Source organism: Herbaspirillum sp. alder98, assembly GCF_020179755.1.
Lineage (GTDB): Bacteria > Pseudomonadota > Gammaproteobacteria > Burkholderiales > Burkholderiaceae_D > Herbaspirillum.
Window position 1 is genome coordinate 171,519 of record NZ_JAIUCY010000008.1, and the last position, 45,269, is coordinate 216,787.

A 45,269-nucleotide genomic window follows, 5' to 3' on the forward strand; every position below is an offset into this window, starting at 1 on the left:
CGCGGCCAGCCTGCGTTGGGATGCGCTGGACCAGGAACACAAGACCGCAGTCGTCGCCAACACTCGCGCCGACAGCAGTTACCTGGCCTTGCAGAAGCATTTGCGCGAGGCTGAGGGCGACGTCGAGCGCCACGAGCGCGAATGGCGTGGACGTTACGATGAGCAGGTCAGTCGCGCGGCAAGCTCGCGTGCGCAGAAGAAGCGCTTTCCGCCGAGATGGATCGCAGCGAGCGCGGTGCAATCGCTCTATGACACTTATTCCAATGGCAAGCAGGCCGAGTTGCGCATGGGTGCGGTGCAAGGCGAACTTGATACCGGCAATTGGGAAACCGACCCCGGCGTGATGGATCGCCAGGTGCTGATGCAGGGCACGGTGGGCAACCAGCGCAATGAGCTGGATTCGCGCAAGGCCAGCAATTCGGCGGCAGAGGAAGCGGTGGGCAATGCCCGCGAGCGTTATAGCGACGTCCTGCGCGCCACCATCCGTCGCTACCGCAAGAACATTGTCGAACTTGGGCTGTTGGCCGGGGTGGATGTCAGCGCCGACCTGCCGCATCTGGACAACGACGACGCCGTATTGCGCCAGGCCGAGTTGAAGGTCAGTTTCAATTTCGACGGCAAGGGGCAGATTGGCTTGAACGACGGCGAGGCATCTGGCGGGCAGCAGGTGATCAAGTCCCTGATCCTGCTGGTGGGTTTGCTCAAGGACGACGATGTGCCGGGCGGCTTTGTATTCATCGATGAGCCGTTTGCCCACCTGGATGTGCGCAATATCCAGCTGGTGGGGCATTTCCTGAAATCGACCCGTGCGCAATACGTGTTGACCACGCCGATCACGCACAACGTCGAGGTGTTCGAGCCGGCCGATATCACGCTGGTGACGTCGAAGAAGCCACGTGACGCACGCTGGGCGCCACCGATCGGGGTGTTGCAGCGGCGTGCAGATTCGGCATGATGGGCGGCGGGGCGAGTTATCTTTAACTCTTCCCGTCGTCCTGACGAAAGTCAGGACCCGGCGTCTCTCAGCGTCGGCATGATGCGACAGAAGCCACTGGGTACCGGCCTTCGCCGGCACGACGGGTTGATTATTTATAACCAAACCACCGTCGTCCTGACGAAAGTCAGGACCCGGCGTCTCTCAGCGTCGGCATGGTGCGACAGAAGCCACTGGGTACCGGCCTTTGCCGGCACGACGGGTTGATTATTTATAACCAAACCACCGTCGTCCTGACGAAAGTCAGGACCCAGCGTCTCTCAGCGTCGGCATGGTGCGACAGAAGCCATTGGGTACCGGCCTTCGCCGGCACGACGGATTAGTTATTTATAACCAAACCACCGTCGTCCTGACGAAAGTCAGGACCCAGCGTCTCTCAGCGTCGGCATGGTGCGACAGAAGCCACTGGGTACCGGCCTTCGCCGGCACGACGGATTAGTTATTTATAACCAAACCACCGTCGTCCTGACGAAAGTCAGGACCCAGCGTCTCTCAGCGTCGGCATGGTGCGACAGAAGTCACTGGGTAGCGGCCTTCGCCGGCACGACGGATTAGTTATTTATAACCAAACCACCGTCGTCCTGACGAAAGTCAGGACCCAGCGTCTCTCAGCGTCGGAATGGTGCGACAGAAGCCACTGGGTAGCGGCCTTCGCCGGCACGACGGATTAGTTATTTATAACCAAACCACCGTCGTCCTGACGAAAGTCAGGACCCGGCGTCTCTCAGCGTCGGCATGGTGCGACAGAAGCCACTGGGTACCGGCCTTCGCCGGCACGACGGATTAGTTATTTATAACCAAACCACCGTCGTCCTGACGAAAGTCAGGACCCAGCGTCTTTTAACTCCGTTTAACTAAGACGACAACCCATACACCTTGCCCGAAGTCTCGCCCCAAAGCGCGTCCTGTTCGCTTTCCGTCAAGCGCGTCTGCGCCCACTCGCGGGTAACCGAGACGACCTTCGAATAAGACGCCGCCAGCAGGCAGACAGGCCAGTCCGAACCGAACATGAGCCGTTGCGGCCCGAACAGCTCCAGTGCGGTATCGAGGCAAAGCAGGATATGGTCGAAATCGCGCAGACACAATCCGCGCATCCAGTCGGCTTCGGTCACCAGGCCCGAGAGCTTGCAGGTGACGTGCGGCATGGCGGCCAGCGCCCGTACCTCTTCACGCCAGCGCTCGAAGGCGCCCTTGTTCTTGCGAAACTCCTTGAGCGCCGGTTTTCCCAGATGGTTGAGCACCAGCCAATGCTGGTCATGCGCGGCGCAAAATGCGCGCACTGAAGATAACTGCCGCTCATGCACCAGCACGTCGTAGACGTAATGGCGCTCCTGCAGCCAGCGGATTCCCTGGTTGAACTGCGGCTGCGCCAGGAACGCCGACGGATCACTCTCGTCCTGGAGCTGGTGGCGAAACCCTAACAGCTTGTCGCGCCCCCATTGCTCCACGTGATCCGCCAGTTCAGGCGATGAAATATCTTCCCAGCCGATGATGCCCGCGATGCGCCGATCCTGGCGCGCCAGCGCCAGCAGGAAAGCCGTCTCGTCGCGGCCCGCGCGGGCCTGCACCGTGATCGACGCCTGCAGGCCGTGCGCTTCCAGCAGCGGCTGGAACTGGTAAGGCATCCGATCCAGCGCCAGCAGTTCCATGTCGGTGCCGATCCAGGGATAGTCCTGCGAGCGATAGCGCCAGAAGTGTTGATGGGCGTCGATCCGTAGCGGTTTTTTTATACTCATGAGGAAGCAACTCCACACGATGGCTAGCGAGACAGACGGCCCAGACGCTAATCATCAGCTTGGTTAGTGATTGTGACGAGGTAATACCTTCGCCACGCCTTGGTACTTCACCGCCAGTTCCATGCAGGCGCCGGTTTCCAGTTGCCCCACGGTGCTGCGATAGATTTCCTGCCACGGCGTCTGGCTGGCAGGTACCGCCGGGATGCCTTCGGCCTTGCGGCGCGCCAGCTCTTCGTCGCTCACCAGCATGTTGCAGGCGCCGGTATTGAGGTCGATGCGCACCTTGTCGCCATCACGCAGATAGGCCAGTCCGCCGCCGACCGCGCTTTCGGGCGAGGCGTTGAGAATCGATGGGCTGTCGGACGTGCCCGACTGGCGACCGTCGCCCAGCGTCGGCAGCGTGGTGATGCCACGGCGCAGCAACGCATCGGGCGGTTGCATGTTGACGACCTCGGCCGAGCCGGGCCAGCCCACCGGGCCGGCGCCGCGAATGACCAGGATGGTGTTTTCGTCGATGCCCAGCGCCGGGTCGTTGATGCGGGCGTGGTAATCGTCGGAACCGTCGAAGACGGCGGCGGTGCATTCGAAGATGCCTTCGCTGCCGGGCGTGCTCAGGTAACGCTGGCGGAAGGTGTCCGAGATGACGCTGGTCTTCATGATGGCGAAGTTGAACAGGTTGCCCTTCAGCGCCAGGAAGCCGGCGCGTTCGCGCAGCGGCGCGGCGAACGGGAAGATCACTTCACGGTCGCCCGTTTCACGTCCCTCCAGGTTGCTGGCCATGCTCTTGCCGGTGGCCGTCATGCGCTCGGAGCGCAGCTTGCCGGCCTGTTGCAGTTCCCACATGATGGCCGGCACGCCGCCGGCGCGGTGGAATCGCTCGCCCAGGTATTTGCCGGCGGGCTGCATGTTGAGCAGCAAGGGCACGTCGTAGCCGTAGGTCATCCAGTCGTCGGACTGCAACTCGACACCCGCATGACGCGCCATCGCCATGATGTGCGGCTGGGCGTTGGTGGAGCCGCCGATGGCGGCGTTGACGACGATCGCATCCAGGAAGGCGTCGCGGGTCAGGATGGCCGACGGGCGCAAGTCTTCATAGGCCATGCCGACGATGCGGCGGCCGGTTTCATACGCCATCTGGCCGCGTTCACGGTAGGGCGCCGGAATCGCCGAGCAACCGGTCAGCGACATGCCCAGCGCCTCGGCGATGGCGTTCATGGTCGAGGCCGTACCCATCGTGTTGCAGTGGCCGGAAGAGGGTGCCGATGCTGCCGCGATCTCCAGGAATTTTTCATTGTCGATGGCGCCGGCGGACAACTGGCGACGGCCTTTCCAGATGGCCGCGCCCGAGCCGACCAGTTCGCCGTCGAGCCAGCCGTCGAGCATCGGGCCACCCGACAGCACGATGGCCGGGATGTCGACCGTGGCTGCCGCCATGATCTGCGCCGGCGTGGTCTTGTCGCAGCCGGTGGTCAGCACCACGGCGTCGATCGGGTAGCCATGCAGGATCTCGACCAGGCCCATGTAGGACAGGTTGCGATCGATTGCCGCGGTCGGGCGGCGGCAATTTTCAAACACCGGATGCAGCGGGAACTCCATCGGAATACCGCCCGCATCGCGAATGCCGTCGCGTACGCGGCGCGCCAGTTCCAGGTGAATCCGGTTGCATGGGCTGATGTCGCTGCCGCTTTGCGCGATGCCGATGATGGGACGGCCCGAACGCAGCTCTTCAGCCGTGATGCCGTAGTTCATGAAGCGCTCGAGATAGAGCGCGGTCATGTCGATATGGTCTGGATTGTCGAACCAGTCCTGGGAGCGGAACCGGCGAGGTGTCGGGTGTTGATTCTTCATTTTTTGCCTCTGTTATTAATGTCGATTAGCCCGTTAGTATCGCCGATCCTTCGACATTGCACCCTCGACCCTGTTGGACGGACATTTATCTCATGCGCCGAGCCAGCCGGCATCGACGTAATAATTGCGACCCGTGCATTTGGCCGCGCTGTCCGAGGCCAGGAACAGCGCCAGCGCGGCGACATCGTGCGGTTCGATGCGGCCGGGCAGGCACTGCGCCGACAGGATCTTGGCTTCTTCCTCGGGGTTGTGCCACAGGCGCGTCTGGCGTGGTGTGCGAATCGCGCCGGGGATCACGCAATTGACCCGCACGCCATCACCGCCCAGGTCGCGCGCCAGTCCGTGCGTGAGTCCTTCGATGGCCGCCTTGGCGGTCATGTACAGCGATAGCTTGGGCAGGCCCAGATGCCACGAGATCGAACCGAAGTTAAGAATCACGCCTTGTCCCTGCTCGCGCATGCCGGGCGCGACCGCCTGTGCGGAGAAGAACTGATGGCGCAGATTGACGGCCATGCGCTCATCCCAGTAAGCGGGACTGACATCGGTAATGGCATGGCGGTCATCGTTGGCGGCATTGTTGATCAGGATATCGACCGCGCCCGCCAGTTCGTTGATGCGCCTGAAGGTTGCGGCCAGCGCATCCAGGTCAAGCAGGTTGCAGTGCAGGAAGGTGGGCGGGACGATTGCGCCCTGCAGCGATGCCTCCAGGGCACGCGATTCTTCGGCAGCGATATCCAGGAAGAACACCTTGGCGCCCTGTTCGACGAAAGCGCTGACCAGGGCCGCGCCGATGCCGGTGCCACCGCCGGTGACGACCACCCGCTTGCCGGCCAGGCTGCGGTAAATAGCGTGCTCGAATGATGCGGTCATGCGGAAATGCTCCAAAAAAGTTGAATGGCCTGCCAGGCCACGCCTGGCGAAAAATGAATGCAAGAAAGTTAGCGATCAGCGTCCGGAGCGCGTGCTGACATCGACCCAGACCGCCAGCACCAGGATGCTGCCCTTGACGATCATCTGCCAGTAAGTGCCGACATCGAGCATCGACATGCCGTTGTCGAGGCTGGCCATCACCAGCGCGCCGATCAGCGCGCCGTAGATGGTGCCCGAGCCGCCGCGCATGGAGGTGCCGCCGATGAAGCACGCAGCGATGGCGTCGAGTTCGGCCATGTTGCCCGCCGACGGCGAACCGGCTGCCAGGCGCGCCGTGTTCACCAGCCCGGCCAGGGCGCACATCACGCCCATGATGCCGAACACCCACAGCTTGACTGCCTGCACGTTGACGCCCGACAAGCGCGTGGCTTCCATATTGCTGCCTACCGAATAGATGCGGCGGCCGAACACGGTTTGCGTGGTGACGTAGCTGAACAGGCCCAGCAGCGCCAGCAACAGCAGCACCGGCACGGGGATGCCGTCATAACTATTGAGCGTGCGCACGAACACCAGCAGCACCACGCCGATGACGATCACCTTCACCGCATCGCGCCACAAGGCCGGCACCGGCAGGGCGTGTTTTGCGCGATTCACGCGCTGGCGCCAGGTCAGGCCCAGCGTCAGCGCGAACAGCACTACCATCAGCGCAATGCCGAACTGTGGCGGCAGATAACCTTGCCCCAGATAGACCAGGTGCTCCGACACCGGCGCGATGGTCAAGCCGCCGGTGGTGCCGAGCAGGATGCCGCGAAACGCCAGCATGCCGCCCAGGCCGACGATGAACGAGGGAATCAATTTATACGCCGTCAGGTAGCCGCTGAACATCCCAAGCGCCAGGCCCAGGCCCAGTACCACCGCCAGGTTCAGCGCCAGCGGCAGGTGGTAGGTCACATCCAGGATGGCGGCTACGCCGCCCAGCAGGCCCAGCAGCGAACCGACCGACAGATCGATCTCACCGGCGATGATGACCAGCACCATGCCGCAGGCCAGAATGCCGGTGACCGCCATCTGGCGCAGCAGGTTGGACAGGTTGCGTGGTGTCACGAAGCCACCGTCGGTCTGCCAGCTGAAGAAGGCCCAGATGAGGGCGATGGCAATCAATAACGCGATGATCTTGTAGCGGCCAAAGACCTGTTTGATGTTGAGTGTGGTCATGCTCGGTTCCTGATTGTTTTATTGATGCGCCTGCTTGGGCTGATGCTGTGCCGACTGATTGATGGCCGCCGCCAGCACGGTCTCTTGCGTCAGGTCTTGATTGACGAAATCGCCGCGCAACTTGCCTTCGCCAATCACCAGCACGCGATCCGACACGCCCAGCACCTCCGCCAGTTCGGACGAGACCATGATGATCGCCACGCCCTGTCGGGCCAGCGCCGCAATCAGGCGGTAGATTTCTGCCTTGGCGCCCACGTCGACGCCGCGCGTGGGTTCATCGAGAATCAGCACCTTGGGCTGCGCCAGCAGCATCTTGGCCAGCACCGCCTTCTGCTGGTTGCCGCCCGACAAGCCGGTGATGGGCAGGTAGGGGCTGGACGTCTTGAGTTGCATGCGCACGATTTCATCCTGGATCGTCTTCAGCTCCGAGCCGGTATCGATGCGGGTGTGATGCGAGAACCTGTCCAGCACGGTCAGCGTGATGTTCTGTCCGACCCCGAGGTCGGGCACGATGCCGTGTTGCTTGCGGTCTTCCGGCACCATGCACAGTCCCAGTCGTATCGACTTGAGCGGGGTGCTGGTATCGACCCTGGCGCCGTTCATGAATACCTGGCCCTGGTAGCGGCCGGGGTACGCGCCAAACAGCGCCGACACCAGTTCGGTGCGTCCCGCGCCGACCAGCCCGGCGATGCCGACGATCTCGCCCCGCCGCACCGAGAACGACACATCGTCCACGCGCTTGCGCTTAGGATTGTCGACGTCGAAGCAGGTGATGTTGCGCGCCTCGAAGATCACTTCGCCGACCTGATGGTCGCGGGCCGGGTACATCGCCGTGATCTCGCGGCCGACCATCTGCGTGATGATCTGGTTCACGTCCAGCGACTGCATCGACGAGGTGGCGATATGCTTGCCGTCCCGGATCACCGAGATCGTGTCGCACACTTCGGCGACTTCATCGAGCTTGTGTGAGATGTAGACGCAGGCCACGCCACGGGCCTTGAGGTCCTTGATGATCTTCAGCAGAATCGCGATTTCAGACGACGTCAGCGAAGAGGACGGCTCGTCCAGAATCAGCAGGCGCGCCTTCTTGTTGAGCGCCTTGGCAATCTCGACCAACTGCTGGTGGCCGCCGCCGTATTGCATCACCGGCAAGGCGACGTTGATGTCGGGCATGTTCAGCTCGCGCATCAGTTCTTCGGCACGGCGATACATGGCCGGATAATTCATGCGCCCGCCGGGTAGCGTCAGTTCATGGCCCATGAAGATGTTCTCGGCCACCGACAGCTCGGGCACCAGCATCAGCTCTTGATGGATGATGACGATGCCGGCGGCTTCGGTATCGCGCACCGAGTGCGCCACCAGGGGCTTGCCGTCCCACTGGATATCGCCTTCCCAGGTGCCATGCGGATAGACGCCGGACAGGATCTTCATCAAGGTCGACTTGCCGGCGCCGTTTTCGCCGCACAGGCCGACGCATTCGCCGGCGCTGATCTTGAGATCAATGCCGTCAAGCGCGCGGACACCGCCAAATTTCTTGACGATGCCCTTCATTTCTAACAGGGTCTCGGACATGAGGTTTCGAGGAATAAATAACTGTCGCGACGTCGCATGCCGCCGCCGGGCCGCATGGAGCCGGAAGAGTCGCGGATCCGGGCGAGCGCCTCGCCGGCCCGGATCGCGTTCTTACTTGCCGCCGATCTGCGCTTGCGTGTAGAAGCCGTCATCCACCAGGATGTTGACGTTGGCCTTGGTCAACGGGGTAGGCTTCAACAGGACCGTGTCGACCTTCTTGGCGCCGTTGTCGTACTGCGAGTTATAGGTCGGCTTTTCGTTGCGCGCCAGTTGCACCGACAGCTTGGCCGCTTCGGTCGCGATCAGCTTGAGCGGCTTGTAGACCGTCATGGTCTGGGTGCCGGCCACGACCCGCTTGACCGCGGCCAGGTCGGCATCCTGACCCGAGACGGGCACCTTGCCGGCCAGCTTTTGCGCCGCCAGCGCCTGGATTGCGCCACCGGCGGTGCCATCGTTGGAGGCCACGATGGCGTCGATCTTGTTGTTATTGGCCGTCAGTGCGTTTTCGACGATGGACAATGCCTCGGTCGGGTTCCAGTCCTTCACCCACTGCTGGCCGACCACCTTGATATCGCCCTTGTCGATATAGGGCTTCAAGACCTTCAACTGGCCTTCGCGCAGCATCTTGGCATTGTTGTCGGTAGGGGAGCCACCCAGCAGGTAGAAGTTACCCTTGGGCTGTACCTTGACGACGCCTTCGGCCTGCATCTCGCCGACTTTTTCGTTATCGAAAGAGATATACGCATCGACATCGGCGTTCAGGATCAGGCGATCGTACGAAAGCACCTTGATGCCGGCCTTCTTGGCTTCCTTGATGGTGTTGGTCAGCACGGTCGCATTGAAAGGGACGATGACGATGACATCGACGCCTCGCGAGATCAGGTTTTCGATCTGCGAAATCTGGCGCGCCTCACTGGCGTCGGCCGACTGGACGAACACTTTTGCGCCCAGTTTTTCTGCGGCTGCCGTAAAGAAATCGCGGTCGCGCGCCCAGCGTTCAACGCGCAGGTCGTCGATCGAAAAGCCGATCTTCGGGTTCTTGGCATCTGCCATCGCGCCTGCGCTGACCAGCGACAGGCTGGCCACGGTCATCAGGGCCAATACACTCTTTTTCAGGATTGCATTCATTGCCGGTCTCCAATTTCATTATGATTTTTAAGGGGGCATTGTCGAGGCTGGCCTTGTTATCCGCTTTTTGTCAGCCTCCTGTCAGCAGAGCCGGCTGCACCGGTCGCTGTCGAGCATCATTGCCTGGCAGTCTGGCCGCCATCGTTGATGTGACGGCGATACTAACAACGGCCTATTCATGTCTACAATTACGAAATTCACCAACCCGGATAGCGATTCTTTCTGCTGCGATTGCACAAAGCGGTGGTCCGACCTATGAATCGTTACAATCGGCGTTGTCGATGCAGAAGATGGAAAAATCCATAACAACCTGAAACAACAACTTAGAACATCAGGGACATCAGGAGGAGATAGCGTGGCAATCGGGCCGACAGTGCATCGCATTGCATTGTTATTCAATGCGAACAAGATCTTCGATCGCGAGATCATTGCTGGTATCGGCGAATACCTCAGCAGCACGCGTGCCTCCTGGGATCTTTATCTTGAAGAGGATTTTCGCTGCCGCCTGCAGGGCATCGAGCACTGGCAAGGACATGGCATCATCGCCGAATACGACGATCCGGCCACCGGCGAGGCCCTGGCGCGCGTCAAGCTTCCGGTGGTCGCCATCGGTGGTTCCTATGCCGATGAAAACGAGTACCCGCAAGATCGCCCCTACGTCGCCACCGACAACTTCAAGATGGTCAAGCTGGCCTACGATCACCTGATCGAGGCCGGCCTCCAGAATTTTGCCTTCTTCAGCTTGCCCAAGGCCGGCGTCAACCGCTGGGCGCAGGAGCGAGAAAACGTCTTCAACGCGCTGATGCAACGCGACGGCTTGCAGGGCCACATCTATCGCGGCGTCGAGACCAATGCCCAATCCTGGGACAGCGCAGTCGAACAGCAGGTGGCGTGGGTGCGCAGCCTGCCCAAGCCGATCGGCATCATCGCCGTCACTGACGCCCGCGCGCGACAGCTGTTGCAGGCCTGTCTTTTTGCTGGCATCGCCGTGCCCGAGCAGGTGGCGCTGATCGGCATCGACAACGATCCGCTGGCACGGGTGCTGACACGCGTGCCGCTCAGCTCGGTGATCCAGGGCACCACCGAGATGGGACGCACGGCGGCGCATCTGCTGCATCAGATGCTGCACGGCGCCCGGTTTCCCAACACCCGCATCCTGGTGCCGCCGGCCGGCATCAATGTATTGGCCTCAAGCCTGCACGAAGTACGCAATCATCCGCATGTGATGCAGGCGCTGCACTTCATCCGCCAATATGCCTGCCAGGGGATCAAGACCGATCAGGTGGCGACTTACGTGGGGGTGTCGCGTTCGTCGCTGGAGTGGTATTTCAGGCGCGAGCTGGGACGCAGCGTGCATGACGAGATATTGCGTTTCAAGCTCGATGCCGCCAAGCGCCTGCTGCAGCTGGCCGGCAGCAATTCGGCCGACATCGCCGTGAGCTGCGGCTTCACGTCGGTGCAATACATGCACGCCGTTTTCAAGCGTGAACTGGGCTGTACCCCCAGGGAATATCAGGAGAAGCTGGCGGCCGGCGGCGAGACGTTGCCGCAGCAGGTTCGGCCGGCCAGCAACCTGTAGAAGACTTGCTCTATGAACGCAGCGCTGGATAATCGATCCACGACAAAAAATTTATAAGATGACGCATTTCACAATCTCCAGCAAATCTGCTGAACACGATATCAATCTCTACACCTTGCGCAACGCCAATGGCATGCGCGTCATGATCAGCGACCGTGGCGCGGCGCTGGTGTCATGGTGGGCGCCGGACCGGTACGGGCGCGAGGCCGACATCCTGTTAGGGTATAAGGACATCGAACGCTACATCGCCAATCCGGCGCATTTCGGCAGCATTATCGGTCGCTGGGGCAACCGTATCGCAGATGGCCGCTTCACGATGGACGGCCTGGACTATCAGGTCGATTGCAACAATGGCGGCAATCACCTGCATGGCGGGGAGAGCGGTTTTCATTTGATGCCGTGGCAGGTGCAACCCGATCCCGAAGGTGTGCGGATGACGCTGGTCTCGCCCGATGGGGCCGCCGGTTTTCCGGGTAATGTGATGGCCTCGGTGCTGTACCGGCTGGATGACGAAGGGCAGTTGTGGATCGACTACACCGCCACGACCGATGCGCCGACCCCGATCAACATGACGTCGCACGGTTACTTCAACCTCAATGGCGGCGCCGACAACATCTACGATCACATTCTCTGCATCGATGCCGACACCTACCTGCAGGTCGATGGCAAGCTGATTCCCGAGCGGGCGGCGGAGGTGGCGGGCAGCGCCTTCGATTTTCGCCAGCCCGCGCCCATCGGGCCGCGCCTGTCATGGCCGGACGAACAGCTGGGGATCGCCGGCGGTTTCGATCACTGTTACTGCCTGCGGCGGGAGGCGCCAGAAGGCAATGAACCAGGTCGGCATGTGCAGCCGTTGCGCAAGGTGGCGACCGTCTACGACCCCGGTTCTGGACGCCAGCTCACCATGTCGACCACCGAAATCGGGCTGCAATTCTATAGCGGCAACTTCCTGAAGGATGTTCCCGGGCGGGCGACGCAACCCTATGGCATGCATGACGGTTTTTGCCTGGAAGCGCAGGCCTATCCCGACCAGGTCAATACGGCCGAGCGCGAGGCGGTTATCCTGCGGCCGGGACAGGTCTATCGGCAGACCACGGTGTATCGGATCGGGGTCCGGGAATAGCGCTCGATATTTTGACGCAAAAAGATGATGCCCTTCATCGAGAGTCAGTTAGTTGGCATAATACGAGTCCTTACATTTTTGCCATCATCCATGCCATGTCCAAGATCGAATCGCAGTTAGAAGAATTGGGCCTCGACCAGAAGGAGATGCGTTTCTACCTGGCCGTGCTGCAATGCGGGTCGGCTCCGGTGACGGTGATTGCGGAGCGCGCCGGCGTCTCGCGCACCAACGGCTATGCCTTGCTGGCCAAGCTGGAAACCCGTGGACTGATATCGCAACTGGCCAAGGATAACGGTGTCATGCACGTGGTGGCCGAGGATCCGGCGGTGCTGATTGCCCAATGGCAGCGCAGCCGCGCCTTGCTCGACGATGTGGTGCCGCAACTGAAGTCGATGTTCAACGCCTCCGAGCTGAAGCCGCGGATCCATTTCTACGAGGGCAGGGAAGGCATTGTCAAGGCGCTGCAAGGCACCCTCGAATGCCATGCGGGGCCGTTGCTGGGCATCCTGTCGATGCACGAACTCAATGAGGTCCCCGGGCGCGACGCCATGGCGGCGATCATCGATGAACGGGTGCGTCGCGGCATCACGCTGCGGGTGTTGCGCTCGCAGTCGCGCGACGTCGAGACGGTCTGGTCGAGCTCGCCCGAGGACATGCGAGAACTGCGTTATGCGCCAGCGTCGATCGACCTGGGCATGACCATGTATATCCACGACGACAAGGTGACGTACCTGTCGTCGAAGCGTGAAAATTACGGATTGGTGATCGAAAGCCAGGAGCTGGCAGCCCTGAACCGGGCCATGTTCGAAGGTTTGTGGGCTATCTCTGAGGCGACGCCGGCCAAGAAAAAATAAAGCCTCGCGGTAGCAAGGCAGGTGCACTGCAGGGGATCGGCGAGCCAGGCTCGCCGATCCTTTTTTCAGAAGCCGTGCTGGATGCCTACTTCGACCGTATTGGTGGCCGAGAGCGTACGCGCCTTGGCGCGACTCAGGTTGGCAAACAACGCGGTGCGCTTGGACAGGTCATGCTGGTAACCCAGCGAGATCTTCGATAGCGCAGCACGTTCGCCCACGACGCAGGCGCAGTCGTTGAGGCGGCCATAGGCTGCCTTGAGCGTACCCTGCACACCCACCGGTGCGGTCGCGGCCAGCGAGTAGGCGCGGTAGCTGACGTTGTTGACCTTGGATGAGGTGTAGGTCGCCATCGGCTTGATGAAGCCGAAATCGTAGGCGGCCACCACGTCGGCCATGTGGTCCTTGGTCGGGCCGTTGGTCATGCCGTGGCTCTGGTCATAGCCCACGCCCAGCGACAGCGCGCCATTCTTGTAGTCGAGCGCGGCGCCATCGTCGTTGGAGAGCGCGTTCTCGCCGCTGGAGTGCGCCAGCGACAGCGTGAAGCCATACAACTGGGGCGAGACATAGCCCACCGTGTTGTTGGTCCGCAGGTACGAGGTGCTCTTGTAGTTGGCGGTCTGGATCTGCCAGCCGACCTGTGCCGAGCTGGCGTTCCATCCCCATGGGTCATAGAACAGGATCTGGAAGTTGGCCGGGGTCAGCGAGCGGCCCATGTAGACTTCGCCGAAGCGGCCGCCCAGGCGCAGCACCGAGCGCGAACTGAAGAGGGTATCGTTCTGGAACAGCGCACCATTGTCGACCTGGAAGAACGACACCAGCTGGAAACCTGCCCACATGCCGTCGCCCAGGTCTTCCTTGCCCGACAGGGCGAAGTTGGACAACAAGTCGTTCATGGCGAACCTGCCGTTGGCGCTGGTGCCGTCCAGCTGGGTCTGGCCGTTGTTGCCACGTGCGATGCCGACGTTGAGCAAGCCGGAAATGGTGACCGAGCTCTGGGCGTGCGCTGCGCTGGCGGCGGCGGTCAGTACTGCGAGTGCTGCAAGGTGCTTGAACTGCTGTTTCATTACCCTCTCCCTGTGGTGACGCGTTGGTGGATATCAAAAATCGCCCTGCACCGAAGTGCATGATGCGACCGTGCTCTAGCGGCTTTCGCCGTGCTGCTGCAGCCCGTTTCTTGTCAGTGCGCTTTTTTTGGCAAAAGAGCGCCCCCGGGGGTCTCCGTCCCGTTTTGATGGCTGCTTGTCGGATGGGCGCTGCGCCAGGATGGCGCGCGCGAGTTACTGCAAAGGCGGCATTCGTTTAGTGTTCAGGCAAAACCCTCCCCGCGGGCGCGCGCGGCGTCCGTTCAAATGATGGCGTGGATAGTGGCGGTCGATTGGCGCGGCGCTCCCACGCCAATCGAGTTATGAAAACGCGTGCGTGTTCTTCAGAAAGTCGCTGGTGCTGCTTTCGTTGGTCAGCACGCCTTTTTGCATCGTCATGACGCGGTCGGCCAGGCTGCCGATGAAGGCCTGGTTCTGTTCGACCAGCAGCAGCGTGAGGCCGGTTTCCTTGCGGATCTCGTGCAGCGTGTCGACCATCTCGGAGATGATCGAGGGCTGGATGCCTTCGGTCGGTTCATCCAGCAGCATCAGCTTGGGGCGCGCGCACAGGCAGCGTGCCAGCGCCAGCAATTGTTGCTCGCCTCCCGACAGCAGGCCGCCGGCGCGATCCAGGTAATTGTTGAGCCGCGGGAAGTGCTTCAGCACCGAGACCACGATCTGCTCCCGTTCGCGGCCAGTGGTGACGGCGCCCATGCGCAGGTTGTCCATCACCGACAGATGCGGGAAGATCGCCCGTCCCTGCGGCACCAGGCCGATGCCCAGCCGCGCGCGCCGGTGGATCGGCAGGCCGGTGATGTCCTGGCCCTCGAAGCTGATGCTGCCCGACTTCGCCTGCAGGTAGCCCAGGATGGTTCGCATGAGGGTCGACTTGCCCATGCCGTTATGTCCCCACAGGCCCACGAATTCACCCTGGCGCAGTTGCAGGTTGATTCCCCGCAGCACGCGGATGTCGCCGTAGCCGGATTGCACGTCCTTGATCTGCAGCATCGCTTACTCCCTCATTTCCAGTTCTTTGCCCAGGTAGACGTCCTTGACCCGCTGGTCCGCCAGGACGTTGTCTACCGAGTCTTCCATCAGCACGCTGCCACGGTTGAAGACGGTGACCGTCTTGGCAATCATGCGGATGAATTCCATGTCGTGTTCCACCACGATCAGCGCGCTGCGCTGGTTGGCGGCCTTGATCAGTTCCGCCGTGCGCACGACTTCCTCATCGCTCATGCCGGCAGCCGGTTCATCCAGCAGGATCAGATCGGGGCGGGTAGCGCTGACCACGCCCAGTTCCACCCACTGGCGCTGGCCGTGCGAGAGGGTGCCTACCTGCTTGCCGGCGATCGGCGACAGACGCACCATGTCCATGGTCTCGTTGACCGCGGCCCGGGCCTCGCGGGCGCTGTGCACGCGGCGCGCCGACAACCAGATGTTTTCTTCTACCGACAGGCCATCGAACACGCTGGGCACCTGGGTCTTGATGCCCAGTCCGAGCCGCGCGATCTGGTAGGACTGCATGCCGGCGATCGACTGGCCCTTGATGGTGACGCTGCCGCGCGTGGGCTTGTACTGGCCGCACAGCAGGCGGAAGAAGCTGCTCTTGCCGGCGCCGTTGGGGCCGATCAGGCAGCGCAATTCGCCTGGCTGCAAGGTGAAATCGACGCTGTTGACGGCATGCACGCCGCCGAAGCTGACGCCCAATCCCTGGGCGTGGACCAATGCACTCATGACTTGCCTCCCTGGCTGGCCGGACGGACCTCGGCCGGGGCGGCGTGGCGGCCGCCCTTGAACAGTCTGCCCAGGTCGCCGAACAGCGATACGATGCCCTGGGGCAGCAGCAGCACGAAACCGATCAGCACCGCGCCCAGCATCAGGTTGGGGTTGATGAAACCGAGGCCGCCGACATAGCTGGTCAGCCACTGCACGAAGAAACAGCCGATGATGGGGCCCAGCAAGGTACCGACGCCACCGACCAGCACCCAGATGATGACCAGCGCCGACTGCGTCAGGCTGAACACGGTCGGGCTGGTGAAGGCGCCCCAGTTGGCGAACAGGCAGCCGGCCACGCCGGCCAGCGCACCGCTGATGGCGAACGCGGCCAGCTTGTACTTGCGCGAGTCGTAGCCCAGCAGGTCGACCCGCAGTTCGTTCTCGCGCAGCGCCACCACGACCCGCCCGAAGTGGCTGGACAACAGCAGGCGCAGTCCGATGTAGGACGCCATCAGGAACGCCACGCAGACCATGAAGAAGACTTCCGGCGACAGCACCTGGTCGGGCTGGAATGGCACGTTCAAGGTCGGAATCGACGGAATGCCATTGAAGCCGCCGATGGCCGCCTGGCCGATCCGGTACTGCTCGCCCGAGGTCGAGTTGACCAGGTTGAACAGGATCAGGGTCGCCGTCAGCGTGATCACGCCCAGGTAGACGTCACTGATGCGGCCGAAGAAGATGAAGTAACCCAGCGCCAGCGCAAACAGCGTCGGCACTGCGATGGCGACCAGGAAGGCACCGGTCGACTCGCCGAAATTGATCGCGGCGATGGCGTAGGCATAGGCGCCGAGACCGAAGAATGCGGCCTGGCCGAAGCACAGGATGCCGCCGTAGCCCCACACGAAACCGAGCGACAGGGCCAGGATCGACATGATCACGTAGACCGATAGCTCCATGAGCGTGAAGGTTTCCAGCAGCAGGGGCAGGGCAGCGATGGCGGCCACGCCCAGCAACAGGCAGGCGATGATGGGAATGCGATTGTTCATGTCAGATACGTCCTCGGAAGAAGCGGCCGGTAATGCCCTGCGGCAGCAGCCTGACCAGAACGATGGCGACCAGCAGCAGGCCGACCTCGCCGATGACCGGCGTAGTGGCGAAGGTGGTGAGCTGGTTGACCGCACCGAACAGGCCCGATGCCGCCAGGGTGCCGGTGATGATCGAGGCGCCGCCGCCGATCACGGTAATGAATGATTTGGCGACATAGGCCACGCCGATGGTGGGCACTACGCCCGTGATCGGCGCCAGCACGCCGCCGGCCAGCCCGGCCAGCGCCGCGCCCAGCGAGAAGGTGGCCGAATACACATGGGCCGGGTTGACCCCGAGCGCGGCCGCCATGCCGGGATTCTGCATCACGCCGCGCGCCACCAGGCCGAAGCTGGTGCGCGTCAGCAGCAGGTACAGGCCGGTCATGACGACCACCGCTACGGCCGGGATGAATACGGTGTACAGGCTGACCTGGTAGGCGCCGATGGTCATCGAACCCAGAGGAGAAGACAGGCCTATCGTGGTATTGCCGTAGATGGAGGTCACCAGGCCGATGAACAATAGCGAGAGTCCCCAGGTGGCCAGCATGGTGTCGACCATGCGGCCATACAGGTGACGCATGACGATGCGCTCGACGACGAACCCGATCAGGCCCACCACCAATGGCGCTATCACCAGCGTGGCGATCCAGATATTGAATCCTAGACCGGACGCGGTGATGGCGGCATAGCCACCCATCATGATGAACTCGCCATGGGCGAGATTGATGACCTTCATCATGCCAAACACGATCGCCAGGCCGACACTGGCCAGTAGCAGCGCGGCAATCGCATTCAACACCTCAAGACCTACAACGGCTGTGTAATCCACGAACTCCTCCTCTGGGACGATGATCTGCGCTTAAACCTTGATCACGAATTGCTTGTTTTCGTTAGGGCTCTTGATCAGGTCGCATACCGCAGCGGTATCGACCGGTTTCTGTTGTTTGAAGCTTTCCAGGATCTTCCATTTCTTGTTCTGGCATTCGGCGATCTGGATGTCGAGCGTGCAGTGATGGGTGGCCGGATCGATGGTGACCTTGCCGCTGGGGCCGTCGAACGAAATCCCGGTCTCGAGCGCCTGGATGGTCTTGAGGCGATCCACCGAACCGGCCTTCTTCACGCCCAGCGCCCACAGGTGTACGCCCTGGTAGGTGGCTGCGGCCAGTTCGCCGATGTAGGGATAGCTGGCGCCGAACTTCTTGTGCCAGCGTTCCACGAAGGCCTTGTTGTTAGGTGTGTCGATCGACTCGAAGTAGCTGAAGGCGGTGACGATGCCGTCGGCTTCGGCCGGCGACAGCACGATGTGTTCGTTGCCGTTGTTGAAGGTGGTCGAGGCCATCGGGATTTTCTTGTTCATGCCGGCGGCCGCCCACTGGCGGTAGAAGGCCATGTGCGCGCCGCCCACCAGCACCGAGATCACCACGTCCGGCTGGGCCGCCTGGATCTTCTGGATGGTCGGGCCGAACTGGTTCACGTCGAGCGGGAAGAAGTCGCTGGCCACCACCGTCGCACCCGATTGCGCGGCGTACTTCTTGATCCAGTCGTTGGTGATCTGGCCGTAGTTGTAGTCGGCCGCCACGACGTAGATCTTCTTGCCCCAGCGCTTGGTGATGTAAGGCACCAGCTTGTCGACATTCTGCGCCGGGGTCTGGCCGGTACAGAAGGTATTGCGGTCGCACACGCCGCCTTCGTACTGGGTGTTATAGAAATACAGCGTATTGAAACGCTTCATCACCGGACGGATCACTTCGCGCGAAGCCGAGGTGATGCCGCCGAACAGCGCCGTGACCTTGTCCTTCAGGGCCATCTGCTGGGCGTACTGGGCATACAGCTGCATGTTCGACTGCGGATCCATGGTGGCGATGCTGACCTTCTTGCCCAACAGGCCGCCGGCGTCGTTGATTTCCTGCACGGCCAGCAGCATCGCATCCTGCATCGGCTTGCCGAGGATATCGAGTCCGCCGGAGAGGTCGTGCAGGCTGCCGATGACGATGTCATCAGACTTGGCCAGCGAGGTCAGCGGGGCGGCGGCAAGGGCGGCGGCGCCGGCCAGGGTTTTCAGCGCGTTTCTGCGGGTGAAGCTCACGTTGGATCTCCTGAAGGATGAGGGGTGGGACTGCGACGATTTATTGTTGATCTCACTGCGGTGCTGCAATCAGGCCTGGCGCCAATCGACTTCCTTCTCGAAGCCGGCAGCCAGTTGGTACAAGCGACTTTCCTCGAAATGTCCGGCAATCAGCATCATGCCGATCGGGAGGCCATCGACCATGCCGCATGGCACCTGCAGCGCCGGATGGCCGGTGATGTCGAACGGCGAGGTATTGGCCATCATTTCCCAGGCCCGCTGGAACACCAGCGGCAGCGGCGCATCGTCGGGCGGCAGCGGAGTGGCCTTCATCGGCAGTGTCGGCATCAGCAGCACGTCGTAATCGGCCAGCACCTGGTCATAGGCGGCGCGCAGCGGGCGCACCAGGTTCTGCGCCTTGGCGTAGTAGGTACCGCCGCCGGCGCGGGTCATGAATTCGCCGGCCACCATCGAGAACTTGAGGGTCTCGGACAGATCGTCGGCGCGCTCGCGCCAGCGTGCATGCGCTTGCATCATCGAGGGCAGGTACAGGCCCTTCCAGTTGAAGCCGAAGCCATTGCCTTTCATCATCTGCTGGGTCGAACCCTCGGTGATTAGCGCGCCCCAGATATGGGTACCCACGCGGTGCATCGGAATCGACACCTCATCCACCGTGGCGCCCAGGCGGCGCAAGGCGGCTGCCGCTGCACGTACCTTGGCGTCGACTTCGGGTTCGGAATTGTCCCAGCCGAAGCCTTCGGTGATGACTGCCACGCGCATGCCGCGCACGCCGCGTTCGAGTACGTCGGTATAGGGCTGCGCCTGTGCCAGGGCGTTCTGGCGTGGATCGAGACCGTCCGGGCCGGCGATGGCTTCCAGCACCAGTGCGTTGTCGGCGACGGTGCGCGTCATCGGCCCGACGTGATCCACGCTCGATTCGATCGGCATGATTCCGGTGTACGGCACCAGGCCCCAGGTCGGCTTGAGTCCGACCAGTCCGCAGAAGGAGGAGGGCGTGCGAATCGAACCGCCCTGGTCTGCGCCCAGTGCGAAGTCGACTTCGCCGGCGGCCACCAGGGCGGCCGAGCCGGACGAGGATCCACCGGCCGAGTAGCCATGCTTGAGTGGGTTGTGCACCACGCCCTTGGCGCCGGTATGTGAGCCGCCAGACAGGCAGTAGTATTCACAGTGCGCCTTGCCGGCTACGCTGGCGCCGGCGTCGAGCAAGCGCGTGATCACGGTGGCGTCCACTTCGGGGACATAACCTTCCAGCACCGACGAACCGTTCATCATCGGCACCTCGGCCACGGCGATGTTGTCCTTGACGGCGAAACGCTTGCCCTTGAGCTTGCCGCCGGCGGCGCCCTTGATATCGGTCTTGACGTACCACGCATTGAATTGATTTTCTGCCGCGCTCGGGAAGCGCCATGTGCCGCGTGCATACTTCACCGGCGGCAGGTCGACCTGCAACTGGTCCAGTACCTCATAGGTATGCGCGACGGCTTCGAATTGCTGCCGATAGGCTTGCAGTTGCGATTCGGACAGCGTGATGCCGAACTCGCCGGCGATCTGGATGATCTGTTCCTGGTTCGGTGTTGGTACTGGCATGGCTGATCTCCTGAAGAAGAAATGTCAGTGGCCCGGGAGGGGCTGCGCAACCTTCCATGAAGGTCGTCAAACTTAACGTCAAAAATAATCGACAATTATGCTTGTCTTGACGCAACTCCGGGGCTGGAATCTTTTGTTTTTGTGCTGCGGCAGGTCTCATGGTGCTGCTGTTTTTATGAGTCCATCCGTGTCATGAACGCATCATAAATTCGCACATTTTTATTGTCAACAAAGATCGACAAAGTAAACCAATAATTTATAAAAATGAGTTTAAGATATTGATATGTAAGGCTATTTATTGATACATTTATGTCTGTTGTTGTGGACTGATGTATTTTTTAAGTCGTTTTCCGGTATTGAGTCACTGGCTTTTTTTAGACTTTGCGGCATTGCGGAAAAAGTGCGGTTGGGCAGTTTTGGTGCAATTTCCATGGTGTCATCAAGGTTTTTCAATTTTCGTCGAGCTATTTCGACACCTGATGGTGCATTTTTATTGTGCGCTGCATTGTTTTGGGTAATTGGCGGGTCGGTTGGGTGGTGTGATTTGCGCCCGGCGGCCGGCTTTTAACAAGAGAGGAGAATTCATGTTTGAGGTGTCGTATCCGCGCTCGGTCCCTGAGCGCCGCCCCGAGGGGCATCAGCCTGCGGCGCCCCGTTTTTCGCTGCGCTGGCCGGTGCCGCACCTGACATTGGTCAGTGTGTATTTCGGCATGCAGCGGGATGGATTGACGCGGGCGGACAAGTTGGCATTCTTTGCGCAGATCCGGTTTTTCCTGGCGCAGGCTGATGGTCCGCAGGCCGATGAGGTGATGCAGTGCATCGATGAGGCTGGCCTGGATAACGCCATCGTGGTTGCCTACTGGACCGATCCGACGCTCTATGCGCGCTGGCTGGCGAGTTCGGAATTCCGTTCCTGGTTCGAGGGGCAAGCGAGCGCTGCGAGTGGTGCGGGTGGTGATGTGGCTGGCTATTGGCTGGAGCCGGTGGTGGTGCCCTACGATCGTCACGAAACCATTTATTCGGCGCCTAACTATAAGGTGGGTTTTGCCCGTACGGCAGGCGCCGAGGTCGTGTCCATTACGACTAACGGTTTCTTTGGTGCGGCCCGCGATCGGCTGCCGTTATCGGCGGTGGATGTGCTGGAAAGTCCGGTGCATGGTGTGCTGCCACCGGCGGCAGCGCGCGCGTCGGCGCATGGCCACTGGATTGCAGAGCTGCCGCACAACGCCACGCTGCTGCGCTCGGGGCAGTATTGGGAGGGGGCGGGGCAGGAGCAGCTGGAGGATTATCTTGAGCGCCTGCAGCCCAAGCTGATGCGGGGCATGCAGCACTTGATGTCGACTCGTGGCGAGACCGGGTGCCTGTCGCTGCGCATCATGACCAATGTCAATGAGGATGGAAGTCCGCGTTCCGAGACCTCGGTCTACGCTGGGTTCATGTCGATGGCGCAGCTCGAGACCTGGGCGGCCTCGCACGAGACGCATCTCGATATCTATCGCCACGCCATTGCGATGAATCGCCTGCACAAGGAAAAGCGCGAAGTCGTGACCTGGCACGAACTGTTCGTGCCGCAGTTGGGCAATGTCTTTGAATACATCAACTGCCATCCGATGACGGGCATCCTGCCTTATGCGCGCGCGTTGCGCGTGCAGGCAGGTGAATGACTCTGGTTTGGAGAGGCTCGGTCTTTCGGGTCTCTCCTTTTTTTTGAGTTGCGCCCGCTGTGCTGGATTATTTACTTATAGCGTTTGGACAGTTTCCATAGTGACTGGAACAGGCTTTTCTGTAATGAGGCCAGTTCGCGACTTTCGATGGTCAGTGCGTAGTTTTCATTCTTCGACGAAATATAGACCACCGTATCGTCGCTGATATAGGCGGTCATGCCCAGATCCAGTTCCGATGGTGCCAGGCGCAGTTCGCGCAGCTCGCTGCGGGCGGCAGGCCAGATCGGCTCGGTCTCGCGCGAGTACGAGCGCACCACGTCGAGCTGGATGCCGCGTTCGATGCGCTCGGCAATATAGCCGTCCATCCAGGTCGGGCCAGGGATTTCAAGCAACTCGTGCATCGACAGGATGCCGTACAGGTGTTTCGACTGGCAGTCCAGTGTGCTCCATAGTGCGCGCTGTATGCCTTCTTCGCCCTCGTGAAACCGGATGCGCGGCTTGCGCGGCGTGCTGTTGAACATCGAGCGCAACTCCGGCACCAGGTCATCGAGCATGCTGCGTGTCTGTTCCCATTCCTTGATCAGGATATTGGGGTCCGTTGGTATCACCTGGCGGATGCCTTCCTCTCCGTGCACTTGCGCCAGCAGTCCGCGGCGCTCGAGTCGGTTCAGCAGGTCGTAGCCGTTGGTGCGCGTCACGCCCGCCCGCATGGCCACCAGCGTCACTGGCGCGCTGCCTAGTTCCAGGGCGGCCAGATAGAAGCGCTGTTCCTTTTCATCCAGCCCGACTGCGGCAAGTTTTTCACGCATTCCATTCTCCTTGTCGATAATATTCGACAGAAATATATCGCGTGTATAGGCTATTTGAAAAGCATTGATTCGCCATAAATTAATTTATATTGAAATTTATGTCGAAATTCTTTGACATATATTTTTGCTGGTTCTATATTTTCATCGCCGACTTAACTTTGGGGATGATCATGAAGAAATTGCTTGCCGTACCCGCCATCGCAATGGCCCTGTCCGCCGCATTCATGGCTGACGTCAATGCCGAAGTGCTGAAGATCGGCGCCGTATTTCCGCTCTCGGGCGCCAACGCGCAGTTCGGCGCCAATGCGCGCAACGGCATGGAGCTGGCGCTGGAAGACATCAACAAGAACCGCGCCGCAGGCGACAAGGTGCAACTGGTGTTTGCCGATGTGCCGGCACCCAATGGCGCCGCCGCTGCGGTGCAGCGCCTGGTCAGCCAGGATGGCGTGGTCGGCATCGTCGGTTCATTCGTCAGCTCGATCACGCTGGCGGCGTCGGAGGCGACCGAGCGGCTGGGCATCCCGATGATCACCCACTCGTTTGCAGACCAGATCACCGGTCGCGGCTACAAGTTTATTTTTCAGGTCGCGCCCAAGGCGTCCACCTTCGGTGAGAAACAGTTCGGTTATGCGGTTGAACTGGCCAGGCAGGCCGGCACCAAGATCGAGCGCATCGCGATCTTCTATGAAGACACGGCCTACGGCACCGCGCAGGCAGAAGGCATCCGCAAGGCCGCGCTCAAGGCCGGGGTGGAAGTGGTGATCGACGACGCCTATCCGCTGGGCATCACCGATGTGGCGCCGCTGATCAACAAGCTGCGGCGCTCCAAGGCGCAGGTGGTTTTCCCGGTGTCGTATTTCAATGACGGCATCCTGATCATCCGCACCATGAAGCAGCAAAAGGTGGAGCTGCCCATCGTCGGCGGCGCCGCTGGCTACATCATCCCGGACTTCCAGAAGGCGCTCGGGCCGTATGCCGAAGACGTGTTCTCGATCGCGCCGGCCAACTACGACAACGTGCCGGAGCTGGCCGCACGCTACAAGGCGAAATACGGCATGTTCATGGCGCATGAGTCGATCATGTATGGCGCCGCCTTGCAGCACATGGTGGCGGCCGCCGATCGCGCCAAGTCGCGCGACCCGGCCAGGATCCGCGACGCCATCACCCAGGTGCGCAACTGCGAGGGACTGGCCACCGGCATTCCGGGCGGCTGTACCGCGTTCGACGCCAACGGCCTGACCTCCAGCGCCTATCCGATCTTCGTGCAATGGCGCGGAGCCGACCTGGTCACGGTGTTTCCCGCCGCGGCCGCACGCCAGGCGCCGCGCTGGCTTGGCCGTGAAATCAAATAAGCCGATGCCGGGGAAGCCATGAATGCCTTGCTCCAATCATTGATAGATGGCCTGCTGATCGGCGGCGTCTACGGTGTCATCTCGGTGGGCCTGTCGCTGGTGTTTGGCGTGCTGCGCATCGTCAACTTCGCCCAGGCCGAGTTCCTCATGCTGGGCATGTATGCGGCGTGGTTCGCCTCGCACTACCTGGGCATCGATCCGATTGCCGGCGCCTTCATTGCGCTGGTGGTCGGCTTCGCCATCGGCTTCGTCTGCCAGTGGTTGTTGATCCGGCGCGTCATCAATGCCTCGCCGGTGGCGCAGATCTTCCTGACCGTGGGGCTGCTGGCGGTGCTTGAGAACGGGGCGCTGATGCTGTTCGGTTCGACCTTTCGCAGCGTCACCACGCCTTACCAGACTGCCGCCATCGAAGTGGCCGACCTGTTCATCTCGGTGCCGTACCTGATCGCCTTTGCGCTGGGGGCCACGGTGTGCGTGTTGCTGTGGCTGTTTCTCACGCGTACCTGGACCGGTCGGGCGATTCGCGCCACCTCGCAGAACGCCATGGCGGCGCGCTTGTTCGGCATCGATACCAATCTGATCTACGGTATCGCGTTCGGCCTGGGCACCGGCCTGACCGCCTTCGGCGGCGGCATCATCCTGTCGTATTCATCGGTCAGCCCGACCTCGGGCGCGCAGTTTGTCACGCTCATGTTCACGGTGGTGGTGCTGGGTGGCCTGGGCAGCGTGATGGGGGCGCTGGCAGGCGGGCTGGTGGTGGGCGTGGTGCAGGCGTTCTCGGCGCTGTTCATGCCGATCCAGATGCAGAACCTCACCCTGTTCGTGTTTTTCATTGCGCTGCTGGCGTTCAAGCCGGAAGGGCTGCTCGGAGGAGCGAAGAAATGAAGAAATCCCTGTTGCTTATCGTCTTGTGCGGCGTGGCCTGCGTGGCAGCGGGCGCACTGCTGCAGCCGACCGGTTATGCCGTGCGCGTGCTGTGCCTGGTGCTGATGGCGGCGTCCCTGGGCCAGTGCTGGAATATCGTCGGCGGCCTGGCCAACCAGGTCTCGCTGGGCCATGCTGCATTCTTCGGCATCGGCGCCTATGCCTCGACGCTGCTGCAGATCCGCTGGGGCATCAGCCCCTGGATCGGCATGCCGGTGGGCATGCTGCTGGCCAGTATCGCGGCCTGGGTGATTGCCTTGCCGACCATGCGGCTCAAGGGCCCGTATTTTGCGCTGGCCACGCTGGCCTTCGGTGAAGCCTGTCATATCGTCGCTGTCTCGTTTCCGCAGTTGACCGGCGGCCCGCAAGGGGTGTCGATTCCCTTCATCGGCGACTCGTGGCGCATGCTGCAGTTCCGTGGTGCCGGTGGCTATGTGCCGGTGCTGGCGGGCTTCTTCGTACTGGTCTGCGGGGTCTACCAATGCATGGCCAGCGGGCGCATGGGGTATTACCTGCGCGCCATCCGCGAGAACGAGGAGGCCGCCGAGATGTCCGGCGTCAACACCTTGCGCGTGAAGTTGATCGGTGGCGTGGTGTCGGCGTCGCTGACGGCGCTGGCCGGCTCGCTGTTTGCCCAGTTCACCGCCTTTTTCGATCCAGACAGTGTCTTCAGCGTCGCGGGCATCTCGATTCGGGCCGCGCTCATCGCCATCGTCGGCGGCGTCGGCAGCCTGTGGGGGCCGGTCATCGGCGCGGTGTTCGTGGTGCTGATCGAAGAATTGCTCAATGCAGGATTTTCGAACCAGGCGGCCGGCGTGGCGCCCTTCATCTTCGGCGTGGTGCTGATCGTGGTGGTGCTGGCGCGCCCGCAGGGCCTGGCCTCGCTGTCGTTGTGGCCGGCACGTCCGGCAGGAGCGGCCAAATGAGCGAGCTACTCAAGGCGCAGGGCCTGACGGTGCGCTTCGGTGGGCTGACTGCCGTGTCTGACGTGAGCTTTTCGCTGCACCAGGGCGAGATCGTCGGCCTGATCGGCCCCAACGGCGCCGGCAAGACCACCTTGTTCAGTTCGCTGGTGGGCCTGCAGCGACTGAGCGCGGGTGAAATTCATCTGGAAGGCCGCGCGCTGCACGGTCGTCGTCCGCATGTGGTGGCGCGCGCCGGCGTGACCAAGACGTTCCAGAACACGGCGCTGTTTCCGGGCATGACGCTGCTGGACAACGTGATGACCGCCGCCTTGCTCAACAACACGCTCGCCTCGGCCCGGGAGCTGGCGCATGACTGCCTGGAGCGGGTCGGCATGGCGCAGGCGGCGCCACTGGTGGTGGACGACCTGACCTTTCCGCAGAAGGCGCTAGGCGAGGTGGCGCGGGCGCTGGCGACGCGACCGCGCATCCTGCTGCTGGATGAAGTGATGGCGGCGCTGACCCCGCTCGAGATGGATCGGGTGATGGACACCTTGCGTGAGCTGCGCGAGCGCACCGGCCTGACCATGGTGGTGGTGGAGCACCACATGCGGGCCATCATGAACCTGTCCGAACGGATCCTGGTGCTCAACTTCGGCAAGTTGATCGCCGACGGTTCGCCGCAGCAGGTGTCGCGCAACGAAAAGGTGATTCAGGCCTATCTGGGGAGTGAACATGCTCAGGCTGCATAACATCACCGGCGGGTATGGCCGGCGCACCGTGCTCGACGATATCTCGCTGCAGGTGAACGCCGGTGAAACGGTCGCCATCCTGGGCGCCAACACGGCCGGCAAGACCTCGCTGATGCGCGCCATCCTGGGCCTGCTGCCGCGCTGTAGCGGACGCATCGAATTCGATAGCAACGATATCTCTGCGGTGCCGGCGCACCGCCGGGTCGAGCGCGGACTGGCCTGCGTGCCCGAGGGGCGGCACGTGTTCGCCGACATGACCGTGCAGGACAACCTGTTGCTGGGCGGTTATCACCGCCGGCGCCAGATCGGGCAGCGCGATATCGAGGATTGCTTCCGGCTGTTCCCGCGCCTGCAGGAGCGCCAGTTGCAGAAGGCCGGGACCTTGTCCGGGGGCGAACAGCAGATGGTGGCCATCGGCCGTGCGCTGATGTCGCGTCCGGCCATGCTGCTGCTGGACGAGCCCAGTCACGGCCTGGCGCCGCTGATGGTGGCCGAGGTGCATGCGGCCATCTCGGCGGTGAACCGGCGCGGCATCAGCGTGTTGCTGGTCGAGCAGAACGTGGCGGCGGCACTGAAGATCGTCAGTCGTGGCTATGTGCTGGAAGGCGGGCGCATCGCGGTGGCGGGCACCACGGCCGAGTTGGCCGGCAATGACGACATACGTAGGACTTATCTTGGAATCTGACGGAGAACAGCAATGACAACAATGACAGCATGTGTAGTGCAGGCCGCACCGGTGGCGGGAGACACCATCGCCACCATCGCCAAGGCCGCCGGCCTGATCGCCGAGTGCGCCAGCAAGGGCGCGCAGTTGGCGGTGTTTCCGGAAGCCTTCATCGGCGGCTACCCCAAGGGCGCCAGTTTCGACATCCGTATCGGCATGCGCACCCCTGAAGGGCGTGAAGAGTTCGCCCGCTACTACCAGAGCGCGGTCGATGTGCCAGGCCCCGCCACCAAGGCGCTGGGCGAGGCGGTGCGCGAAGCCGGGATCTTTCTCACCATCGGCGTCATCGAGCGCGCCGGCGGCACCCTGCATTGCACCGTGCTGTTCTTCGGCCCCGATGGCCGCCTGCTGGGCAAGCACCGCAAGCTCATGCCGACCGCCGCCGAGCGGTTGTGCTGGGGCTTCGGCGACGGTTCTACCTTGACCGCAATCGATACCCCGTGGGGCAAGATGGGCGCCGTCATCTGCTGGGAAAACTACATGCCGCTGCTGCGCATGGCGATGTACGACAAGGGGCTGGCGCTGTATTGCGCGCCTACCGCAGACGACCGCGACAGCTGGGCGGCCACCATGCGCCACGTGGCGCTGGAAGGGCGCTGTTTCGTTCTGTCGGCCTGCCAGTATCTGACCCGCGCCGATTTTCCGCCGACCATGCGCAACCTGATCACCGACGACCACGACCAGGTGCTGATGCGTGGCGGCAGCGTGATCATCAGTCCGCTGGGAGAGGTCCTGGCCGGCCCTGACTTCACCGGCGAGACCATCCTGTGCGCCGAGCTGGATCTGGATGATGTGGTGCGTGGCAAGTTCGACTTCGATGTCGCGGGCCACTACGCACGCCCCGACGTCTTCAAGTTGGTGGTCGATGAGCGGGCGCAACTGGCCGTGACCCGCACCGTCGACTAATTCGAACACCCTACTGGAGCGTCATCAACGTGCGTGCATTCGATCTTCGTACCCGCCTGGTCGTTGGCCAGGCCGTTTTGTTGTGCCTGATGGCGGTGATGGTCGGCTTGCTGGCCTGGCATGTGACGGACGCCGTCGTCCCGACCGGCGTCGCAGTGTCGATGCTGGTGCTTGGCCTGTTTATTGCATGGTGGAACGTGCGGCGCCTGGTGCGGCCGTTCGGTGCCATCACGTTGTATACGGCGCGCCTGGCGACCGGCGATGTCAGCCAGCGTCTGATGATCCCGGCACGGGGCGACATGGGCCAGTTGGCGCGGCACTTGGACCAGACCAGCCAGACCCTGTTCAAGGTGGTGGCCGACGTCAGGCTGGGCACGACGGCGCTGGCGGCCACCTCCGACATGATCGTGGCGGACAGCAAGGCATTGTCGGGGCGTACCGAGGCGCAGGCCAGTTCGTTGCAGCAGACCGCCGCTTCGCTGGAGCAATTGAGCGCCAATGTGCGGCATAACGCCGACAGCACCGGCCAGGCCAACCGGCTGGCCATGGATGCCGACCGCCTGGCCACGCAGGGCCAGGATGTGTCGGGCGATCTGGTGCGCATCATGGGTGAGATCCGGGGCAGCTCGGAGCAGATCAAGGAGATCGTAGGCGTGATCGATGACATTGCCTTCCAGACCAATATCCTGGCGCTCAATGCTGCAGTCGAAGCCGCGCGTGCCGGCGAGCAGGGCCGTGGTTTTGCGGTGGTGGCGGCCGAGGTGCGGGAGCTGGCGCGCCACTCCGGAGCGGCGGCGCGCCAGATCAAGGCGCTCATCGCCGACTCGGTGGACAAGGTAGAGCGCGGCAATGCGCTGGTAGGCGGCAACGGCCAGGCCATGCAGGAGATCGCGCAGGGCGTGCGGCAGGTAGCGCAACTGATCGGCCAGATCGCCGCCGCCGGCGGTCAGCAGAGCATCGGGATCGCCGAGGTCAGTGCCGCATTGACGCAGCTGGACGATGCCACCCAGCGCAATGCGGCGATGGTGCAGGAAACCACGCGCGTAGCCGACGGCCTCAAGGACCAGGCATTGTCGCTGTCGCAAGCGGTGCAGTCGTTCGTGCTCGGCGAGCGCGAATTCGGTAACGCCGACGAGGCCAGCGCGATGGTGCAGCGGGCCATCGAATTCGCCAACCGGCATGGCGTGGACGCGGCGGTGGATGAAGTGCGCAAGCTGGCCAAGGGCAGCTTCATCGATCGCGACCTGTACCTGATCGTGTATTCGTTCGACGGCAGGATCGTGGCCCACGGCGCCAATCGTCGTTTGTGGGATGCGGACTGGACCCGCATCGCCGATGCCGATGGCAAGTTCTTCAACCGGGAGATGACGCAGAAGTTGAAGTTGGCAAACTCGGGCTGGACCGATTACAGATGGGTCCATCCGCTGTCACGCAAGGTGCAGCTCAAGTCGGCCTACTTCCAGAAGCTGGACCAGCTGTTCTTTGTCTGCGGGTATTACAAACGGCAGGATTAAGCCTGCACAGGAGCGTGGCCATGAAAGGATTGACCGAAGGTGAACTGCTGCTGCGATGCGTGGAGGCCGCGCAGGATTGGCGCAAAAAACACGCGCCCAGGCAGTCGCCCAGCGTGGGCGGGCGGCTGAAATCAATGTTGACCATGCTTGGGCGTTGGTGGAAGAGCAGGAAACTGGATTAGTCCGGCGAACGTGTTGTAAAGCCGATGTCGGAAAAGGCAGACCTGGTCTGGTAAGCCTAACTCCTTTCGGTAACGAAAGCACCGGTCTTTGGCTTCGTCAAAGGTCACCGCAACGAACAGTTGATGCGGTCAACGCATCCACCTGTTCGTCCGTGCGGCTCCAGCCTGGAAAGCACTCCACTCGAATCGACGATCGACGAAGGCGCTTTTCCTGCACGATCTTCCATCCCAATCCCCCCATCTTGACGATGTCACCATCGCCGGCGCCGACTGGTCGTTTTTCCTCTGACGTTCAATCCCGGTATCGCAGCGGTTGATCACGCTCTCGGCCGGCATCTCTGGCGCATTCTGCGCCAGAAGTTCGATTTCATTTCATGTCGATCACTAGTGCCGAGCGCAGGCAGGTGATCAAATTCGCTTTGAATTTGAATTCAAAGTATGTTTTAATACTTAAAAGTAATTTGATTGAATATTAGTTTTTTTGTTTGGCGTATGTGCTGCCATCAGCAGGCTAATACAGCCTATCTCCGGTCAACATTGTGCAGAGTCGATAATTAAAAATAATGCTTACGTCCTCCCGTATTCACTTCATTCACATTGATAACGCTCCGGTCAACGGCCTGTCGCACGCGGTGCGGGCCGGGATTGTGGGCCAGCTTGATGCTGCGGAAAAAGACGAGCGCATCACGGCAATCGTCCTCGTGGGCGCGGGGAAGGTGTTTTCGGGGGGCGCCGATATGCGCGAATTCGGTACCGATGCCGAAGCCGCCGAGCCGCATCTCAATACCGTCATCGCCCGTCTTGAAGATTGCCGCAAGCCAGTGGTCGCGGTCTTGCATGGCGTCGCCATGGGGGGCGGCCTGGAGCTGGCGATGGGCTGTCACTTTCGCCTGGTCACCCCGAGCTGCAAGATCGCACTGCCTGAAGTCAAGCTTGGATTGATGCCCGGTGGCGGCGGCACCCAGCGGTTGCCGCGCCTGACCGGGCTCGACATGGCTGTGAAGGTGATCGTCTCGGGCGACGTCTTCAACGCACAGCAGTTTGCCGGCACCGCGCTTTTCGATGCAGTCATCGAGGAGGGCGACAACGCTGCCATTGAAGCCCAGGCTGCGGCCTTTGTCGCCGCGCTGAGCGAGGCGACGCCGATGCGGCGTACCCGCGATCGCGAGGTGCCGGGTGGCGACGGCGTTTCGGCATTGGCGCAAGCCAGGAGCGAGGCGCAGGCGGTGGCGCAATGGACGCCCGCGCCGCTGAAGTGCATCGAGGCCATCGCGGCCAGTCGCACCCATGCATTCACGCGCGGCCTGGAGACTGAACGCGCGCTGTTTCTCTGGCTGCTGGAAAGCCGGGCCTCCGTGGCGCTGCGCTATCAATTCTTTGCCGAGCGGGCCGTCAGCAAGATCGGCGACCTGGCGCCAGGCACCAGGACCTCGCTGCCATCGTCGATTGTGCTGATCGGTGACGGCGCGCAGATCGACTACCTGGCGTCGATGCTGGCGCGCAGCAGTATCCCGGTCGCCCGTTTTGCTTCATTCCAGCACGCGCTCGCAGCCCTCGATGACGCCGGGATGGTGGTGCTGGGTGATATGGATGATGCGGGCGAAGTGGCGCGTCTGCTGGTGATGGTCGAGCAGCGTGTGGCGGCCTCGTGCGTGCTGGTGAGCCTGTCGCATTGCGATGACCTGGACCTGCTCGCGCAACAGCTGACACGTCCGACCGATCTGGCGGGATTGTATGTGGGCGAACCGGGCGACCAGCTATCCGTGGTGGAAGTCGTTCGTGGCAGTGCCACCTCGGCCGCGACGGCGGCCATCCTGATGGCGTTTTGCAAGCATCTCGGCAAGACCGGCGTGGTCTCACCCAGTCGCCCTGGCCTGATCGGCCCGCGCTTGCTGGCCAGGCTGATGCGGCAAAAGAGGCGTCTGCAGGAGACCGGCGTGCCGGGCAGTTTGCTGGATCAGGCGCTGCGCGAATTCGGGTACCGCGAAGGCCCCTGCCTGCGCGCCGCGGCCGACGCCGACGCCGACCAGGCTTATGCCGGCCACATCCAGAAACGCCCGCCGTTGGCCGACATCGCGGCCGCCATCAATGGCGCGCTGGGTGACGAAGCGGCCGCGCTGCTGGCTGGATCTGCGCCGATCACGGCCACCGATATCGATATCGTTTTCACGCTGGGTTACGGCTTCCCGCGGCATTGCGGCGGGCCGTTGTTCTATCACCGGCAGCAATAACACCGGAGCAGGTGCTCAGTCGTGCGGCCGGTCCTGGTCGCTTCCGTTTCATGACATCAAGGAGATCTTCATGGCGCAAGCCTATATTGTTGCGGCGGTACGCACCGCCAGCGGACGCCGCAAGGGACGCCTGTCGGGCTGGCATCCGGCCGACCTGGCCGCCACCACGCTGGATGCGCTGGTCGATCGGACCGGCATGGATCCGGCATTGATCGACGACGTCATCATGGGCTGCGTCGGCCAGGCCGGCGAGCAGGCGCTCAACATCGGACGTAATGCGGTGCTGGCATCGAGGCTGCCGGAAAGCGTGCCGGGCACGACCATCGACCGCCAGTGCGGTTCGTCCCAGCAGGCGTTGCATTTTGCGGCGCAGGCGGTGATGTCGGGCACGATGGATATCGTCGTCGCCGCCGGCGTCGAGAGCATGACCCGGGTGCCGATGGGAACCGCCACCGATTTCCTGCAGCAACACGGTTTCGGCAGCTTCATGAGCCCGGGCATGCAGGCGCGCTATCCGGGCAAGCGCTTCAGTCAGTTCGACGGCGCCGAACTGGTGGCGGCCAGGTACGGGCTGCAGAAGGAAGCCATGGATCGCTTCGCGCTGGCGAGTCACCAGAAGGCGGCGAGCGCTACGCAGGCAGGACTGTTCAGCGCCGAAATCGTGCCGGTAAGGATCACGCTCGAGAACGGCGAGTCGGCCCTGCATAGTACCGATGAAGGCATCCGCTACGATGCCAGCCTGGCCTCGATAGAAAAAGTAAAACTGCTGACCGAGGGGGGCACCGCCACCGCGGCCTCGACCAGCCAGATCAGCGACGGCGCAGCAGCGCTGCTGGTAGTTAATGAGGCGGGGTTGAAGAAGCTGAACCTGGCGCCGTTGGCCCGTATCCATCATATCGGCCTGCTGGCCAACGATCCGGTGGTCATGCTCGAGACGCCGGTCCAGGCAACCCTGGCGTCGCTCGCCAAGGCCGGCATGCGCATCGACGATATCGACCTGTTTGAAGTCAATGAAGCCTTCGCGTCGATTCCGCTGGCATGGCTCAAGGGCACCGGCGCCGATCCGGCGCGCCTGAACGTCAATGGCGGTGCCATCGCGCTGGGCCATCCGCTGGGCGCCAGCGGCGCGCGCCTGATGACGACGCTGGTGCATGCGCTGCATCAGCAGAACAAGCGATATGGCCTGCAGACCATGTGCGAGCTGGGCGGCCTGGCCAATGTGACGATCGTCGAACGTCTCTGAACTCAACAACAACGGAGTCAACATGCAAATAGAAAACCAGGTATTCATCGTCACCGGCGGCGCTTCGGGCCTGGGCGCCGGCACGGCCAGGATGATCCGGCGCGCAGGCGGCAAGGTGGTGATCGCCGACCGCGACGCGCTCAAGGGCGAGGCGCTGGCAAAGGAGCTGAATCAGACATTCGTGCAGTGCGACGTATCGTCGGAGTCGGATGGCATGGCGGTAGTGGCCGCCGCTGAGGCGGTCGGCCCGGTGCGCGGCCTGATCAATTGCGCCGGCATTGCCGGACCCGAGAGAATCCTCGGCAAGAACGGACCGCACGGGTTGGAGAGCTTTCGCAAGATCGTCACCGTCAACCTCATCGGCACGTTCAACATGACGCGGCTGGCAGCCGAGGCCATGAGCCGCAATGAACCGACCGCCTCCGGAGAACGTGGCATCATCGTCAGCACCGCCTCGGTGGCCGCCTACGATGGCCAGATCGGCCAGGCCGCCTATGCCGCATCCAAGGCCGGTATTGCCGGCCTGACCTTGCCGATGGCGCGCGACCTGGCGCGCAGTGCGATTCGCTGCATGACCATCGCCCCCGGCATCTTTGCCACGCCGCTGCTGATGGAGCTGTCGGAGGAGGTGCGCCAGAGCCTGGCGGCTTCGGTGCCGTTTCCGTCGCGCCTGGGCACGGCCGAGGACTTCGCCTCGCTGGTGCAGCAGATCATCATCAACGAGATGCTCAACGGCGAAGTCATTCGTCTGGATGGCGCGATCCGGATGGCCCCTAAATAACGGCGCAAGCCGGGCCGCAGCAGGCGCGGTCCGGGGCGCTGACACGGTCGCGATGTGTTAACATAACGCGCGAGACGCCCGGCGAAAAACGAGGTGATCCCGGTACGACAGGAACGTCGATCCGGCATTGCCTCGCCGGTCTTGCACCAATTACAGGCAGCGCACAATACGGAAGCGATAGATGGCGAGAATGAAAGGGACGCGCTGGCAGGGAGAAGTCAGCTCGGTCGAAGAACAGCATCAACATAAACGGCAGATCGTGTTGCGGGAGGCTGGCCGCCAGTTCAGCGCCAACGGTTTCCATAACACGTCCCTGGACCAGATCGCCGCCGAGCTTGGCGTGACCAAGACCTCGGTCTATCACTATTTCAAGAACAAGAACGAGATCCTGCTGGCTTGTTTCGACGTCGGTTTCACGCTGACCGAGCAGGCGCTGGACGCCGCCGCCGAAGCCGGTGGCTCGGGGCTGGACCAGGTGCACCGTTTTGTATTGGTCTATTCCGAAACCATCCTGGCCGAACTGGGCGCCTGCGCCGCGTCGCTCGAACTGAAGTCGGTTCCGGCCAGTGAGCTGGAAGCCATCATCGAGCGCAAGCGGCTGTTCGACAAGCGCCTGCGCGCCATTGTCGCCGCCGGCATCGAGGACGGCAGCATTGCGCAGATTTCACCGTTGATCGCCGTCAACTGGGTGATGGCGGCCACCAACAATCTGCCGCGCTGGTTCCAGCCGGAGCGCGAATTGTCGGCCCACGATGTCGCATTGAGTTATGCCGACATGGCGCGGCGCATGTTGACCTCCGGCAAGCAGGCCTGATCGATTACGGTCAGTACCGTTGCCGGTCAGCGCCTATTCTCAGCGATCAGATTCCCCCCATGCACAGGTATTTCACGACCAGGTAGTCGTCGATGCCGTAGTGCGAGCCTTCGCGGCCCAGGCCGGACTGCTTGACGCCGCCGAAAGGCGCCACTTCATTCGAGATGGCGCCGGTATTGATTCCCACCATGCCGCTTTCCAGTGCTTCGGCGACGCGCCAGACGCGGCCGATGTCGCGCGAGTAAAAATAACTCGCCAGGCCGGACTCGGTATCGTTGGCCAGCGCCAGCACCTCGTCCTCGGTATGGAAGCGAAATAGCGGCGCCATCGGGCCGAAGGTCTCTTCCTGTGCCACCAGCATGTCGGCGGTGGCGCCGGTGATCACGGTCGGCTCGAAGAATCCATGGCCCAGCGCATGGCGCTTGCCGCCCGTGATGACCTGGCCACCCCGGGCGAGCGCATCGGCGACATGCGCCTCGACCTTGCGCACGGCTTTTTCATCGATCAACGGGCCTTGCGTCACACCGGGCTCGATTCCGTTACCCACCTTCAGGGTGGCGACCTTCGCCGCCAGCTTTCCGGCGAACCGGTCATAGACGCCGTCCTGCACATACAGGCGATTGGCGCAGACGCAGGTTTGCCCGGCGTTGCGAAACTTGGAGAGGAGGGCGCCTTCCACGGCGGCATCCAGGTCGGCATCGTCGAACACGATGAAGGGCGCATTGCCGCCCAGCTCCAGCGACAGTTTCTTGACGGTCGGGGCGCACTGCTGCATCAGCAGGCGACCGGTGGCGGTCGAGCCGGTAAATGACAATTTACGGACCAGCGCGTTGCCGGTCATCTCGGCACCGATGGCGCGGGGGTCGCCGGTGACCACGCTCAGCACCCCGCGCGGCACGCCGGCGCGTTCTGCCAGTAGCGCCAGCGCCAGCGCCGAGAAGGGCGTCGATTCGGCCGGTTTGATGACCATCGGGCAACCTGCCGCCAGCGCCGCGCCGGCCTTGCGGGTAATCATCGCCGCCGGGAAATTCCATGGCGTGATGGCCGCGCAGATTCCGATCGGTTCCTTGGTCACCACAATTCGGCTGCTGGCAGCGGGCGAGGGAATGACGTCGCCGTAGGTGCGCTTGGCCTCTTCGGCAAACCATTCGATGAACGATGCGGCGTACGCGATTTCGCCACGCGCCTCGGCCAAGGGCTTGCCCTGCTCGGTGGTCATGATCAGTGCCAGGTCGTCGGCATTGGCCAGTATCAGGTCGTGCCACTTGCGCAGCACGACGCTGCGCTCCTTGGCGGTGCGACCGCGCCATGCGCCCCAGGCCCGCTGCGCGGCAGCAATGGCGCGACCGGTTTCGGTGCCGCCCATGTGCGGCACGGTGCCGAGCAATTCGCCGTTGGCGGGGTTGTGGACATCGAAGGTCTGGCCGTTGTCGGCATCGACCCAATGGCCGTCGATGAAGGCTTGTTGGCGCAGCAGGGCGTGATCTGTCAGGGGCAGCATGGTCACTGTTGGTAAGGGGGAGCGAAAAAACGGGGAATGGCGGATGCCGTCAGGCCGGCGCAACCAGGGCTACGCCATGCGAGATGGCCAATTGCCCGCTGCGCTGCTGGACGGCAAAGGCGATGCTGCCGTCATCGGTGCGGGCATGTTCTAGGACCAGGCCCGGATCGGACCCGACCATGCCCGAGAAACGTCCGCCGAAACGCTTGATGCGGCTCGGATCGCCGTCGGCATGACTGCGGGTGATTGCCAGGCAGGCCGCAGACCAGGTCCAGGTGCCGTGCAGGATGATCTGGTCCAGGCCGGCGGCCACGGCGGCGGCGCGTTCGGTATGAATCGGACTCCAGATGCCGCTGCATTCGGTATAGAGGTGACCGGTGCCGGGCGTGACGGCAATCGGCGTATGTTCGATGGCGCCGGCATCAACGCCGGCGTGCGCACGCAGTCGTGGCGCCGCTTGTCCGCCGGGGGCGGCGACCGACAGTCCGCGATAGAGCGAGCCATACCAGCTTTCGGCCACCGGTTGTCCAGTCACCGCATCATTGGTCGCGATGTGGCAGGTGACCAGCGCGCCGCTGGGCAGCTGCGCCATGTGCACGATACTCAGCACCGACTCCAGGGTTTGCCCGGCGCGCATCGGCTGATGGAAGACACTGTCCTGAAACGCATGGATCCAGACACTCAGCAGGCGTTCGGGCACCATGCCGATGGCATGCAGATAGACCGGATCGAACAGCAGTGGCGACTCGATCGCGCAGATGAACCCGGGCGTGGCAATCAAGCCGCCAGGTTGCAGATCGTCGTAATAGACGTCGTCGACGGCGCCGATTGATGCCGCATAGGCCAGCACGCGGCGCTTGGTGACGATGGTAGTGGCGCGCACGACTGCGCGTCCCAGCATGTCGCCGCGCAGGCGGTCGATAGAAGGCATGGATGACACGGCTTATCCCCTGAGCGAATCACGCTTGACCGAAAAACCGGCGCCTTCGCGGTCCCATGCGGTCGCCTGCAGCGCCTGCGAACGCAGTACGTGCTTTTCGACCTTGGCGGTGGCGGTCTTGGGCAGTTCGGCGAGATGGTGAATGTAGCGCGGCACCATGAAGTAGGGCAGGCGGCCTTGCAGGAACGTCAATAAGGTTTCGTTGCAGATGGCGTGGCCGGGTTTGGGCACCACCACGGCCAGCACGTCTTCTTCGCCGAGGTCGCTGGGCACGCCGATGACGGCCGCTTCGAAGATGCCGGGAAACGCCAGCACTTCGGCTTCCACTTCGAACGAAGAGATGTTCTCGCCGCGACGGCGAATCGAATCCTTGACCCGGTCGACGAAGAAATAGTTGCCTTCGGCGTCGACCCGCATGACATCGCCGGTGTGAAACCAGCCGTTGCGCCAGGCGCTGGCGGTGGCTTCCGGATTCTTGTAATACCCATGCGACATGGTCCACGGCAGGTCGCTGCGCAATATCAGTTCGCCGGGGCTGCCCAGCGCAACTTCGCAGTCGTTCCTGTCGACCAGTCGCGCCTGTATGCCAGGGCGTACCTGCCCGCACGAGCCGCGCACGACCGGATTGTCTTCCGAGCGCAGCGGACAGGACACTTCGCTCATGTTGAAAACCGTATAGACATTGAAGCCGAAGCGCGCCGACATGGCCGGGGCATCGAGTTCCAGCGGCACCACCATCACCCGGCGCAGTAAATGATCGCGGTCGCTTTCCTTCTCGGGCGAACGCATCAGGAAACCCGCCATCGAACCGAGCAGGATGCAGCAGGTCGCGCCCAGCGACTTGCTGGTCTGCAGGAAGGTGTCAGTCTTGAACGGACCCATCACGGCAATCGATGCGTTGCGCGCCAGGGCGCCATAGACCACCAGCGTGGCAGCGACATGGAACAAGGGAATATTGACCAGGTAACGGTCATCGGGCCCGACGCCGTAACAGCATTCATACCCCATCGAATACAGATGATGGTAAGTCGACAGCACGCCCTTGGAGGGGCCCGTGGTGCCCGAGGTATAACAGATCGCCTGCACGTTCCATGGCTTCAGTCCGGCCACCGGCAATGCCGGATCGGGCGCGCATTCCAGCTGGTCGAGCGAACGCAGTTCCAGGCCTGCGGCCGCGAAGCGGGCGGCGTCGCTGGCCGCCTTGCCGGCTTCGGTGTAGACAATCGCGAGCTTGCTCAGGTTGCCCAGTTCCAGCAGTCGATCCGCCAGGTCGGGGTGGCACAGCATGACCCGGGCATCTGAGTTGCCGATGACATGTTCCAGCACGCCACCCTTATAGGCAGTGTTGATCGACACGCAAACGGCACCGACCGCATTGAGCGAAAACCAGGTATTGAGCGCCAGCTTGCCGTTCGGCATCCACACCAGCACCTTGTCATCCAGCCCGATGCCCGCCTGTTGCAGGCCCGCGCCCATGGCGCGCATGCGATCCAGCGCCTGCCGGTTGGTCCAGCTGCTCAGATCGTCGAAGACCACCCAGGTCTGATCGGGTTGCCGTTCTGCGCGGCGCTGCAGCATGTAAGGCAGGACACATTCGTCGTCGGCCGGAATGCGGGTCGCTTCAGCAGGAGTAATGCCATCCATTGTCTCGTCTCTCTCTATCTTCGCCGGTGTCGCCAGGACCCGGCTGCCAGTCAACGCCGATGGTTATTGTTGATGTCGTCAGCCCCTGGCCGGCAGCATACATGTACCTGACGAGGGGCTGGCGGTTCGGCGAATTGCTTATTGTTTGATATAGGAACAGCCGCCTTCCTTGAGCGACTTGTAGGCATCTGTCCCGGGCGTGGTGCTGACCAGTTTATATAAGTCCCAGGGCCCCTTCGATTCAGCCGGGGTCTTGGTCTGGAACAGGTGGACGTCACGCAGCACGCGTCCGTCTTCCCGCACCTTCACATTCTTGCCCATGGCGTCGTTGACCGGCAGCGCCCGTATTTTATCGGCAACCACTTTCGGATCGTCGGTCTTGGCCTCTGCCGTGGCCTTCAGAAAGTGCAACACGGCGCTGTAGACACCGATCTGCGTCATGGTCGGCATCTTGTTGGTTTCCTTGAAGAAGCGCGCCGACCAGGCGCGTGTCTCGGGATTCAGGTCCCAATAGAACGGGTCGGCCAGCAGCAGGCCCTGCGCGGTCTTGAGGCCGAGGGTGAAGACATCGGTCAGGTAGATCACCGGCACCGCCAGGCGCTGGCCGCCGGCGACCAGTCCGAAGTCGCGCGCTGCCTTGATGACCGTGATGGTATCGCCACCGGCGGTGGCGACGCCGACGATCTTGGCCTTCGACGCCTGCGCCTGCAAGACGAAACTGGAGGCGTCGGCGCTGTTGATGTTCATCTTGGTCGAGCCGATCACCTTGCCGCCGGCGGCCGTGACGGCAGCGGTGGTGTCGCGCTGCACTGCCTGCCCGAAGTTATAGTCGGCCGCAATGAAGAACCAGGTGTCGCCGCCATTGGCGACTACCGCCGAACCGACCGTCTTGCCCAGCGAGTAACTGTCGTAGGCCCAGTGGAATCCGGTCGGCGAACATTGGGCGCCGGTCAGGTCCGAACTGGCGGCGCTGGTCACGATGTCGATCTTGCCGGTGCTGCGCGACACCGTGCGCACCGCATTGGCCACGGCCGAATTGCCGAGCCCGGTGATCAGCTTGACGTCATCCTTCTGATACCACTCGCGCGCTCGCGATGAGGCGACATCGGCCTTGTTCAGGTGGTCCGCGCTCAGCAGTTCGATGGGGCGGCCCAGCACCTTGCCACCGAAATCATCGATGGCGAATTGCGCCGCCACTACCGAGCCGCGCCCGGTGATATCGGAATACAGGCCGGACATGTCTTCCAGCACGCCGATGCGAAACGGTTCGGCAGCATAGGCGCCGGCGGAAAACATCAGGGCGGCAGCGGTCGCAATGCGCGTCAGCATTTTGTTATTTTTCAAGCTTGTCTCCTAAGAAAAGGATGATGGGAAATCTTGATGATTTCTTGTTTTTGTTTTGCCGTAATCAACTCGCGCCGAAACCGGGAAAGGCGACTAAAACAGTCGTTTCGATCTGAATTTGAATCTATATTAACATGACAGATTTTGAAGTCAATTATTAAAAATAGACACTGATAAAATTTTTTATAAGGCCTGGAAGTCTTTTGCAGACTGGTGTTGCGCGCTATATGAAAATTTAGTTGAATATAAAGTATATCAATTACCTATTAATTCAAATATAGTAATTAATATTCAAATAGTGCGGTGGCGATGCGATTCTCACCGCACAAAAATTCCGCTTCGCAGGCATTGCGATCAACAATGGAGACATGCATGACCGCCTATGAACACGTCCTGGTAGAAAAAAACGGCCCGGTGGGAATCATTACGCTCAATCGTCCCCGTGCGCTCAATGCGCTCAATGACAAATTGATCGACGAAATGGTGCACGCTTTTGATACGCTGGAATCCGATGACGCGGTACGCTGCCTGATCCTGACCGGCGGTGACAAGGTATTCGCGGCGGGCGCCGATGTCTTCGAAATGCTGGACAAGACTTATATCGATGCCTATCGTGACAATTTTGTCGCCCAGGACTGGGAGCGCATTTCGCGCTGCCGCAAGCCGGTCATTGCGGCGGTGGCGGGCAAGGTGCTGGGTGGCGGCTGCGAGCTGGCGATGATGTGCGACTTCATCCTGGCGGCCGAGAATGCCTCTTTCGGCGTGCCGGAGATCACTGTCGGGACGATCGGCGGCATTCAGCGCCTGACGCGATTCATCGGCAAGTCGAAAGCCATGGAGATGATATTGAGCGGTTCCCAGATCGATGCGGTCACGGCCGAGCGTGCCGGCCTGGTGGTGCGTGTGGTGCCGGCGGCGGCATTGATGGATGAAGCACTGGCTTGCGCCAGGCGTATCGCCGCCATGTCGTTGCCGATCGTAATGATGGCCAAGGAGTGCGCCAATCGCGCCTATGAAAGCACGCTGGCTGAAGGGCTTAATTTCGAACGCCGGGTGTTTCATGCAACATTTGCCACCGAGGACCGTCGCGAAGGCATGCAGGCCTTTTGCGAACGCCGTGCGCCGGTGTTTCGGGATCGCTGAACTTTCGTTGAAGGAGCAATTGATGACGCAGCAAGCTACAGTCGGGCGTGACACCCCGCGCTCGGCGTTTCCGTGTTTCGTGACCCTGGCGACGCGCTGGATGGACAACGACATCTATGGTCACGTCAACAACGTGCATTACTACAGTTACTTCGATACCGCCGTGAACGGCTTCCTGGTCGAAAAGGGCGTGCTCGATATTCACCATGGCGAGATCGTGGCGTTCGTGGTGGAGACCGGTTGCACGTATTTCGGTCCGGTGGCTTTTCCCGATACCGTCTCGATTGGTTTCAGGGTGATCAAGATCGGCAACTCCAGCGTGCGGTATCAGTTGGCGTTGTATCGTAACGAGGATCCGTTGCCTGCCGCTGCGGGTCATTTCACCCATGTCTATGTAGAACGGGCCAGCGGGCGTCCCTGCCTGGTGCCGGATGCCGTACGCGAAGTGCTGGCCGGCGCCGTGGCGCCTGAAGCGCTTTAATCTTTTGTTGTCGAGGACACCATGAGCGATTTTTCATTTCAGACCGTACCCACGCTGTTGCTCGAGTATGGCGGCTGTCGCCGACTGGGCGCATTGCTGCAGCAACATTTCAGACTGACACGTGTCAGCCTGGTGACGGATGCTTTCCTGCATCGCAGCGGATTGCTCGAGCCGGCCCTGGCCAGCCTGCGCGCCCATGGCATGGAGGTCTGCATCATCGATGACGTGGTGGCCGATCCGCCGGAAGCGGTAGTGCTGGCCGCAACCGAGCGCTCGCGCGCGTTCGGCGCCGAGTTGATTGTCGGCCTGGGCGGCGGTTCGTCGATGGATGTGGCCAAGCTGATTGCGGTGCTGTCGAGTGGCCGGCAGGCGCTGGCCGACATGTATGGCGTCGACAAGGTGACGGCTGAGCGCTTGCCATTGGTGCAGATTCCGACCACCGCCGGCACCGGCTCGGAGGTGACGCCGATCTCGATTGTCACGACCGGCGAAAACACCAAGGCCGGCGTGGTCTCCGCGCGGCTCTACGCCGATCTGACGTTGCTCGATGCCGAGCTGACGCTGGGCTTGCCCGCCAGGATCACGGCGGCCACCGGCATCGACGCCATGGTGCATGCGATCGAGGCTTATACCAGCCGGGTGCGCAAAAATCCCTTGTCCGACATGCTGGCGCGCGAAGCGCTGCGCTTGTTGTCCGGCAATTTGCTGGTGGCTTGCCGCGACGGCGCCAACCGCGCGGCGCGTGAAGCCATGCTGCTGGGCGCGACCCTGGCAGGGCAGGCGTTTGCCAATGCGCCGGTGGCGGCGGTGCATGCGCTGGCCTATCCGATCGGCGGCATCTTCCATGTACCGCACGGCTTGTCCAATGCGCTGGTGCTGCCGCATGTGCTGCGCTTCAATCTTCCTGCTGCTGCCAACTTGTATGCGGAGCTGGCCGATATCATTGTCCCCGGTGCCGGCGCTGCCAGCGAAGAGGCCCGTGCCGAACGCCTGATCGCCTGGGTCGACACGGTGAGCGAGCAGACCGGCATCGAACGGTCGCTGCGTCAGGTCGGCATCGAACTGGATGACCTGCAGCGCCTGTCGGAGGGGGCGATGCTGCAGACGCGACTGCTGGTGAACAACCCGCGCGAGGTCGGCTTTGACGATGTGATGAATATTTATAGCGCGGCATGGCATCAGCCGGTGTGAATGTAGTGTGGCCTGGCCATCATCGATAAAAAAATAATGAACGACATCATTCTGGAGACACGGAACCTGACGAAGCAATTCAAGGGTTTCACGGCAGTAAGTGCGGTCGATCTGCACATTCGGCGTGGTCACATCCATGCGCTGATCGGCCCTAACGGCGCCGGCAAGACCACCTGTTTCAACCTGTTGACCAAGTTTCTGGTGCCGACCTCGGGCCAGATCCTGTTCAATGGCCGCGACATCACCGCGGACGCACCGGCGCAGATTGCGCGCCAGGGCATCATCCGCTCCTTCCAGATATCGGCGGTCTTCCCGCACATGAGCGTGCTGGAAAACGTGCGCATCGGCCTGCAGCGCAAGCTCGGCACGTCGTTTCAATTCTGGAAGAACGGCGCCAGCCTCCGGCAACTCGACGCGCGCGCCATGGCCTTGCTCGACGAGGTCGATCTCACCGGTTTCGCCCATGTCACGACGGTCGATCTGCCCTATGGCCGCAAGCGCGCCCTCGAAATCGCCACCACCCTGGCGATGGACCCCGAGCTGATGCTGCTCGACGAGCCCACCCAGGGCATGGGCCACGAAGACGTCGACCGCGTAACTGCGCTGATCAAGAAGGTGTCGACTGGCCGCACGATCCTGATGGTGGAGCACAACATGAGCGTGATCGCCGGTATCTGCGATCGCATCAGCGTGTTGCAACGCGGCGCCGTGCTGGCCGAAGGCAACTACGCCGAAGTGTCGCGCGACCCACAGGTGATGCAAGCCTATATGGGGACCGTCAATACCGAACTGGAAGGAGCGCATTGATGACTACTATTCCTGTCGATGTGCCGCCGGCCTTGCAGATCAGTGATCTGCAGTCCTGGTATGGCGAGTCGCATATCCTGCACAACGTCAACCTGAACGTGCGCCGTGGCGAAGTGGTCACGCTGCTGGGCCGCAACGGCGCCGGCCGCACCACGACGCTGCGTTCAATCATGGGCCTGGTCGGGACCCGCAAGGGCTCGATCAGGATCGACGGGCGCGAGACCATTCACCTGGCCACCCACAGAATCGCGCACTTCGGCGTTGGCTATTGCCCGGAAGAGCGGGGCATCTTTTCGTCGCTGTCGGCAGAAGAAAACCTGTTGCTGCCGCCGTTCGTGTCCCGCACCGACCAGGGCATGTCGATCGACGAGATCTACGCCATGTTCCCCAACCTGAAGGAGCGCCGCAACAGCCAGGGAACACGCCTCTCTGGGGGCGAGCAGCAGATGCTGGCGGTGGCGCGCATCCTGCGCACCGGCGCCCGCCTGCTGTTGCTCGACGAGATATCGGAAGGGTTGGCGCCGGTCATCGTGCAGGCACTGGCGCGCATGATCCTGGCGCTCAAGGCGCGCGGCTACACCATCATCATGGTCGAGCAGAACTTCCGCTTTGCCGCGCCGCTGGCCGATCGTTTCTATGTGATGGAACACGGGCAGATCGTGGAATCGTTCGAGGCCGCGCAACTGGACGCGAAGATGGCGACGCTCAACGAGTTGCTCGGCGTCTGATCAAGGAAAAGAGTCATGACGGAAATTTTCGGAATCCCCCTGCAAGCCTTGCTCAGCCAGCTACTGCTGGGACTGGTCAACGGCTCTTTCTATGCCATGTTGTCGCTGGGCCTGGCGGTGATCTTCGGCCTGCTCAACGTGATCAATTTCGCGCACGGCACGCTGTACATGATGGGCGCCTTCCTGGCCTGGATGGGCCTGTCCTACTTCGAGC

41 protein-coding genes (1 of these 41 only partly in view) are annotated in these 45,269 nt (G+C 62.1%); 23 read left to right on the plus strand and 18 right to left on the minus strand.

What is annotated here, in order from left to right:
- Positions 1 to 955 carry the 3' portion of an ATP-binding protein gene (locus LBW87_RS18105; protein WP_225202859.1) on the plus strand. It extends 1,856 nt beyond the left edge of the window, so 955 of the gene's 2,811 nt are visible here — the last part of the coding sequence; its start codon lies off the left edge, out of view; the stop codon is at positions 953 to 955.
- A gap of 893 nt (positions 956 to 1,848) precedes the next feature.
- On the opposite strand, the gene LBW87_RS18110 is transcribed toward LBW87_RS18105, so the two are convergent.
- From LBW87_RS18110 to xylF, 6 genes are all read right to left on the minus strand, one after another.
- Positions 1,849 to 2,730, minus strand: coding sequence for an amidohydrolase family protein (locus tag LBW87_RS18110; protein ID WP_225202860.1), 882 nt, complete (start codon positions 2,728 to 2,730; stop codon positions 1,849 to 1,851).
- A 63-nt stretch (positions 2,731 to 2,793) separates the two neighbouring features.
- On the minus strand, positions 2,794 to 4,578 hold the full coding sequence (locus tag LBW87_RS18115) for an IlvD/Edd family dehydratase (protein ID WP_225202861.1): 1,785 nt from the start codon (positions 4,576 to 4,578) through the stop codon (positions 2,794 to 2,796).
- A 90-nt stretch (positions 4,579 to 4,668) separates the two neighbouring features.
- A complete protein-coding gene (locus LBW87_RS18120) occupies positions 4,669 to 5,448 on the minus strand; it encodes an SDR family NAD(P)-dependent oxidoreductase (RefSeq protein WP_225202862.1) in 780 nt (259 codons plus the stop codon).
- 75 nt (positions 5,449 to 5,523) lie between these two features.
- The gene (locus tag LBW87_RS18125) at positions 5,524 to 6,663 is read right to left on the minus strand and encodes a sugar ABC transporter permease (protein WP_225202863.1); all 1,140 of its coding nucleotides are present in this window, start codon (positions 6,661 to 6,663) and stop codon (positions 5,524 to 5,526) included.
- A gap of 18 nt (positions 6,664 to 6,681) precedes the next feature.
- Entirely contained in the window at positions 6,682 to 8,235 is a 1,554-nt protein-coding gene (gene xylG / locus LBW87_RS18130) for a D-xylose ABC transporter ATP-binding protein (RefSeq protein WP_225202864.1), read from the minus strand.
- 111 nt (positions 8,236 to 8,346) lie between these two features.
- Positions 8,347 to 9,363 (minus strand): D-xylose ABC transporter substrate-binding protein, encoded by a 1,017-nt coding sequence (gene xylF, locus LBW87_RS18135; protein WP_225202865.1) that lies wholly within the window; start codon positions 9,361 to 9,363, stop codon positions 8,347 to 8,349.
- 355 nt (positions 9,364 to 9,718) lie between these two features.
- Between xylF and LBW87_RS18140 the strand changes: the two genes are divergently transcribed.
- The 3 genes from LBW87_RS18140 to LBW87_RS18150 all read left to right on the plus strand — a co-directional run bounded on the left by LBW87_RS18140 (position 9,719) and on the right by LBW87_RS18150 (position 12,919).
- The gene (locus tag LBW87_RS18140) at positions 9,719 to 10,942 is read left to right on the plus strand and encodes a XylR family transcriptional regulator (RefSeq protein ID WP_225202866.1); all 1,224 of its coding nucleotides are present in this window, start codon (positions 9,719 to 9,721) and stop codon (positions 10,940 to 10,942) included.
- Between the two features lie 58 nt (positions 10,943 to 11,000).
- Positions 11,001 to 12,065, plus strand: a complete 1,065-nt coding sequence (locus LBW87_RS18145; protein WP_225202867.1) for an aldose epimerase family protein — start codon at positions 11,001 to 11,003, stop codon at positions 12,063 to 12,065.
- Positions 12,066 to 12,160: 95 nt separating this feature from the next.
- The gene (locus tag LBW87_RS18150; protein ID WP_225202868.1) at positions 12,161 to 12,919 is read left to right on the plus strand and encodes a TrmB family transcriptional regulator; all 759 of its coding nucleotides are present in this window, start codon (positions 12,161 to 12,163) and stop codon (positions 12,917 to 12,919) included.
- A gap of 65 nt (positions 12,920 to 12,984) precedes the next feature.
- Here LBW87_RS18150 and LBW87_RS18155 read toward each other — a convergent pair whose 3' ends face one another.
- The 7 genes from LBW87_RS18155 to LBW87_RS18185 all read right to left on the minus strand — a co-directional run bounded on the left by LBW87_RS18155 (position 12,985) and on the right by LBW87_RS18185 (position 20,478).
- Positions 12,985 to 13,983 (minus strand): porin, encoded by a 999-nt coding sequence (locus LBW87_RS18155; protein WP_225202869.1) that lies wholly within the window; start codon positions 13,981 to 13,983, stop codon positions 12,985 to 12,987.
- Between the two features lie 339 nt (positions 13,984 to 14,322).
- Positions 14,323 to 15,009 (minus strand): ABC transporter ATP-binding protein, encoded by a 687-nt coding sequence (locus LBW87_RS18160; RefSeq protein ID WP_225202870.1) that lies wholly within the window; start codon positions 15,007 to 15,009, stop codon positions 14,323 to 14,325.
- A 3-nt stretch (positions 15,010 to 15,012) separates the two neighbouring features.
- Positions 15,013 to 15,738: an ATP-binding cassette domain-containing protein gene (locus LBW87_RS18165; protein ID WP_225202871.1), complete on the minus strand. Its 726-nt coding sequence runs from the start codon at positions 15,736 to 15,738 to the stop codon at positions 15,013 to 15,015.
- On the minus strand, positions 15,735 to 16,766 hold the full coding sequence (locus LBW87_RS18170; protein ID WP_225202872.1) for a branched-chain amino acid ABC transporter permease: 1,032 nt from the start codon (positions 16,764 to 16,766) through the stop codon (positions 15,735 to 15,737). Before LBW87_RS18170 ends, LBW87_RS18165 begins: the two co-directional genes overlap by 4 nt.
- A 1-nt stretch (position 16,767) precedes the next feature.
- The gene (locus LBW87_RS18175; RefSeq protein ID WP_225202873.1) at positions 16,768 to 17,634 is read right to left on the minus strand and encodes a branched-chain amino acid ABC transporter permease; all 867 of its coding nucleotides are present in this window, start codon (positions 17,632 to 17,634) and stop codon (positions 16,768 to 16,770) included.
- A 30-nt stretch (positions 17,635 to 17,664) separates the two neighbouring features.
- Positions 17,665 to 18,891: a transporter substrate-binding protein gene (locus LBW87_RS18180; protein ID WP_225202874.1), complete on the minus strand. Its 1,227-nt coding sequence runs from the start codon at positions 18,889 to 18,891 to the stop codon at positions 17,665 to 17,667.
- 69 nt (positions 18,892 to 18,960) lie between these two features.
- Complete coding sequence (locus LBW87_RS18185; RefSeq protein ID WP_225202875.1) at positions 18,961 to 20,478, minus strand: amidase; 1,518 nt, start codon at positions 20,476 to 20,478, stop codon at positions 18,961 to 18,963.
- A gap of 584 nt (positions 20,479 to 21,062) precedes the next feature.
- On the opposite strand from LBW87_RS18185, the gene LBW87_RS18190 reads away from it, so the two are divergent.
- Positions 21,063 to 22,142: a phenylacetaldoxime dehydratase family protein gene (locus LBW87_RS18190; protein ID WP_225202876.1), complete on the plus strand. Its 1,080-nt coding sequence runs from the start codon at positions 21,063 to 21,065 to the stop codon at positions 22,140 to 22,142.
- Positions 22,143 to 22,213: 71 nt separating this feature from the next.
- On the opposite strand, the gene LBW87_RS18195 is transcribed toward LBW87_RS18190, so the two are convergent.
- On the minus strand, positions 22,214 to 22,951 hold the full coding sequence (locus LBW87_RS18195) for a TrmB family transcriptional regulator (RefSeq protein WP_225202877.1): 738 nt from the start codon (positions 22,949 to 22,951) through the stop codon (positions 22,214 to 22,216).
- A 170-nt stretch (positions 22,952 to 23,121) separates the two neighbouring features.
- Between LBW87_RS18195 and LBW87_RS18200 the strand changes: the two genes are divergently transcribed.
- From LBW87_RS18200 to LBW87_RS18255, 12 genes are all read left to right on the plus strand, one after another.
- Positions 23,122 to 24,303, plus strand: coding sequence for an ABC transporter substrate-binding protein (locus LBW87_RS18200; protein ID WP_225202878.1), 1,182 nt, complete (start codon positions 23,122 to 23,124; stop codon positions 24,301 to 24,303).
- 18 nt (positions 24,304 to 24,321) lie between these two features.
- Positions 24,322 to 25,188, plus strand: a complete 867-nt coding sequence (locus LBW87_RS18205; protein ID WP_225202879.1) for a branched-chain amino acid ABC transporter permease — start codon at positions 24,322 to 24,324, stop codon at positions 25,186 to 25,188.
- Entirely contained in the window at positions 25,185 to 26,153 is a 969-nt protein-coding gene (locus LBW87_RS18210) for a branched-chain amino acid ABC transporter permease (RefSeq protein ID WP_225202880.1), read from the plus strand. The genes LBW87_RS18205 and LBW87_RS18210 overlap by 4 nt, the downstream gene beginning before the upstream one ends.
- A complete protein-coding gene (locus LBW87_RS18215) occupies positions 26,150 to 26,881 on the plus strand; it encodes an ABC transporter ATP-binding protein (RefSeq protein ID WP_225202881.1) in 732 nt (243 codons plus the stop codon). Before LBW87_RS18210 ends, LBW87_RS18215 begins: the two co-directional genes overlap by 4 nt.
- Entirely contained in the window at positions 26,865 to 27,566 is a 702-nt protein-coding gene (locus tag LBW87_RS18220; RefSeq protein WP_225202882.1) for an ABC transporter ATP-binding protein, read from the plus strand. Before LBW87_RS18215 ends, LBW87_RS18220 begins: the two co-directional genes overlap by 17 nt.
- A 12-nt stretch (positions 27,567 to 27,578) precedes the next feature.
- Positions 27,579 to 28,511 carry a nitrilase-related carbon-nitrogen hydrolase gene (locus LBW87_RS18225; protein WP_225202883.1) on the plus strand — a complete coding sequence of 311 codons (933 nt, stop codon included), beginning with the start codon at positions 27,579 to 27,581 and terminating at the stop codon, positions 28,509 to 28,511.
- Positions 28,512 to 28,540: 29 nt separating this feature from the next.
- Positions 28,541 to 30,025 (plus strand): methyl-accepting chemotaxis protein, encoded by a 1,485-nt coding sequence (locus LBW87_RS18230; protein ID WP_225202884.1) that lies wholly within the window; start codon positions 28,541 to 28,543, stop codon positions 30,023 to 30,025.
- A 20-nt stretch (positions 30,026 to 30,045) separates the two neighbouring features.
- The gene (locus tag LBW87_RS18235; protein WP_225202885.1) at positions 30,046 to 30,207 is read left to right on the plus strand and encodes a hypothetical protein; all 162 of its coding nucleotides are present in this window, start codon (positions 30,046 to 30,048) and stop codon (positions 30,205 to 30,207) included.
- A 563-nt stretch (positions 30,208 to 30,770) separates the two neighbouring features.
- Positions 30,771 to 32,438, plus strand: coding sequence for an enoyl-CoA hydratase/isomerase family protein (locus LBW87_RS18240; protein ID WP_225202886.1), 1,668 nt, complete (start codon positions 30,771 to 30,773; stop codon positions 32,436 to 32,438).
- 70 nt (positions 32,439 to 32,508) lie between these two features.
- Entirely contained in the window at positions 32,509 to 33,681 is a 1,173-nt protein-coding gene (locus LBW87_RS18245) for an acetyl-CoA C-acetyltransferase (RefSeq protein ID WP_225202887.1), read from the plus strand.
- Positions 33,682 to 33,703: 22 nt separating this feature from the next.
- Positions 33,704 to 34,462, plus strand: a complete 759-nt coding sequence (locus LBW87_RS18250) for an SDR family NAD(P)-dependent oxidoreductase (RefSeq protein ID WP_225202888.1) — start codon at positions 33,704 to 33,706, stop codon at positions 34,460 to 34,462.
- 181 nt (positions 34,463 to 34,643) lie between these two features.
- Positions 34,644 to 35,276, plus strand: coding sequence for a TetR/AcrR family transcriptional regulator (locus LBW87_RS18255; RefSeq protein ID WP_225202889.1), 633 nt, complete (start codon positions 34,644 to 34,646; stop codon positions 35,274 to 35,276).
- A gap of 46 nt (positions 35,277 to 35,322) precedes the next feature.
- On the opposite strand, the gene LBW87_RS18260 is transcribed toward LBW87_RS18255, so the two are convergent.
- From LBW87_RS18260 to LBW87_RS18275, 4 genes are all read right to left on the minus strand, one after another.
- Complete coding sequence (locus LBW87_RS18260; protein ID WP_225202890.1) at positions 35,323 to 36,777, minus strand: NAD-dependent succinate-semialdehyde dehydrogenase; 1,455 nt, start codon at positions 36,775 to 36,777, stop codon at positions 35,323 to 35,325.
- Positions 36,778 to 36,826: 49 nt separating this feature from the next.
- A complete protein-coding gene (locus LBW87_RS18265) occupies positions 36,827 to 37,708 on the minus strand; it encodes a MaoC/PaaZ C-terminal domain-containing protein (RefSeq protein ID WP_225202891.1) in 882 nt (293 codons plus the stop codon).
- A 12-nt stretch (positions 37,709 to 37,720) separates the two neighbouring features.
- Positions 37,721 to 39,361, minus strand: a complete 1,641-nt coding sequence (locus tag LBW87_RS18270; RefSeq protein ID WP_225202892.1) for an AMP-binding protein — start codon at positions 39,359 to 39,361, stop codon at positions 37,721 to 37,723.
- A 138-nt stretch (positions 39,362 to 39,499) separates the two neighbouring features.
- Entirely contained in the window at positions 39,500 to 40,705 is a 1,206-nt protein-coding gene (locus LBW87_RS18275) for an ABC transporter substrate-binding protein (RefSeq protein ID WP_225202893.1), read from the minus strand.
- Between the two features lie 372 nt (positions 40,706 to 41,077).
- Between LBW87_RS18275 and LBW87_RS18280 the strand changes: the two genes are divergently transcribed.
- The 6 genes from LBW87_RS18280 to LBW87_RS18305 all read left to right on the plus strand — a co-directional run.
- The gene (locus tag LBW87_RS18280; RefSeq protein WP_225202894.1) at positions 41,078 to 41,848 is read left to right on the plus strand and encodes an enoyl-CoA hydratase-related protein; all 771 of its coding nucleotides are present in this window, start codon (positions 41,078 to 41,080) and stop codon (positions 41,846 to 41,848) included.
- Between the two features lie 22 nt (positions 41,849 to 41,870).
- Positions 41,871 to 42,329 (plus strand): acyl-CoA thioesterase, encoded by a 459-nt coding sequence (locus LBW87_RS18285; RefSeq protein ID WP_225202895.1) that lies wholly within the window; start codon positions 41,871 to 41,873, stop codon positions 42,327 to 42,329.
- Between the two features lie 21 nt (positions 42,330 to 42,350).
- On the plus strand, positions 42,351 to 43,520 hold the full coding sequence (locus tag LBW87_RS18290) for an iron-containing alcohol dehydrogenase (protein ID WP_225202896.1): 1,170 nt from the start codon (positions 42,351 to 42,353) through the stop codon (positions 43,518 to 43,520).
- Positions 43,521 to 43,556: 36 nt separating this feature from the next.
- On the plus strand, positions 43,557 to 44,327 hold the full coding sequence (locus LBW87_RS18295) for an ABC transporter ATP-binding protein (protein WP_225202897.1): 771 nt from the start codon (positions 43,557 to 43,559) through the stop codon (positions 44,325 to 44,327).
- Positions 44,327 to 45,055, plus strand: coding sequence for an ABC transporter ATP-binding protein (locus LBW87_RS18300; RefSeq protein WP_225202898.1), 729 nt, complete (start codon positions 44,327 to 44,329; stop codon positions 45,053 to 45,055). The genes LBW87_RS18295 and LBW87_RS18300 overlap by 1 nt, the downstream gene beginning before the upstream one ends.
- 15 nt (positions 45,056 to 45,070) lie before the next feature.
- A partial coding sequence (locus LBW87_RS18305; protein WP_413927660.1) for an ABC transporter permease subunit occupies positions 45,071 to 45,269 on the plus strand: 199 nt, incomplete at its 3' end.

Coding starts and splice junctions, on each gene's coding strand:
- LBW87_RS18110 (WP_225202860.1), bottom strand. CDS start 2,730: ATGAGTATAAAAAAACCGCTACGGATCGACGCCCATCAACACTTCTGG.
- LBW87_RS18115 (WP_225202861.1), bottom strand. CDS start 4,578: ATGAAGAATCAACACCCGACACCTCGCCGGTTCCGCTCCCAGGACTGG.
- LBW87_RS18120 (WP_225202862.1), bottom strand. CDS start 5,448: ATGACCGCATCATTCGAGCACGCTATTTACCGCAGCCTGGCCGGCAAG.
- LBW87_RS18125 (WP_225202863.1), bottom strand. CDS start 6,663: ATGACCACACTCAACATCAAACAGGTCTTTGGCCGCTACAAGATCATC.
- xylG (WP_225202864.1), bottom strand. CDS start 8,235: ATGTCCGAGACCCTGTTAGAAATGAAGGGCATCGTCAAGAAATTTGGC.
- xylF (WP_225202865.1), bottom strand. CDS start 9,363: ATGAATGCAATCCTGAAAAAGAGTGTATTGGCCCTGATGACCGTGGCC.
- LBW87_RS18145 (WP_225202867.1), top strand. CDS start 11,001: ATGACGCATTTCACAATCTCCAGCAAATCTGCTGAACACGATATCAAT.
- LBW87_RS18150 (WP_225202868.1), top strand. CDS start 12,161: ATGTCCAAGATCGAATCGCAGTTAGAAGAATTGGGCCTCGACCAGAAG.
- LBW87_RS18155 (WP_225202869.1), bottom strand. CDS start 13,983: ATGAAACAGCAGTTCAAGCACCTTGCAGCACTCGCAGTACTGACCGCC.
- LBW87_RS18160 (WP_225202870.1), bottom strand. CDS start 15,009: ATGCTGCAGATCAAGGACGTGCAATCCGGCTACGGCGACATCCGCGTG.
- LBW87_RS18165 (WP_225202871.1), bottom strand. CDS start 15,738: ATGAGTGCATTGGTCCACGCCCAGGGATTGGGCGTCAGCTTCGGCGGC.
- LBW87_RS18170 (WP_225202872.1), bottom strand. CDS start 16,766: ATGAACAATCGCATTCCCATCATCGCCTGCCTGTTGCTGGGCGTGGCC.
- LBW87_RS18185 (WP_225202875.1), bottom strand. CDS start 20,478: ATGCCAGTACCAACACCGAACCAGGAACAGATCATCCAGATCGCCGGC.
- LBW87_RS18190 (WP_225202876.1), top strand. CDS start 21,063: ATGTTTGAGGTGTCGTATCCGCGCTCGGTCCCTGAGCGCCGCCCCGAG.
- LBW87_RS18195 (WP_225202877.1), bottom strand. CDS start 22,951: ATGCGTGAAAAACTTGCCGCAGTCGGGCTGGATGAAAAGGAACAGCGC.
- LBW87_RS18200 (WP_225202878.1), top strand. CDS start 23,122: ATGAAGAAATTGCTTGCCGTACCCGCCATCGCAATGGCCCTGTCCGCC.
- LBW87_RS18205 (WP_225202879.1), top strand. CDS start 24,322: ATGAATGCCTTGCTCCAATCATTGATAGATGGCCTGCTGATCGGCGGC.
- LBW87_RS18210 (WP_225202880.1), top strand. CDS start 25,185: ATGAAGAAATCCCTGTTGCTTATCGTCTTGTGCGGCGTGGCCTGCGTG.
- LBW87_RS18215 (WP_225202881.1), top strand. CDS start 26,150: ATGAGCGAGCTACTCAAGGCGCAGGGCCTGACGGTGCGCTTCGGTGGG.
- LBW87_RS18220 (WP_225202882.1), top strand. CDS start 26,865: ATGCTCAGGCTGCATAACATCACCGGCGGGTATGGCCGGCGCACCGTG.
- LBW87_RS18225 (WP_225202883.1), top strand. CDS start 27,579: ATGACAACAATGACAGCATGTGTAGTGCAGGCCGCACCGGTGGCGGGA.
- LBW87_RS18235 (WP_225202885.1), top strand. CDS start 30,046: ATGAAAGGATTGACCGAAGGTGAACTGCTGCTGCGATGCGTGGAGGCC.
- LBW87_RS18240 (WP_225202886.1), top strand. CDS start 30,771: ATGCTTACGTCCTCCCGTATTCACTTCATTCACATTGATAACGCTCCG.
- LBW87_RS18245 (WP_225202887.1), top strand. CDS start 32,509: ATGGCGCAAGCCTATATTGTTGCGGCGGTACGCACCGCCAGCGGACGC.
- LBW87_RS18250 (WP_225202888.1), top strand. CDS start 33,704: ATGCAAATAGAAAACCAGGTATTCATCGTCACCGGCGGCGCTTCGGGC.
- LBW87_RS18255 (WP_225202889.1), top strand. CDS start 34,644: ATGGCGAGAATGAAAGGGACGCGCTGGCAGGGAGAAGTCAGCTCGGTC.
- LBW87_RS18260 (WP_225202890.1), bottom strand. CDS start 36,777: ATGCTGCCCCTGACAGATCACGCCCTGCTGCGCCAACAAGCCTTCATC.
- LBW87_RS18265 (WP_225202891.1), bottom strand. CDS start 37,708: ATGCCTTCTATCGACCGCCTGCGCGGCGACATGCTGGGACGCGCAGTC.
- LBW87_RS18270 (WP_225202892.1), bottom strand. CDS start 39,361: ATGGATGGCATTACTCCTGCTGAAGCGACCCGCATTCCGGCCGACGAC.
- LBW87_RS18280 (WP_225202894.1), top strand. CDS start 41,078: ATGACCGCCTATGAACACGTCCTGGTAGAAAAAAACGGCCCGGTGGGA.
- LBW87_RS18285 (WP_225202895.1), top strand. CDS start 41,871: ATGACGCAGCAAGCTACAGTCGGGCGTGACACCCCGCGCTCGGCGTTT.
- LBW87_RS18290 (WP_225202896.1), top strand. CDS start 42,351: ATGAGCGATTTTTCATTTCAGACCGTACCCACGCTGTTGCTCGAGTAT.
- LBW87_RS18295 (WP_225202897.1), top strand. CDS start 43,557: ATGAACGACATCATTCTGGAGACACGGAACCTGACGAAGCAATTCAAG.
- LBW87_RS18300 (WP_225202898.1), top strand. CDS start 44,327: ATGACTACTATTCCTGTCGATGTGCCGCCGGCCTTGCAGATCAGTGAT.